The following is a 56995-nucleotide window of genomic DNA, read 5'->3' as shown; positions in this document are numbered from 1 at the left end:
TATTTTATCACTAGAGGTTTTTTAATTTTTAGAGAATTAACGCTAAAGCTTTACGGAACCCCCAGTCTAACTGGGGGTTTTCTATTTACAAAAAAGAGATTAACTTAAGTTAATCTCTTGATTTTATAATTAATCCTTTTCCAAAGTGTATATTAATTTTTGCACTTTTTTCTTTTATTTCATTACTTACTCCCCTAGCAGAATATCTATATATCTTCAGATGATCTGTTTCATATTCCATTCCAATAGTTGAATAAATTAAATAATCGCTTAAAGAGATTAATGATAGATATTTATAATCATCTTTATTTACTTCTATTTTTCCCTCTTCGACATAGATTATTTCGTTGTGATTATCTACAAGTTTTGCAGGAACTTTTAATTTATATAATTTTTCAAGGGACAATATATTTGATATTGTATGATCCATTCTTGTTCCTGTTGCAGATAGTATTGTAATACTACTACATTTTTTTTCTAAAAGATATGTCAGTGCAAGTTCTGTATCTGTGAGATTTTTTTTTGGTGGAAATTTATCAACTTTAATATTATTTTTTTCTAAAAACTCTACACCTTCATTACTTATTGAATCTAAATCTCCAACTAATAAATCAGGCTTTAAATTAGTATTTAAAAAGTTTTTTACTCCACCATCTGCACATATAATATATGCATTTTCTGATTCTTCTTCTAATATATTTTCATCTATATTATTTCCTCCAGAAACTAATACACCTTTCATATATTCATCAATTCTTTAAATTTATTTATTTCATCTTCAGGACTATCTTGTCCAAATATTGCAGAGCCTGCAACTAAAATATCAGCACCTGCGTCTAATACTTCCTTTGCATTACTAAGTTTTATACCACCATCTACTTCAATTTTACATCTTGGATTTTTTTCGTTTATTATTTTTTTAGTCTCTTCTATTTTTCTAAGAGATGATTTAATAAAACTTTGTCCTCCAAAACCTGGATTTACACTCATTATTAAAATTAAATTTAAATCTTCAATTGTATAATCTAATACATCTAAACTTTCTGCTGGATTAATTGCAAGTCCAACATCTACACCATAACTTTTAATTAAATTAATAGTTCTATTTAAATGTTTTGTAGAATCTGGATGAATTGTAATAATGTCTGCTCCTGCTTTTACAAAGTCCTCAATATAGTTTTCTGGATTTTCAATCATTAGATGTACATCAAAGGGTATATCTGTTAATTTTTTAAGTTGTGAAACTATTGAAGGACCAAAGGAAATATTTGGCACATAGTTTCCATCCATTATATCTACATGAACAAAATGTGATTTAGCACTATTCATTGCATCGAAATCTTTTTTTATATTTGTAAAATCTGCTGATAATATTGATGGTGAAATCATTAGTATTTCTCCTTTTCTTTTAATTCATTATAAATACTTAAGTAATTATTATATCTTGTAATTGGAATTTCATCTTCTGATACTGCATCTTTTATGCCACATTTAGGTTCATTTATATGTTTACAGTCTTTAAATTGACAATTATTTTGAAATTCTTTAAATTCTCTAAATCTATCCTTTAAATCATCTGCTTTCATATCAAGATCTAAACTTGAAAATCCTGGAGTATCAAATAAATAAGTTTCATTTTCTCCAAATAGAAGCTCTGTATGTCTTGTTGTATGACGTCCTCTTCTAGTTTTTTCGGAAATATCGCCAACTTGTATTTCTTTTTTCAAAATATGACTTGCTATAGTTGATTTTCCTGCAGCAGAAACTCCACTAAGAGCTGTTGTTTTATTTTCTAAGTATTTTCTTAATAAATCAATTGTAAAATCAAATTTATATGAAATCATAAAAGTTTTAAAACCAGCTTTTCTATAAATAGCCATTACTTTTTCAGCTTCTTCTTTATCTAAATCATATTTATTTATAGCAATTAGAATATCTACCTTACCTTCATATCCTGCAATCATTTTATCAATTAGATTTAAATTATATTTCGGATCCTTTGTAGGAACTACTATTAACACTTGATCAACATTTGCTACTGGTGGCCTTTTTAATATATTTTTTCTGGGATATACTTCTTCAATATATCCCAGTTTGTCTTCTTCATATTTAAATTCAACAATATCGCCTACAACAGGCTTTATATCAGAATGTCTAAAATTTCCACGAGCTCTTGTTTCATAAATTCTTTGATCAGTATATATATAGTAAAATCCTCCTGTTAATTTGACAATTTTACCTTTCATATCTTCTCCTTATAAATGTTGAGATTGAACTAAATTACCATCTACATAAACTTCAAATTTATCGCCTTTACTTCCTTCTACTGGAATTTTTATAGTTCCGTCATCAGGAGTTTTGTGATAATTGTAAATAGTAAATGTCTTTCCATTTTTAATATGTCTTTTTATCTCAATTCTATGTCTATCTCCATCATCTGGCACTGTTAAACTAAAAGTTGTATTTACAGGATCATTTGAATAAGAATCATTTACTGGAGAGTTATCTTCTTTTTCATCATCTTTATCTTCATTGTCCTCATCTGAATCTTCTTTTCCCTTAGAAATAATAAGAGTTATAGTATCTCCATTTTTAGCATCTTCTTTAGGTTTATAATCTACAACTTCATCTATATCAACACTATTACTTGTTGTTGATTCAAATTTAACTTTAAATCCAAGATTTTCTAAAGTTTTTTTAGCATCTTCTTTGCTAAGTCCCTTAGTATCTGGAATATTTACTTCTCTATCGTCTTTTCCCTTAGAAATTTTAATTTTTATATCTTTGTCTTTTAATACTTCTCTTCCTGCTTCTGGCTCTTGTTCAAAGATTTTACCCTCTTCTACATCATCAGAATATTCAGAAGATATATCAACTATTCTAAGGCCTAAATCTGTTATTTTCTTTTGAGCTTCCTCTAAAGATAGTCCTTTTAATTCAGGAACTTTTATTGCATCAGGAAGAATATTTACTACAATATTTATTGTAGTTCCCTCTTCTACTTCTTCTCCTGCCTTTGGACTTTGTGATAATACTTCTTTGTTTGCATAATTTGGATCTTCTTCATTTCCAGAAATATTTACATTTAGTTTTTGAGCTTTAAGTTTTGCAATAGCCTCATCTTCTGTAAGTCCAACAACCTTTGGTATCTTAGCAGTTAAAGTTTGTTCTATTTGATCTTTATTTGAATTAAATAAAGCCTTAGGTCCTATTACAACTATCATAACAAATAAAAGAACTGCAGTTAGTATTCCAAGAATTATAGGAGTAGCAGAGCCTTTTTTCTTTTTCTTCTTTGGCTTTTTTTCTTCTATTTCATAGTCATCTTCATCATTTGATCTTCTAACAACTTTTTTTCCTCTATCTGAAACTGATGCTTGTTTTTTATAAGCTTGTTTAGATGAAGATTTTATTCTATCATCTAAAGGCATAGTTTGTTTCATAGTTTGAGTAAAATCTATATTTGAAGTTCTTCCAAGTTGTAAATTTTTAATATCTTTAATTAAGGCATTTACATCTTTATATCTGTCATTAGGATCCTTTGCTGTCATTTTTAATACAATTGCATCAGATGACTCAGAAATATCTGAATAAGTATCTGATGGTCTTGGCATATTACTTTGAACTTGCATTAGAGCTACTGAAACAGGATTTTCAGCATCAAAGGGAAGTCTTCCTGTTAACATTTCATAAAGTACAATTCCCATTGAATAAATATCCGATCTATTATCTACCTTAGATCCTCTAGCTTGTTCTGGAGAGAAATAATGAACAGAACCCATTATTGCATTTGTAGCTGTTACAGTTGAATTATCTGCAACTCTTGCTATTCCAAAATCAGTAACCTTTACTCTATCATCTTTTGTAATCATTATATTTTGAGATTTTATATCTCTATGCACAATATTTTTTGAATGTGCAACTTTTAAAGCTTCTGCAATTTGAACACAGTAATTTAGAGCTCTTTTTTCTCTTAGTCGTCCATCTTCATTTATAACTTCTTTTAGAGTTTTACCATCTATATATTCCATTACAATATAGTGGATTTTTTCATCAAAGGGCTCTTCAGTTCCAACATCGTATATACTTACAATATTGGGATGTGAAATACTTGCAGCTGCAAGAGATTCACGTTTAAATTTTCGTATAAAATTACTATCATCATTATATTCAGCTTTTAATATTTTTATGGCAACTACTCTATCAAGTTTTCTGTCATGAGCTTTATATACATCACCCATTCCACCTGTGCCAATTTTTTCTAGTATTTCATATCTATTCGCTAATACTTTTCCAATCATAAGAACACACCTACTCATTATCAATCAAAATCAATGTAATATTGTCAACTCCACCATTTTCAAGAGCTTCTTTAACCAAAATCTCTTTTGCAATATCAATTGGATTTTCATTAACTATATCTTTGATTCTATCTATATCTACCATATTAGTTAAACCATCTGAACAAAGTAAATACTTAACACCCTTTTTAAAGTTTTTATATTCAACTTTCATTCTTATATTTTCTGATGTTCCAAGCGCTTTTGTCAGAACATTTTTCTTTGGATGAACTTGTGCTTCTTCCTCTGTAATTTCTCCAATATCTATTAAATAGTTTACAAAAGAATCATCTTTAGTTAATTGTGAAATTTCTCCATCTTCTATTTCATAAATCCTACTATCTCCAATGTTTGTATATATTAATTTGTCATTAAAAATATAGGCAAGTGACACTGTAGTTCCCATTCCTCTATATTCTATATTTTCCTCAGATAGATTAAATATTTTTTTATTTGATATTTCAATAGCCTTTATTATAGCAAGTTCTACATCTTCTTCACTTTCAATTTCTTCATTATTTATAAATTTAGAAATCTCTGATGTAGCAAGACTACTTGCAGTCTCCCCAGCTAAGTGACCTCCCATACCATCTGCTAATATAAATAATCTATCATCATCTTCTGGTATATAATAGGAGTCCTCATTATTGGTTCTTACTTTTCCAACATTAGTTGCTGCTACAAACTTCACTAGTTCCACCTCTTTTATACTTTCGTCTAAGCTGCCCACAAGAAGCATTAATATCTGAGCCTAACTCTCTTCTAATTGTAGCTGTTAACGAAAGTTTTTCAAGCTTTTTCTTAAAACTTTCAACTTGGCCTCTATCAGGTCTTTTTTCATCATATTCTTCAATTGGATTTAATGGTATTAAATTTATATGTGATTTTAATCCCCTTAATAATTCCCTTAATTCAAGTGCATTTTCTTCACTGTCATTTTGGCCATGAATTAATGTGTATTCAAAAGTTATTCTACTTCCAGTTTTCTCTGAATAGTATTTACAAGCTTTTATCGTGTCTTCTATTTTATATTTTTTATTAATAGGCATAATTTTGTCTCTACTAATATTATTAGTGTTATGAAGAGATATTGCAAGTGTTATAGGAAGATTTTCATCTGCTAAATCATAAATTTTGTCCGCAACACCACAAGTTGATATAGTCATATTTCTAAAGCTCGTGTTATGTCCCTTTTCATTATGAAGTAATTTTAAAAATTTAATTATATTTTCATAATTATCAAGAGGTTCTCCACTTCCCATTAATATAATATTTGATACTTTAATATTATATTTCTTTTCAACTTCATAAACTTGCCCAAGCATTTCATAAGGAGTTAGATTTCTAATTAACCCACCCTTTGTAGAAGCACAAAAGACACATCCCATTCTACATCCAACTTGAGTAGATACACATTGAGAATATCCATGTTTATATTTCATCAAAACACCCTCAACTATATTTTCATCATCAAATTCAAATAATAGTTTTTTAGTTTCATCAAGTTTAGATGCATATTCTTCTAAAATTTTCACATTAGCTATTTCTTCTTTATCTTCTAATTCTTCAATAAATTTCTTAGGAAGATTACTTCCATTTAAATCAGTTTTTTGTTGTGAGTGAAATAAATTAAAAAGTTGAGTACCTCTAAAGGCCTTTTCATTATATTTTATTGCAACTTCCTTTAATTCCTCTTCAGTCAAACTATTTAATTGCATTTAATCACCAATCTTTTTTAATTTAACTATTGAAAATCCATCAGTATTATTTAAACTTGGATATAATTTTAGAAAATCTTTATCATCAATTTGTTCTATTTCAAAATTTTCATTCTTTTCTAAAAAGTCATAAATAACATCTTCATTTTCTATTTTTGTTATTGTACATGTGGAATATACTAAATGTCCACCTTTTTTTAAATACATTGAGGCATTTTTTAAGATTTTTCTTTGGATTTCACTTAATTCCTTTAAATCTTCTTCTTTTCTATTCCATTTTATCTCAGGTTTTCTTCTATATAAACCAAGTCCTGAACAAGGTGCATCAACTAAAATATAGTCAAATTTATTCTTAAAATCTTCTCTAAATGCTATTGCATCTGATTTTTTTAATTTTATATTTCTTGTTTCAAGTCTTTTTATATTTTGTCTAATTAAATTTAATTTGTGATTTGAAATATCACAAGCTAAAATATTTCCAGTATTATTCATTAATGCACTTAAATGAGTGGATTTTCCTCCAGGAGCACTACATAAATCTAAAACATCACTTCCATATTCTGGATTTAATATTTCTGATACAAGACTTGATGCTTCATCTTGAATATAGAAATCTCCATCTTTAAAGTCCTTTGTATTAAATATATTAAAGGCATCAAGAACTATTAATCCATCTTTAGACATATTAGTTTTCTCAACTTTATATCCTTGTTTTTCAAGAGATTTCTTTAGATCATCTCTATTTGTTTTAAGTCCATTTACCCTTATAGTAAAAGGTGGTTTTTCATTATTAGCCTTTAAAAGTTCTTCTGCTTCTTCATAGGAGAAATCCTTTAAAATTTCATCTATATAAAACATAGGATGAGAATACTTTACTTCTAAATATTCTTTTCCCTTTAAATCTACTTCTATACTGTCTTTATTTCTTAAAATATTTCTAAGCATTCCATTTACATATCCTGCTGATCCTCTATTTCCATAGACATGAGCAAGTTTTACACTTTCATCTATTATAGAATAATCTGGAACTCTATCTAGAAATAGTATTTGATAAATTCCCATTTCTAAAATTGTTAAAATTATTTTATGAATTTTTCTAAATTTAATTTTAGAGTTTTTCTTTATAATATAATCAAGATATGTTCTATTTTGAATAACTCCTGTTGTAATATTACTTATTAAATTATAATCTCTAATATCGATATCTGATTCTTTTAATATTTCTAATTCTTCGTTTAAAAAAGCACCTTTATAAAAGACATTGTCTATAATAAAAAGTGCCTTCTTTCTAATATTTTTCATACTTTAGTCCCTATCTCGTCTATTACCAAATAGTGCTAAAAGTCTTAAAAGTTGTCCTATTGACATAAGTGTAGATGCAACATAAGTTAGTGCTGCAGCTGATAAGACTTCTCTTGTGCCTATAATTTTTTCACTAGGCATTATTCCATTTGATAATTCTAATTCTGCTCTTCTACTTGCGTTAAACTCCACAGGAAGTGTTACTATTTGAAATAACACAGCTAGTGAAAACATTGCTATACCAACTTTTACAAAAAAAGTTGAGAAAAATAATCCAAGCATTATAAAAAACATAGACAAGTTTGATCCTAAATTTGCAGCAGGAACAAGCATAGCTCTTATTTTAAGAGGTGCATATCCTGTTTGATGTTGTAGAGCATGTCCAACCTCATGCGCTGCAATACTTAAAGATGCAATACTATCTCCATAATAAACCTCTCTTGATAAATTTAATGTTTTATCTTGAGGATTATAATGATCTGTAAGTTCTCCTTGAACTGTTCTAATAGTAACATCACCTAGATTATTCCTATCCATTATGACTTTTGCAGCTTCTGCTCCAGTTAGTCCAGTTCCACTTGAAATCTTTTTATTTTTTGCATATGCAGAGCTAATTTTAGCTTGTGCAATAAATGCAATTATAAGTCCAGGTAAAATATATTGAATATATGAAAGTCCATATCCGTAATACATAATATCCCCCTATTCTAGTATAATTTTTTCTTCAAAATCATTTCCTGCTAAATAAGACTTAATATTCATAGCTTTTTTGCCAGGAAATTGAATTTTTTCTATACTTATTGCTGAATCTTTTGTTTTTACAATTAATTTTTTATTAGAATCCAAAATTTCTCCAGCTAAATTTCCATCTTCACTTTCAACTTCTTTTGCCTCTAAAATTTTAAATCTAATATCTTTATATACTGCAGAAGCAGCAGGTGCTGGATATAATCCTCTTACTAAATCTAAAATTTCTTTAGTATTCATTTCTTTAAAATTAATATATCCAGTTTCTTTATCAATTTTTGGAGCATAAGTTGCCTCATCATGATTTTGAGGAACAAATACAGCTTCGTCTTTTTTATAAGACTCTATAAATTCAACTATTGCCTCAGCACCAAGTCTTGATATTTCACTTTCTAATTCTTCTGCATTTAAACTTTCAATATTTACTTTTTTAACTAATGCAACATCACCAGAATCAAGTCCACGTTCCATTTGCATTATACTAACTCCACTTTCTTTTTCTCCATTTATTATTGCCCAATTAATAGGAGCAGCTCCTCTTAATTTTGGAAGAATAGATGCATGAATATTAATACATTGTTTTGGAATATTTAGAACATCTTCTTTTAAAATTTGACCATATGCTATTACTATAAATAAATCAGCATTTTCAGATTTTAATTTTTCAATAGATTCTTCTGTATTTATACTTTTTGGTTGAAATACAGGAATGCCAAGTTCTTCAGCCTTTACTTTTACAGGAGGAGGTAATAATTTTTTACCTCTTCCCTTTTTTTTATCTTCTTGTGTAACTACTAAAGTGACATTATAGTTTTCATCTAGTGCTTCTAAAATGGGATTTGCTATTTCTGGTGTTCCCATAAAAACTATATTCATTATTCAATGTCTCCTTCTTCTTGAGTTATTTCATACATTTCAACTGCTCTATCAGTGTATAAAATACCATTTAAATGATCTATTTCATGTTGTAAAATTCTAGCTAAGAAATCATTAGCTTCAATTTCTTTTTCATTACTATCTTCATCTAAATAATTAACAATAACATGAGTACATCTTTCAACAGTACCTTGTCTTCCTGGAATTGAAAGACATCCTTCGAAACCTTTTTCATTGCCATCTTTTTCTATTATTTCTGGATTAATTAAAGCAAGTCTTGTACTTTCTCTATCATCAATTACTATAATCCTTCTTAATATTCCAACTTGTGGAGCTGCAAGACCTACTCCGTCTGCTTCATCCATAGTTTCAAACATATCTCTTATAAGTTCTTTCATTCTGTCATTTATTTCTTTTACATCTCTTGATTTTTTTCTTAAAATCGGATCATCATCAGTTCTTATTACTCTTACTGCCATATAATTCACCTCTACAAAAACTCTATATCTGAATAAATTTTATATTTTTCAAAAATTTTACCATTACTTACTAATACCCTTTTTATAATATTTGTTAACTTAGCTAAATCTTCTGGATTGACCTTTAAAGTAAATTTAACTTTATATACATTTTTTATTCTAGGAACAGCTACAATATTTGTAGCCTCAGCCTTGAAATTCTTAATTTCTCTAGTTATTTCAAAAAGCACTTTTCTTGATATATTATCTAAATACTTTTCTGAATTTGATTTAAAATAGATAGATACTAAAGAACTAAAAGGAGGGTATTTAAAAACTTCTCGAATTTTAAGTTCATGCTCATAAAATCCTAAATAATCAGACTCTTTTGAAAATATTATACTATAATTTTCAGGATTATATGTTTGAATTACAACATTTCCATCTTTATTTGATCTTCCAGCTCTACCTGAAACTTGAGTTAAAAGCTCAAAGGTATTTTCATTTGCTCTAAAATCAGAAATAAATAAAGATAAATCTGCTGCAATAACTCCTACAAGAGTTACATTTTCAAAATCAAGTCCCTTAGCGACCATTTGAGTTCCTATTAATATGTCAACTTCTCTATTTTTTACACTATTATATATATTATCATAACTATCCTTTGCAGTAGTTGTATCTCTATCCATTCTTACAACTCTTGCACTTGGAAATAGTTTTTTTATTTCTTCTTCTACTTGCTGAGTTCCAACGCCAAATTGTTTTATATATTTACTTCCACATTCTGGACAAACTCTTAACATTTTTTTTGTAGAACCACAATAGTGACATCTTAATATATTATTACTTCTATGATAGGTCATTGATATATCACAATTATCACATTTTATAACATGTCCACAGTTTCTACAAGAAACAAAGGAAGAAAATCCACGTCTATTTAAAAAAAGTATAATTTGTTCTTCATTATTAAGTCTATTTTCAATTAAAGCTCTTAAATTCTCGCTAAAAATAGACATATTTCCCATTGCAAGTTCTTCTCTCATATCAACTATTTCAATACTTGGAAGACTTGCACCCTTAACAGCTCTACTTTTAAGTTCAAATAAATTATATTTATCATTTTTTGCATTATAATAGCTAATTACATCAGGTGTTGCAGATCCAAGAACTACATTACCCTTTAAATTATTCATTCTTTTTATTGCAACTTCTTTAGTATCATATCTTAGAGCTGAATGGAATCTATAAGAAGAATCGTGTTCTTCATCAATAATTATCATTTTCAAATTTGTAAAAGGAGCAAAAACTGCAGATCTTGCACCTACTACAATATCCACTTCATTATTTTTAATCTTTTGCCATTGATCAAATCTCTCTCCAGCTGAAAGTTTTGAGTGAAGCACTGATACTCTATCTTTAAATCTTCCCTTAAATCTCTCTATCATTTGAGGAGTAAGGCCTATTTCTGGAACTAATACTATTACTTGAGCACCTTTATTTAAAACTTCTTCTGCAAGTTTTAAATAAACTTCAGTTTTTCCACTTCCAGTAAGTCCATGAAGTAGTGATACTGTTTTTTTAGAATTTAAAATTCCATTTACTGCATTTTTTTGTTCTTCATTTAAAATATGATTTTCTGTATGAAATTCTTCATCATAGGGATTTCTTTCTACAATTTCATCATAAATTTCTACAATTTTATTTTTTTCAAGAGTTTTAATTGGAGAGTCAGAAATAGAAAGATCTTTTAATATATCTGATCTTTTTGAATTGTCTAAGTCTTCTAAATATTTAATAACTTGAGTTTGCTTTTCATTAATCTTATACTTCTCAAGTTTATCTTTATAATCCTTAGTTAATTTTACCATTTTTTGTGTTTTAAATCCGCCAGTTGTAACAACCTTAAACTTTACTTTTAAAACTTTATTTTCAATTAGATTTTGTAATAATTCCTTAGATTTTAAGTCTAAATTCTCTACTATATTATCAACTTTTAATTTTTCAAATAATTCTTTTTCATCTTCGTTATTTGTTTTATAATTTTCGTCAAATTCAACAGTTTTTACAATAGTTTTTAAATCTCCTGGTGGCATTAAAGGTAAAAAAGCTTGATTGAATGTAGTTAGATATTTTTCTTTCATAAAAAATCCAAGTTCAATTAGCTCTTTACTTAAAATAGGCTCATAATCTAAAACTTCTATTATTTCTTTTATCTTAAAATTTTCAATATTTTCTTCTAAAATTTCAACTACTATGCCAATTTTTGGATTATTTCCTCTTCCAAAGGGAACTTTAACACGCATACCTAGTTGTATGTTTTCTTCTTTTTTTATTTTATAAGTATATAAAATATCAATTTTAGATATGTTATTTTGAATAAATAATTTGACATATTTCATATTCTCACCTATTATTCCATTAAAAAAGCAAGAGAAACTCTTGCTTTTTGTTAAAATAATTTTACAATTCTATTTAAAATTTCTTCTGCAAGTTCTTCCTTAGTCATAATTTCTAGGGAATCAACTTCACCAGCAGCGTTTATAATACTAGCTATATTAGTGTCAGATTTAAAACCTGCACCTTCTCTTTTTATATTGTTTACAACAATCATATCTAGATTTTTCTTTTTTAATTTGCCCTTTGCATATTCAATTTCATTATGACTTTCTGCAGCAAAACCTACTAGTATTTGATTTTTTTTCAGATTTCCAAAATGCTTTGCAATATCTGGGTTTGGTACAAGTTCTATAGATTCAAAATCAGTTTTTCCATCTTTTTTGATTTTTTCTTCACTATATGTCTTTGGTCTATAATCAGCTGGCGCTGCAGCTTTTATTAAAACATCACAGGAGTTAAATTCTTCTTCAACTGCATTATACATATCAAGTGTAGTTTCAATATCTATGACTTTTTTAACATGTGGTTTTTGAAGAGATGTTGGTCCAGAAATTAAAACAACCTCTGCACCTCTTTTTACTGCTGCATTTGCTAGAGCATATCCCATTTTTCCACTAGAGTGATTACTTATATATCTTACAGGATCAACTTTTTCAACAGTAGGTCCACTTGTAATTACAAATCTTTTACCTAATAAATCTTTTTTAGTTAAAGCTGTATCTATTTCATCAACAATTTCTTTAGGTTCAAGCATTTTACCTGATCCCTCATCACCACAAGCTAAAACATCACTTTGAGTATCTAAAATAGTCACACCTCTTTGTCTAAGTGTGTTTAAATTTTCAACAGTAGCTACATTATTTAACATAAATGTATTCATAGCAGGAGCTACTAAAATTTTAGATCTTGCAGCAAGAAGAACTGTACTTAACATATTATCGGCTATACCATTTGCCATTTTTGCAATAGTATTTGCACTTGCTGGAGCTATTATTATTAAATCTGCCCATTTAGCAAGGGAAATATGTTCTACATCCATATTTGATAATTGATTAAACATTTCTGTATGCACTATATTATTTGACATAGTTTGAAATGTAAGAGGTGTTACAAATTCACAGGCAGCTTTTGTCATAATAACTTTTACATTAGCTCCTTTTTTTCTAAGAAGACTAACTATACCAGGAGCTTTATAAGCTGCAATTCCACCTGTTACTCCTAGAAGTATATTTTTGTCCTTTAACATTATTTCTCCTCAGTGTCCTTTTCATCAGCATTTAGATTTTTAAGTTTTTCTTTTTTTAGAATTTCAAGTTTTTTATTTTTTTCCGCTTCTATTTTTTCATCGTATTCTTTGTTACTCATTTGTTCTCCAAATACAATTTTCTTTTCCATAACTTCTTCAATAGCAATTGATACTGGTTTTTCTGAGTCAATATCTACAAATGGTTTAGATCCATCTACTAGTTTTTTAGCTCTTTTTGAAACTAATATAACAAGTGCATATCTACTATCTGTTACTTCTCCAATTTTCTCAAAGGATGGTATTATCATTATAAATCACCTTTCTTTTCAGCAAGTACTTCTTTTTTTATATCCTTATGCCTTTTTACTCTAAGTTTTTCTGCTGCAATTATATGTTCTATGCTTTCTACAGCATCATCAACTTCATTATTAACTACAAAATAATCATATTCCCCTACAAAATCAAGCTCTTTGAAGGCATTTTTAAATCTTGTGTTAATCTCTTCTTCCGTTTCTGTATCTCTTTTAACAAGTCTATTTCTAAGTTCGTCCATTGTTGGAGGTAGTAGAAATATAAAAACAGCTTCTTTATATCTTTTTTTAATTTGTAAAGCTCCTTGAACATCTATTTCAAGAAGAACAATTTCACCTTTTTCAATTTCATCAAAAACAAACTTTTTTGGAGTTCCATAATAATTAGTATGCACAAAGGCATATTCTAATAATTCTTCTTCCTCAACCATATTTTCAAAATCTTCTATGCTTGTGAAAAAATAATTTTCCCCATTAACTTCTCCAGGTCTTGGAGTTCTTGTTGTTACTGATGTTGAAAATGAAATGTCTTCATTCTTCTCCATTAATGCTTCACTTACAGTTCCCTTTCCGCTTCCAGAAGGTCCTGATAAAACTAATAAAAATCCTGCTGACAAACAATCACCATCCTATGCTTTTTCTTCATTTATTCTTGCAGATATAGTTTCAGGTTGAACTGAAGTTAGGACTATCTGCTTAGTATCCATTATTATTACTGCTCTTGTTTTTCTACCATATGTTGCATCTATTAAATTTCCATCTGATCTACTATCAGTTATAAGTCTTTTAACAGGTGCTGAACCTGGATCTATTACGGCAATTATTCTGCTTGCATTTACCATATTCCCAAATCCTACATTTATCATATTTATAACCATAAAAACCCCTATTCAATATTTTGAATTTGTTCTCTTATTTTTTCTATTTCAGATTTTAGATTTACAACATTATTTAAAATTTCAATATTTGTTGATTTTGAACCTACTGTATTTACTTCTCTATTTAGTTCTTGAATTAGAAAATCAAGCTTTCTTCCTACAGGTTCGTTGAAATTTATTATATCATTAAACTGTGAGATATGAAGAAAAATTCTTGTTATTTCTTCATCTATTGACAATTTATCACTCATTATTGCAACTTCTGTTGTAAGTCTTTGAATATCAAGGTTTTCATCCTTTAAATTATTCTTTATATTTTCTTGTAATTTATTAATATTTTCCTTAAGACTTATAGGTGCAATTCTTTTTAGATTTTCTGCACTTTCTAATATATTTTTAAGTTTTTCTTTAATATCTAGCTTTAAGTTTTCACCTTCTGTATTTCTCATCTCTAAGAAATTACCTAATGCAATATTTAAAGCTTCATTTAAAACAATCCAGTACTCGTCTATACTCTCTTCTTCAACTGTAGTAGTTATTACACCTTGCATACTATATATATATCCTTAAGTGAAATATCATCAGCAATTTCAAGTTCATTTTTAAGTTTTGATAATGCTAAGAAATATTGATTAGCAAGTGATAAATCTACATCTATAATTGATGAAGAAGCATTTAAATTTTCAACATTAATAAATACATCTACTTTTCCTCTACTAACTTTATTTCTTATTTCTTTTTTTATTTTATCTTCTAAGGCCATTAAACTCTTAGGTAGTCTTATTGATATATCACAGTATCTATTATTAACTGATTTAATTTCAACTTTTACATGAAACTTATCATTAGAATACTCTCCCATACCATAACCTGTCATACTATACAATTGTAACACCCCATTTTATAAGTATTATACTTTATCTCTTTAAGTTTTTCTATGTTTTTAAACAGAAAAATAAATAAGAGAACCATCTGATTCTCTTATTTATTTAAAATATTTTTTACTTTACAACTATATTATAAATCTTTCCTGGAACAAAAATTTCTTTAACAATTTTCTTTCCTTCAGTATAAGTTTCATAAGCTTCATTTTCACATGCCTTAGCATTAGCCTCTTCTTTTGTAGCATCTTTTGAAATTTCTATTGTAAATCTAACTTTACCATTAAATTGAACTGGCATTTCAATTACATCATCAATAGTTTTTTCTTCGCTATAAGTTGGCCACTTAGCATCACTTAGAACTCCACCTAAATTATTTATTTCCCAAATTTCTTCAGTAATATGAGGTGCTACTGGATTTAATAAAATTAATAATGTTTTTAAATCTTTTCTAGAAATTTTTCCTAAAGAGTTAAAGTCATTTGTTAAACTCATTAAAGCAGCAATTGCTGTATTTGGTTTTAAATTCTCATAATCACTTGAAACTTTTTTAATAGTTTTATGAATATTAGATTCTAATTCTTTAGAGTATTCTTCAGAATCATTTAAGATATTTTGAAGATTCCAAACTCTTTCCATAAATCTTCTACATCCCTTAACTCCATTGTCTGACCATGGAGCTGATTTTTCAAAATCACCTAAAAACATTTCATAACATCTTAAAGTATCTGCACCATATTCTTCTATAATATCGTCTGGATTAATTACATTTCCTCTAGATTTAGACATTTTTTCGTGGTTAGGTCCTAAAATCATACCTTGAGAAGTTCTCTTAGCATAAGGCTCATTCATAGGAACTACATCTATATCATATAGGAATTTATGCCAAAATCTTGAATATAGTAAATGTAGTGTAGTATGTTCCATACCACCATTATACCAATCTACTGGCATCCAATATTTTATTTTTTCTGGATCTGCAATCTCTTCATTATTATGTGGATCAAGATATCTTAAGAAGTACCATGAACTTCCTGCCCATTGTGGCATTGTATCAGTTTCTCTTTTAGCTGGTCCTCCACAATGTGGACATGTTGTATTTACCCAATCAGTCATTTCAGAAAGAGGACTTTCTCCATCATGTGTTGGTTCATAGTTTTCTACTTCTGGTAATATTACTGGTAAATCTTTTTCTGGAACTGGCACTTGACCACATTTTTTACAGTGAATAATTGGAATTGGCTCTCCCCAATATCTTTGTCTTGAGAATACCCAATCACGTAATTTATAATTTATTTTTTTATGACCAATTTCTCTTTTTTCAACTTCTTCAGCCATTTTTTCAATTGCATCTTTTACTTCAAGACCATTTAAAAATTCTGAATTAATCATAATACCTGTTTCAGTATCAGTATATGCTTCTTTTGTTATATCTCCACCTTCTATTACTGGAATAATAGGTAAATCAAACTTAGTTGCAAATTCCCAGTCTCTAGTATCATGTGCAGGTACTGCCATAATAGCTCCTGTACCATATCCCATTAATACATAATCTGATATCCAAATTGGAATTTCTTTATTTGTAATAGGATTTATTGCATGAAGTCCTTTTAATGGAACTCCTGTTTTTTCTTTTACAAGTTCTGTTCTTTCAAAGTCAGATTTCTTTTTAGATTCTTCTTGATAAGCATAAACTTCCTCAAGATTTTCAATTCTGTCTTCATATTTTTTAATATATGGATGTTCTGGTGACATTACCATATATGTTGCTCCAAAAATTGTATCTGGTCTTGTTGTGAAAACTGTAATAATATCTTCAGAATCTTCTATTCCAAAGTTAATTTCAGCGCCTTCACTTCTTCCAATCCAGTGTTTTTGTTGAGTTTTAACTCTTTCAATATAATCTACATCATCAAGATCATCTATTAATCTTTGAGCATATTCTGTGATTTTAAGCATCCATTGTGATTTTACTTTTCTTACAACATCACTACCACATCTTTCACATTTTCCACCTACAACTTCTTCATTTGCAAGTCCTACTTTACAAGAAGTACACCAGTTAATTGGCATCTCTGCTTTATAAGCAAGTCCACGTTTGAAAAATTGTAAGAAGATCCATTGTGTCCATTTGTAATATTCAGGATCAGTTGTATTTATCTCTTTAGACCAGTCAAAGGAAAAACCAATAGACTTAAGTTGTCTTTTAAAGTTTTTAACATTATCTTCTGTTACCTTTGCTGGATGAATTTTATGTTTTATTGCATAGTTTTCAGTTGGAAGTCCAAAAGCGTCCCATCCCATAGGAAATAGAACATTTTGTCCTTCATATCTTCTTTTTCTACAAATTATATCAATTGCTGTATATGAACGAGGATGTCCTACATGAAGTCCTTGTGCTGAAGGATATGGAAATTCAACGAGGGCATAGAACTTTTCCTTTTCAAAATCTTCATGAGCCTTATAAGTCTCATGCTCATCCCAATAATTTTGCCATTTTGTCTCAATTGCTTTTGGATCGTATTGTTTCATTTTATGCCTCCTCAATATTTTATAATTAGAATTCTGCAGAACCTACTGTTCTAGGGAATGGTATAACATCTCTAATATTGCTCATTCCTGTAATGTACATTACAACTCTTTCAAAGCCAAGTCCATAACCTGAATGTTCTACACTTCCATATCTTCTTAAATCTAGATACCACTTGTAAGTTTCCATATCCATATTATTATTTTTCATTTTCTCTTCAAGTACATCTAGTCTTTCTTCTCTTTGGCTTCCACCAATTATTTCACCAATACCAGGCACAAGTAAATCTGTAGCTGCTACTGTTTTTTTGTCTTCATTTTCTCTCATATAGAATGCTTTGATTTCCTTAGGATAATCTGTTACAAAAAGAGGTTTTTTATAAACTTCTTCTGTTAGATATCTTTCATGTTCTGTTTGAAGATCTATTCCCCATTCGACTGGATATTTAAATTCATGACCTGATTTTTGAAGAATATCTACAGCTTCAGTATAAGTTACTCTTCCAAAATCATTATTTACAATATTATCAAGTCTATTAAGTAGATTTTTATCTACAAATTTATTGAAAAATTCCATTTCGGATTTTGCATTTTCAAGTACATAATTAATAATATATTTTAACATTTCTTCAGCATTTTCCATTAATTCATTTAAGTTTGTAAATGCCATTTCTGGTTCTATCATCCAAAACTCTGCAGCATGTCTTGCAGTATTTGAGTTTTCTGCTCTAAATGTAGGTCCAAATGTATATACATTTCTAAATGCCATAGCAAAAGCTTCAGCTTCAAGTTGTCCAGATACAGTAAGATTAGTTTCTTTTCCAAAGAAATCCTCATTATAGTCTACTTTACCTTCATCATTTAACGGAACATTTTCAAGATCAAGAGTTGTTACTTGGAACATTTCTCCTGCACCTTCAGCATCTGATGCTGTAATTAAAGGTGTGTTTACATAAACAAAGCCTTTTTCTTGGAAAAACTTATGAATTGCAAAAGCAAGTAAACTTCTAACTCTAAAAGTTGCATTAAAAGCATTTGCACGAGGTCTTAAATGTGCTATTGTTCTTAAATATTCCATTGAGTGACGTTTCTTTTGAAGAGGATAATCACTACTTGAAAGAGCTAGAACATCAACTGATTCTGCATGAATCTCTACATCTTGTTTTGCCCCTGGGCTTTCTACAACTATTCCTTTTATAAGTAAAGAAGAACTTATAGGATATTTATTAATTTCAGAAAAATTACCGAGGGTATCTTCATATACTACCTGGAGGGTATCAAAACATGATCCATCTGTTAATTCGATAAATCCGAATTTTTTTGATGATCTACTTGTCTTTATCCATCCCTCTATAATTACAGGTTTATTGATGAATTTTTCGCTATTTTCCAGAATTTCTTTAATATTTAACCTCATAATTCCTCCTAATTTCTTCTATTAGATATTTTTATATATGAAACCTATTATATATATACTATAAGATTTTGTCAATGAATATAGCCTTATATGTTAGATTTTGACAAAGCTATAGGCATTTCTTATAATCTAAATAAAAAAATAAAAAGTAAGGATTTACTTTTTATTTTCATCATCTTTTTTATACTTTTTATAAATCATATCTTTAACAATTAAAAAAGAATCTAAATTTGAAATATTATATTCTCTTTCTAAGTTTTCACATAATAGTTCTATTTTTTTATAATAGTTTTCTATATTCTTAAAATTTTCATAATCTTTAAGTATTGGATATTTATTTTCCCAAACTTTTGACCAATCTATTTCTTTTTCTTCATTTTTTATTTCTTCTTTTTCTTTATTAACTAAAAACTCATAATTAATATTATATAGCGCACATAATGCATTAATAATACTTTCATCTGGGACTACTAAATCTTCCTCCCATTTTATAATATCTTCTTCCTTTGCTCCAATCATATAGGATATTTCCTCTTTTGAATATCCATTTTCTTTTCGCAGTTCAGTTAATTTTTTTCCAAGTGACATAATGCACCTCCTATTTATATTATAACTTAAAATAAAAAGACATCTATATAGATGTCTCTTTCATTTCACTTGGTATATACTTTTCTTCTGCAGCTCTTCCTGCTTCACTTGCAACATACTTAAATAATTCCTCATAAATATTCTTTGCCTTATTATAAAAAATATTTCCTATTTCATTAATTTGAGAAGTTGCATATTCACTTGCAAGTGATTTATCTTTTTTATAAAGACTTACAAACTCTTTATTTTTTAAATCTTGCTCTTTAATTAATTCATCTTGATGATTACTCCAATATTTTCTTATATTGCTTCCATATTTATCACGATTTAGTTCTGCAAGTGTTCCTTGAGCTCTAAATATCCAAAAAGCTTGATTTTCATTAAAATTATGAAATCTATTAGAATAAACTTCAGGCACACTTTTTATATTTGGAAAATAAGGAAGATAAATATTATGCTCTGCATTTCCAAGACATAGCCAAAGTAATCCTGGAGCTTCTCTTGGAAATTCTTCTTTTATTTCTATAATATGACACTCTGCTTGTCTTTCAATTCCAATAGGTCTTACTTCAAAGCCATCAATATTATTAATTGCAAGATTTGCATCTTTTTTTGTATCTTCATATCTATATTTTTGAAGTTCCATTATATCTTTTACAGATACTTTTTCATCTGGTTTAAAGAAAAGTTCAAAGTCATAATCATAGGGACGATTTTTTGATTTTGCTAAAAAGTTTTGTCCTCCCCATAGTCTATCTCTATCATAACTTCCTAAATCATCTGCATAAGTCTTTCTAATTGAAAATTTATCATTTCTAAACTTTAAAAGATTATTTTCTTTAGGCATATTAATTAAATCTTTTGAATATATTGTATTTTCATCATCATCTAAATTTACATAATCAATCATTAGACAATTTGGTATTACTGCAACTACATCTTCAGGTAGTTTTATTGCAATATATTGATGTCCTGATACTATTTCCATATACCAAGATTCTTCTTTATCAGAAATAATAATATTATTACACTCACAAGCTCCATATTCATCTACTATCTTAGCTAAAAATAAAATAGATTCTCTTGCACTTTTACAAGTTGATAAAACAAGACTTGCAATATTTGCCTCTCTTAGTCCTTTTTCAATTAATGAATCAATATTATTTATCTCCTCTTTGCAATAGCTTGAAACTGTTGCAGAAATAGAAAGTCCAAACTCATTAAATCCAACCTCATCATATATTCCATCATCATTATTTCCATCTGAATCTGGAACTGCATAGTATTTATAAAAATGATTTGGCATTTTATATTCAAATCCCGTTATTTTATCAATATATAAATTATTATCCCAAAAAGGTTTTTCATATACTATTACACTTTTTGGATGAGCTGATCCTATATCCTCTGTTCTTGCTATTAATCTTGAACCATTTTTAGATACTTTACTTCCTACATAAGTTCCTGTACAAGCATATACTTTTTTACTTCTAAAAATTATAACTAAATTAATAAGTAATATAATTAAAATACTTTTCAAGCTATCACTCCCTCATTTTTTACTATTATATAATAAATATTAAAAAAAGAAGAGGATTACTCTTCTTTTAATCTATCTAAATATTGGTTTATCCTCTTTTCATATCCATTATTTGTTGGATTATAGTATTTTTTATTTTGAAATTCTAAGGGTAAATATCTCTGTTTTACATAACTATTATTATAATCATGAGGATATTTATATTTTCCTTCACTAGAGTCATAATCTGGTGTATGTGAATCTCTTAAATACATTGGAATTTTACCTATATTTTTATTTCTAATATCATTTATTGCTTCATTAATTCCAAGATATGCTGCATTAGACTTTGGTGCTGATGCAAGATATGTTGTAGCTTGAGCAAGATTTATTCTACATTCTGGAAGTCCTATTATATTTACAGCTTCAAAGGCTGCTGTTGCTATTACAAGTGCCATTGGATCTGCATTTGAAATATCCTCTGATGCTGATATTACAAGTCGCCTTGCTATAAATTTAGGATCTTCTCCTGCTTCTAACATTTTAGCTAAATAATATAGGGCTGCATCTGGATCAGTTCCTCTAATTGATTTAATAAATGCAGAAGCTGTATCATAATGCTCATTACCATTTTTATCATATTGAAGATTTTTAACTTGCAAGCAATCTTCCATTACACTTTCATCTATATAGATTTTACCATCTATACTATCTGTTGAAAGAACTGCTATTTCTAAAGAGTTTAGCATATTTCTTCCATCACCTGATGAATTTCTAAATAAAAACTCCTTAGCTTCTTTAGTTATTTCAATATTATAATTTTTAAAACCAATTTCATCATTAATAGCTTTATTAAGAAGTATTTCCATATCACTAGATTCAAGAGATTTTAATGTAAGTATTTGACATCTTGAAATTAAAGCTTTATTAAGTTCAAAGTATGGATTTTCAGTAGTAGCTCCTATTAAAATAATTATTCCCTTTTCTATAAAAGGAAGAAGTACATCTTGTTGAGATTTATTAAATCTGTGAATTTCATCAATAAATAAAATAGACTCCATATTGTCAAATTTAAGATTGTCCTCTGCAATTTTTAAAACTTCTCTTAATTCCTTTAAATTACTTGTTACTGCTGAAATTTGAATAAATCGTTTTTCTGTTGTATTTGCTATAATTTTTGCAAGAGTAGTCTTTCCCACTCCAGGTGGCCCATAAAATACCATTGAAGATATTCTATCTGATTTAATAACTCTATTTAAATACTTTCCCTCTCCTACTAAATGATGTTGACCTACAAAATCCTCTAGAGTTTTAGGTCTTAATCTATTTGCAAGAGGAGCTGACTTTTTTAAGTTATTTTCCATATTCATAGTAAATAAATCCATATTATCACTTCTTTTGTTTCATAATATCTTCAAGTTCATCAAAGAAACTTTGAACATCTTTAAATTGTCTATATACTGATGCAAATCTAACATAGGAAACTTCATCAAGTTCTTTTAATTCCTTCATTACCATATTACCTATTTCTTCTGAAGTGATTTCTTTTTTTAAAGAATTTTGAAGTTGTTTTTCAATATTATTTGCTGCATTTTCTATATCATCACGACTTACTGGTCTTTTTTCACAAGATTTAATCATTCCATTTATAATCTTATTTCTATTAAAAGCCTGTCTATTGCCATCTTTTTTTACAACCATTATTGGAGTTTCTTCAATTTTTTCATAAGTTGTAAATCTTCCCTTACAATTAATACATTCTCTTCTTCTTCTAATTGTAGCGCCTTCATCTGTTGGTCTTGAATCTACAACCTTTGATTCTTGATATCCACAATAAGGACATTTCATTTTATCACCTCAATAAAAAAGTGCCTCACCAATTGATGAGGTTAACTTCTTTTTTATTTTCTTGTTCTTAAAAATGATGGTATTTTAAGATCTCCATCATCATGGCTTTCTCTTTTAACACTCTTTGGTTGTTCGTTTATTACTTCTTTTTTTGCATAGTTTGATAATCTTGATTTTCCATCTTCTTTATATTGATCAAAATCAGTTGCTATAACAGTTATCTTAACTTGATCTTTTAGTGACTCATCAATACCAGCACCAAAGATAATATTTGCATCTTCATCTACACATTCACGAATTAAATCTGCTGCTTCATTAACTTCAAATATTCCTAGGTCATTACCTGCTGTAATATTTAGAAGTACAGATTTAGCTCCTTGTATTGAAGTTTCTAGTAGAGGAGAATTAATAGCAAGTTTAGCTGCTTCTGTAGCTCTTTCATCGCCTGATGCAAATCCAATACCCATATGAGCAATTCCTTTGTCATACATAATTGTCTTAACATCTGCAAAGTCAAGATTGATTAAACTTGGAACAGAAATTAAATCTGAAATACCTTGAATACCTTGTTTTAGAATATCATCAGCCATTTCAAAAGCTTCTGAGAAACTTGTTTTCTTATCAGATATTGAAAGTAATCTGTCATTTGGAATTATAACTAATGTATCAACTTTATCTTTTAAAGCTGCAATTCCTCTTTCAGCAGATTTAGATCTTTTCATTCCTTCAAAAGTAAATGGTTTAGTAACCACACCAACAGTAAGTAAGCCTAGTTCTTTTGCAACTTCAGCAATAACTGGTGCTGCACCTGTTCCAGTACCTCCACCCATTCCAGCTGTAATGAAAACCATGTCTGCACCTTCAAGTGACTCTCTGATTTCATCCATACTTTCTTCTGCTGATTGCTCTCCTATGTCTGGATTTGCTCCTGCACCAAGACCTTTTGTTATTTTTTCTCCAATTTGGATTTTTGTATCTGCTAAAGAATTTTTAAGTGCCTGTCTATCTGTATTAAATGCTAAAAACTCAACACCTTTTACTCCAGCATTGATCATTCTGTTAACTGCGTTATTTCCTCCGCCACCGACACCTGCAACTTTTATCTTGGCAAATTCATCGTGGTCCATATCAAAATCCAACATAAACACCCTCCTCATATAATAAATTACATTTTTTTCATATTTAAATTCTATATACTACCATTTTATAAATAAACAAGAAAATAGTCAACATATAATGCTTTAATCTTGTTTAAATCTAAATTATAGAAGTATATAATATATTAAATTTAGTTTATCGAATTAATTTCTCATAACTACTATTGGATCTTTTCCCTTTTCCATTTTTATAGAGCTTACACTTTTTCCTGTTTCCTCTATATCTTTTATTATTTGATCTAGCATTTTAAACTTATACTCTAAATCAAAATAAGATCCAAGTTCTATTTTTATTTCATCTTTTGTATATAAATTAGCATAGGATTTTTTCAGTTCTATTAAACTAACTTTTTTGTATATTTCCTCATCTTTAAAGATCATGTTTAATAAGTTTTTCTCTTCACTTTCTTTAATAAATAGAAAATCACCTTTTTTATATTTATTAGTTTTAAGTCCATCAATTACCATTAGCTTTTCATTTTCTTTTTCTAAAATTTCAATTATTCTATAGTCACTATCTATTATAAAATATTCTGCATACCCTTTAATTTGAGCCTTAGGAATTCTTTTTTCTATTTGAATAGTGACTTTTCTATTTGGAGAAAAGGAGATTTTAGCATTTTTTATAGCTGATATATCCTTTAGAGCTTTCACTCTTTTCTTATTAGGAGATGAAAAATAATTTTCACCTTTATTAATCCCTGAAGCTGTTAATATTTGATTTTTAGGAATATTTCCAGCGCCTTTTATTTCAATAGAATTAATATTAAATACTCCAAACTTTATCATAGAAAAAATTACAATAAAAATTAAAACTAAAAAGAAAATAGTTCTTTTTAATATATTTCTTCGTCTTCTAAGCTTTTTATTTTTTAAAATTCTCTCTTGGCTTTTATTCATAAAATCACTCTTATAATTTTTCTATTGTATCTACTAATGTTTTTACTGCATCTACATTTCCAAGTTCTTTTGCATTATTTCCCATTTCATTTCTTAAAATATCATTATTTAAAAGCTCTTCAATTTTTGCATATAGTAAATCTCCTGTTAAATTTTCTTCTAAAATAACATGAGATGCATTTTTTTCCTCATAACTATTTGCATTGTGCACTTGATGATTTCCTGCAGTATATGCCTTTGGTATTAATATACTTGCAAGTCCTATTGCAGATATCTCAGCAAGAGTCATTGCACTTGAGCTTGCTATTACTAAATCACTTACCATTAAAAGATCTGGTATATCATGGGAATAATTTAAAATTTTAACATTTTCTGGAATTTTTACATCTTTTAATTTTTCCATTACATAATCATAATGTGGTTTTCCTGTTATGTGAATAAGTCTATAATCAATTTTTTTATTTGATTTTAATATTTCAATTATAGCTTCATTAGTGGACTCTTGTCCTCCACTTCCACCAAAGGATAAAACTGTCTTTTCATCTAAATTAAATCCTAAGTTTTCAGCAGCTTTTTTCTTATCTATAATTTGAAAATCATCTCTAATTGGATTTCCTGTAAATACGATTTTGTCTGAGTTAAAGTATTTAGTTGCTTCTTTAAAATTAATTGCTATTAAATCAGCTTTTTTAGATAGAAATCTATTAGTTTTTCCTGGATATGCATTTTGTTCTTGAACAATTGTCTTTATATTATGTCTTTGTGCTTGATATACTATTGGAGCACAAACATAACCACCTGTTCCTATTACAAAATCTGGTTTAAATTTTTTTATTATTTTGTTAGATTCTCTAAGTCCTCTTAAAAGTGCAAACCCACTTGTTATAGTTTGTTTGTTAAGAGCACGTCTTGGAAGTCCTTCTACATGAATTGGACTAAAATCAAATCCCGCTTTTTTAACTAATTCCTCTTCTAAACTTCCTTTTTTTCCTACATATAGTATTTCATTGTTCTTATCTCTATTTTTAATTTCAGTAGCTATTGCTAAGGCAGGATATATATGTCCTCCTGTTCCGCCACCTGATAATATATATTTCATTTTCACGCATCCCTTGATATTCTAAGTAAAAGTCCAGCAGCTGCCATAGATACAATTAAAGCTGTACCACCATAGGAAATAAAGGGCAATGTTATTCCTGTTACTGGGAAAAACTTAACACTAACACCTATATTAAATACTGCTTGAATTCCTATAAAAGTTGTAAGACCTACTGCTGTAAATTTATCAAAATAATTTGTAGCTTTATAGGCTATCCTATATCCTCTACATACAAATATAAAGAATAATGTTATTAATAAAATTCCACCAAGTGCACCAAATTCTTCACAAATTATTGCAAAAATAAAGTCATTGTATGCAAAGGGTAAATTTGTATATTTTTGTCTTGAATGAAAAAGCCCAACTCCAGTTTTTCCACCCATTGCTATTGCATATAGGGCTTGAGTTATCTGATAAGTTTCATCTGCATTTTTTTCTGCAGTACCTTTAAAGAAAGACATAACTCTTTCTTTTCTATAGGAAACTGAGAAAACTAAAAGACCTAGTCCTCCACTTGCTATGGCACCCATTATAAGAAATTGATAAAAATAAACTCCTGCAACTAGATACATTGCACCAATTTCAGCTGCAATTACAAATCCTGTTGAAAAGTCTCTTATTAAAATAGGCCCTGCACTTATTCCAATTAATAAAAAAAGAACAATAAAGACTTCTTTTTTGTGAAGTTTTTTGTAATTATCTTCTAATATTTTTGCAATATATAATACTGATGTTACTTTAATAAAATCTGATGGTTGAATTTTCATTCCAATTCCTGGTAATTTTATCCATCTTGCTTGACCGTAATTAGACTTTGCAAGAGGAGTCCAAAGAAGTGCAACAAGTCCAAGAGTCACTAAAAACATCCATGGAGAAAGTTTTTTAACATATTCTCTTTTCATATTTGCAGTAATAACCATTCCAGCAATACCTAAACATAAAAAGAAAGCATGTCTTTTTGCATAGTAATATCCATCATTGAATTTTTTAATACCTTCTGGATAAGAAGCACTAAGTACTGATACAAACCCAAAAGTTAGAAGAAGTATTGTTACAATTAAAAGAGTCAAATCTATTTTTCTTAATTTTTCTCTATAATTTTTCTTCATAATTACTCTCCTAAACTATTTACAAGCTTTCTAAAGTGTTCTCCTCTTACTTCATAAGATGGATACATATCCCAAGATGCACATGCAGGTGATAATAACACAGTATCTTCTTTCTTAGCTAGATTATAAGATAAATCAACTGCTCTATTTAAATCTTTTACAATATAAATATCATATCCCAGTGGTTTTGCTTCTTTTTCTATATTTTCAGCTGTCTCACCTAGTAAAATTAAATGTTTGATTTTTTCTTTTCCAACTTCAAGCATTTTACTATAATCAGCTTTTTTATCATATCCGCCTGCTATTAAAATTAAATTATCATCCATAGCTTTAATTGCCATAATAGTTGAATCAGGATTAGTTCCCTTTGAATCATTATAATATTTAACTTTATTTAGCTCTCTTACAAATTCAATTCTATTTTCTACTCCTAGAAAATTCATAATAGATTCTTTTATAATATCACTATCTATTTTTAAACTCTTTGCAATAGAAATTGCTGCAAGTACATTTTCAACATTGTGCATTCCAGGAATTCTAATATCAGCTAAATTAATAATAAATTCTTCTTTATTATCTAAATCTCTAAAGTAGATTTTATCATTATCTAAATATGCTCCTGATCTATTTATATCTTCTGTTGAAAAATATAATACATTTTTATTAAGTTTTAAATCTCTTAAAAACGCACTATTGTAATTTAAAATTGTAATATCATTATCTTTTTGATTTTTAAATACATTACATTTTGCTTCTCGATAATTTTCTACATTTCCATGCCAATCTAAATGATCAGATGTAACATTTGTAATTGCAGAAATCCTTGGTCTAAAATTTATTGTATCTGCAAGTTGAAAAGAACTTGCCTCTATTACAATATAGTCATTTTCTTCTGCACTAAGTGCAATATCTAAAATACCTACGCCTATATTTCCAACACAATAAGTTTTATTTACACTACTTAATATATTTGTAACTAATGTAGTTGTTGTTGTCTTTCCATTTGTTCCTGTAATTGCTATTAAATTTTTACATTTTGTTATTTCATAGGCAATTTCAATATCAGAAACTATTTTAATATTTTTATCTCTTGCTAAGTTTAATATTTCATTATCTGGATTTATTCCTGGACTTTTTATTATAAAATCAATTTTATCTAAATCTTCATTTTTAAATATTTTAAAATCTATATTAAAATCATCATTATAATTTCCATTTGCATCATATACATAGATATTTGCATTTAACTCATCCATGCATTTAAGTGCAGATTTTCCAGTAACGCCAAATCCAAATATTAATACATTTTTATTTTCGTACATATTTGTCACCTAAAATAATATAAAGTATGAAATTATACATAGAATTAATTCTATTGTATAAAATACAGCTACAACCTTTGTCTCCTTCCATCCCTTTTGCTCAAAGTGGTGATGAAGTGGAGCCATTAAAAATACTCTTTTTCCTCTTGTCTTAAAAGATACTACTTGGATTATTACTGATAGAGTTTCTATAAAATAGATTCCACCAGCTATAGGTAAAATAAGCGGTAAATTCAGTAAAACTGCTACTGCTGATACTGCTCCACCTAATGCTAAAGAACCTGTATCTCCCATAAATACCTTTGCTGGATATCTGTTGAATTTTAAAAATCCTATTAATGATCCTGCTAAAATTATACAGAATATTTCTATACTAGTTCTTTCTAGTTTATGTGCAACTATTGCAAAAAATAAAAGTAGTATAACTGTAACACCACTTGATAATCCATCAAGTCCATCTGTTAAGTTTACTGAGTTTACAGTTCCAACTACTACAAATAGTATAAAAGGAATATAAATTAATCCCATACTTACACTTCTTCCAGAAAAAGGAAGAATTACATTTGTACTTAAATTTTTAGCATTGTATTGATAAACTAAAAGTATAACAGCTGTTAATACTTGAAGTAACAGCTTTTGTTTTGCATTAAGTCCTAAATTTCTCTTTTTTACAACTTTTATATAATCATCAATAAATCCCACAATTCCAAAGGCAAATGTTGAAAATATAAGCATTGCACTTTCCATAGTGAAATTTCTTGATACAAGAGTACATATTAAAAGTGAGGATAGAAAAATTATTCCTCCCATAGTAGGTGTTCCACCTTTTACTAAATGAGTTTGTGGCCCATCCTCCCTAATACTTTGTCCTGCCTTTAACTTTTTAAGCATTGGTATAATCAAGTTTCCTAAAATTGCTGATATAATTACAGCAACTATTATATATACCAGATTTTTATAATTTTCCATTTATAATCCCCACTTCAGTTATTAATTTTTATCTTCTTTTTTGTTGTCTTTTTTATCCTTAGAATCTTTGGAATCCTTAGAATTTTTAGAATCTAATTTAGTTTCATCATCTTCATTATCTTCTTCATCAGAATCTTTATTTTCTTTATTTAGTTCTGATTCCATAGTTAATTTAATAAGAGTATCTTCACTTACTTTTGATCCTGCTTCTGGATATTGAGATACTACCTTTCCAGTACCATAGATATTATACTCTAAATTAAAGCCTTTTAAAATAGACTCAACTTCTTTTTCTTGTTTACCAACTAAAATTGGCATTGTTTTTTTATCCTTAGTATTATTATCTATATGAAGATCAACAATACTTCCCTCTTCTACATAAGTTCCTGCACTTGGAGATTGCTTTGTAACTACTGCATTATTAGAAATATCATCAGAAAATGCATTAAATTTAATTCCACTATCTACTATTAACTTTCCTGCATCAGATAATAGACGATTTTTTACATTTGGAACTAGCACTAAATTGTCCTTATCAGATTTTTGTTCTTTTTCAGTTTTTGGAATTTTTAAATATTCTAAAGTTTTTTGCAATACTTCTTGAGCTGCTGGTGTTGCTACAGTTGAACCATAAGCTGTTCCCTTAGGTCTTTTTACAACTACAAGAATAGTTATTTTTGGATCCTTTAAAGGAGCTACTCCAACAAAAGAAGATATATAAGCATTTTCATATCCACTTTTCTTAGAAACAATATTTGCAGTACCAGTTTTTCCACCTACTGTATATCCTGGTATTTGTGCTCTTTTTCCTGTACCATCACTAACTACTTTTCCCATTAAGTGTTTCATAGTATCAGATGTTTCATCTGATATTACTTTTCTCTTTGGAACTGACTTTTTCTTTTCAATTATATTTCCATTACTATCTTCAAGTCTTGAAACTACTCTTGGAGTATTTAAATAACCTTTATTTGCAATAGCTGAAACTGCATTTATAAGTTGAATTGGAGTTACTGCAATACCATGACCATAACTCATTGTTGCAAGCCTTGCTGTTCCTATTGAATCTGCAGAAGCAGGAATTTGTCCATTTGCCTCTGCTGGAAGATCTATTCCTGTTGGGGTTCCAAAACCAAAGGCTTTAATATATTTATACATTTTTTCTGTCCCAAGTTCTCTTCCTATTTTTACAAGAGCTATATTACAACTTTCCATAAGTGCTTCTTCTACAGTTCTAGGTCCTCTATTTTGTGATGTACATCCAATTTTTACACCAGGTATTTCTGTATAAACTCCATTACATATATAAGTTTTATTTAAATTAGTAGTTGCTTCTTCTAAAGCTGCTGCAGTTGTTATAACTTTAAATGTTGATCCTGGTTCATACTGTTCATTTATACTGAAATTTCGCCAGTTATTAAACCATTCTTCTGTCTTTTCTTCTTGAGATAATTTATCCCAATTTTCCTTTTGATATTCTGTTACAGGATCTTTTGGATTATTTAGATCATATGCTTCATTATTAGCCATTGCAAGTATCTCACCATTTTTAGTGTCTTGAACTATAATACTTACACTTTCTGCACTATGTTCTTCTCTTGTTTTAAGAGCTGCATCTTCTGCAAATTGTTGAATATTTTCATCAAGAGTTAAAACTGTTGAATATCCCTCTTTTGGAGCATAGTTTTCTTCCTCAGTAAGTGGAATTTGAACATGAGAATTATTCTTTATAGAAACACTTTTTCCTGGCATTCCTGATAGTTCTCTATCATAACTTGACTCAACTCCATAGACTCCTGTTGATTCATCATTTGCAAATCCTATTATATGAGCTGCTAAATTATTATATGGATAAAATCTCTTTGTAACATCATCTACTGAAACTCTTAGTATACTTAATTCTTTTATTTTTAAGGCTTTTTCCCTACTTACATTTGATGCAATTTTAACTTGTTTTTTTCCTTTTAAAAGCTGAAGTATTTCTTTATAGTCAATTTCTAATACATCAGCTATTTTTTTTGCATCTTCTTTAGTTGTCTTTTTCTTATCTTCATTAAAATCTGCCTTAGATTTATATTTCTTTTCATCAAAGGCAGCCATATTATAAAAGATATTTGCACGTGTTACATTTACCGCTAGTTCTTTTTTATTTCTGTCATAAATAACACCTCTATCTGCTGATAGAGTTTCTGTTCTTGTAAGTTGATTTAAGGCTTTTCTAGTTAACTCTTCACCTTGAACAACATTTATATATATTAGTTTTACTGTTATAAGAAAAAATAAAAGAGCCAAAAGAAACAATAAGGCTAAGACTTTAAAATTAGATTTTGCTTTTAAAGTCCATCTTTTTTTGTTCTTTTTAGGCTCTTTAGTCCTTCGTTTTTTATTCATAATTCCTCCTAAACCTTTATAATTATTCTTTAGTAAAGGATTTAAGCACTGAAATAATTGGACTTAAGAATACATTATTGTTTACATCCTTCTTCAATTCATTTTTAGAAACATCAACATAAACTATTTGATCTTCCTTAGGATATACCATCCCTAATTTATACATAGCTTCATCTTGTATTTCTGACGAGCTTTTTATTCCTTTTATATCTCCCTCAAGAGATTCCTTTGTCTTCTTAAGTTCTTTTAACTCTTTTTGTTGAGCAATAATCTGTTTATCTAAACTAGATAATTGCGCATATAGTAAAGTTGAACCTAAGGATATTATAATAACAATGACAAGACTTATGTACAAGGGTGCTTTTTTATTTAAATTTAATCTTTTCTTTATTTTTTTCTTCCCAGTGCTTGTACGCTTTTTATTAATTTCTTTGTGATTCTTTGCCATTGGACACCTCTACAACTTTTCGGCTACTCTAAGTTTGGCACTATGTGCTCTATTATTATCTTTCAACTCTTCTTCAGTCGCAGTTACAGGTTTTCTTGTAATTATATTTATTTCTCTTTTCTTGTCACATATACATATTGGTGCATTGTCAGGACAAATACAATCTTTAAAATAATATTTAAATGTCTCTTTAACAATTCTATCCTCTAGTGAATGAAAAGATATAATTGCAATTCTTCCTCCTGGATTTAGTCTGTCTATCATCTTACCTAAAGTATTTTCTAAGACTCCAAGTTCATTATTAGTCTCAATTCTTAAGGCTTGAAATGTTTTTTTTGCTGGATGGCCCTTCTTTCTTCTTGCTGATGCAGGTATTGCTTTTTTTATTACTTCAACTAATTCAAATGTAGTGTCTATAGGCTTAATTTCTCTTTCTTTAACTATAAATTCAGCAATTCTTGATGCCCATTTTTCCTCTGAATATTTTTTCATTATATTAGTTAAATCATCCTTGGAATATCCATTTACAATATCCCACGCACTAAAATCTTTTGAAGTGTCCATTCTCATATCAAGACGTGCATCAAAATTATAAGAAAATCCTCTTTCCCCTTCATCAAATTGATGTGAAGAAACTCCTAAGTCAAGAAGAATTCCGTCTACTTTATCTATTTTTAATTTATCTAAAATTTCATCAAAATCTCTATAATTAGACTTAAATAGTTTAAAATTATTATTAATCTCACTAAGTACTTTTTCAGATTTCTCTAGAGCATTGTCGTCTTGATCTATTCCTATTAAAAGTCCTGTTCCATTTAGTCGTCTAAGTATTTCAGAAGAGTGTCCTGCTCCACCTATTGTCCCGTCTAAATAGACTTTGCCATCTCTTATATTTAAACCATCTATTGTTTCATCAAATAATACAGATTTGTGATAAAATTCCATTCTTTATATCCCCAATTCGGCCATTTGTTCAGCCATCTCCTCATAGGAAAGTCCCTCTTCATTATTGTAGTCATTCCAAGATGAACTACTCCAAATTTCAGCACGAGTACTTACTCCTATTATAACCGCTTCTTTATCAATTTCTATAAGTGCATGACTTCTTAAGTTTTGTGGTATTAGAACCCTTCCCTGTTTGTCAATATTTGCATCTGTTGCTCCTGAGAAAAAGGTTCTAACGAAAGATCTTACGTTTTTATTAGTCATTGGTAGAGATTTTAATTTTTCTTCTATTTTCATCCATTCAGATCTTGGATATACAAATAAACAATTATCAAGACCTTTAGTCATAACAAAACCATCAGACAAGTCTTCCCTAAACTTAGATGGAATAGTTATTCTTCCTTTTGAATCTATAGAATGTTTGAATTCTCCGATTAACATAATTATCTCTCACTTTGTACCACTTTAAACCACATTCATCCACTTAAATCTATTTTACAACATTTATGACTTATCTTCCACATTTATTCATGAAAAAAATATTTAGGGACTATAGTCCCAACCCTTAAAAAATAAAGGACTAAATAGTTTTCCCTTTAGTCCTTTGTTTTTTGTAATTTATTTAACTGTATCTGCTATAAAGTAAAAATCAGACCCTTTTCCTAGCTGTGAATTAACTCCATATTCAAAATTATGAAGTTCTAATATATTTTTTACAATATAAAGTCCAAGCCCTGTTCCTACACTTGGTCTTGTGTGATTGTCACGAACTCTATAAAATCTTTCCCAAATATCTTCTAATTCATCTTCTTTTATTCCAATTCCCTTATCAATACAATCAAATCTAACTTTATTATCTTTTTCTTCAATTTTAATAGTTATTATTTTTTCAGCTTTTGAATAGTTAATTGCATTATTTATTAAATTATAAATTACTTGTTCTAGTTTTTTCTCATCTCCTAGTACAATACAATCTCCCTTAAAGTCTAAATTAAATACATAACCATCTTTTTCTTTTTGAAATTCAAACCTATTTACAATTTTTGCAGTAGTGTTTTTTAAATCTACTGGTATAAAATTAATCTCTTCTAAATTTGATTCCATTTTTGATAAATCTAAAAGATCATTTACAAGAGTAGTTAAATTATCTGACTCTCTTATAATAGTTTCTATATGTTCATTTCTTTTTTCTTCATTATTTCCAGAAATATCTCTTATCATCTCACCATAGGACTTAATTACTGTAAGTGGCGTTTTTAAATCATGAGATACATTTGCTATTAAATCTTTTCTCATCTCAATAGTCTTAGTAAGTTCAGTTGTTGCATAATTTAAAGTATCTGCAAGGTCATCAATTTCTGTATAATCACCTTTTCTAAAAGATATATCATAATTACCACTTCCAAGTTTTTTTGCAGTTTTCGACATATCTACAAGTGGTTTAGATAGTCTTTTAGACATAAAATATGATAAAACAACAGAAACTCCAAGAGACAATATCGATACAATTATAAGCATTTTTTTAAGTATATCTATAGTTGAATCTACTGGATCTAAAGATGTCTTTATTGTTATATAATATTTAACATCATCAGTAAGTCCTAAATATCCTGCATAAACTAATGTGGGATTTTCAAGATTTGGAAATTTAACTACAAAGACTCTATATTTTTCTTTTCCATTTATTATACTTGAGAAAAACTCATTAAAAGTTTGTTCATCCATAACTTTAGGTTTAAATAGAGCCTCAACCCAGTTAAAGGGATATATTAAATGTCCTTCTTCATCAATAACTTCAATATTCATTCCCTTTTTCTGAGAATAATTTAAAATTTGATATTCAAAATCAGGACTATTATATTCACTTCTTAAATAGTTACCTATTTTAGTAACTTCTCTAATTTTCATAGATTCATAAAAATTATTTAAAAATACAATTTGAAGTAGCCAAAGAGCTATTAATATAATTGCTGCAAATCCTGAAAAATATTTCCAGAATTTAAACATTATACTATTTCTATCAACTTTTATTAATTTATCCTCTTGTGTCAAATTTATAACCTATTCCTCTTACTGTAACTATAAATTTTCTATATTGCTTTATTGAATTTCTAAGCATTTTTATATGAGTATCTACAGTTCTATCATCACCATAAAAATCATATCCCCAAACCTTATTTAAAAGTTTGTCCCTTGACAAAGCAATATTTTCATTTGTTGCTAAAAATACAAGAAGATCATATTCCTTTGGTGTCATATCAACTTTAGCGCCATCTACAAATACAACTCTTCCATCTAAATCAATTGATAGTCCTTCAAATTCAAGTATTTCATTTTCCACTGTTTTTTGATGTCTTTTTACTATTACATTAAGTCTTGCCATTAACTCCTTAGGAGAAAAAGGCTTTACAACATAATCATCTATACCTATTTCAAATCCAAATAATTTATCATATTCCTCACCACGTGCTGACAACATTAAAACTGGAATTTCTTTATTCTTTTTAATCTCTTTATATGATGAAAAACCATCAAGTCTTGGCATCATAACATCCATTACAATTACATCAAAATCTTGTTCTTTGCACATTTCAATAGCTTCAAGACCATCAGATGCTTCAAAGACACTATGACCTTCAAACTCTGCATAAGTTCTAATTACTTCTCTAATTTTCGCCTCATCATCTACAACTAATATTTTAAACAATGTCTTCCTCCTATTTAAAATTCATCTAATTAATACTAATATAGCTTTGTGAATACAAGATGAAATTATATTAACTAAATTAATTTTTAAAGGTTTCCTTTAAGCCCACACTCTTCTGCTCTTTCTTGAAGTCCCTTTATAGTTTCTTCAAATATTATATTTTTATCTATTTCAAGCATATCTATTCCATTTAAAATAATATCTCTATCACAGCCTGCTGCAAATTTTTTATCTTTGAATTTTTTATTAAGAGATTTTAATTTTAAATCAAGTACAGACTTACTAGGTCTTAAAAGGCAAGCTGCATTTATTATTCCTGTAAGTTCATCTATTGTATAAAGTGTCTTTTCCATTAGAGATTCTGGTTTAACATCAACACATGAGTCCCATCCATGAGAAATAATAGCTCTTATATATTCCTCTGGCCAATTATTTTCTTCTAATATTTCCTTTGTTTTTATACAATGCTCCTCTGGGTATTTTTCATAGTCTAAATCATGACATAAACCTACTATGCCCCATTTTTCCACATCTTCACCAAAATATGAAGCAAAATGCATCATTGCAGCCTCAACTTGCTTTGCATGTTGAATTAACGCTTCACTTTCATTATATTCAAGTAATAATTCTAAAGCTTCTTCTCTTGTAGGTTTCATAACACACTCTCCTATACTTTTTATTTAATTATACTACAAACTTAAAATTATTAATAATTTTATAATACTAATCAATAATTAGAGCACTTTTTGGGAATAAATAAAATAATCTAAAAGAAAGGAATAATTGAAATGGAAGGTAAAGTTTTTAAAGATAAAGCTGTTTTAAGAATTGATAAAGGCGAAGAAGTAATTGAATCAGTTTTAAAATTTGCAGAAAAAGAGAATATTAAACTTGGAAGTATTACTGGTATTGGCGCATCTGATGATATTGTAGTTGGATTATTTAATACAGATACAAAGAAGTATGAACATAATACTTATAATAATGACTACTACGAAGTTACTAATTTTTCTGGAAATCTTACAATGCTAGGAGATAAACACTATGCTCATATGCATATTACATTTTCAGATGGAAATCAAAAAACTTTTGGAGGACATCTTGATAAATGTGTAATTAGTGGAGCTTGTGAATTATTTATTGATATTGTAGATGGAAATATTAATAGACAAAAAGATGAAAATGTTGGACTTAATGTTTTAAAATTCTAAAAAAGACTCCCATGGGAGTCTTTTAATTTTCAAAAAATTTTATTAAATCATCATAGATAATATCCTTATTATTAATATAAGATGAGTGATCATAACCTATCATTTTTTTATGATATGCCTTTGGAAGAGCTTTTTTTAATTTATCATAAAGTGAGTCTTTAAATAAATCATAATCTCCATAAAAAAACATCACATCTTTATCTATAGTAGATAGTTCCTCTAGATTTATATTTGGTTCATTTAGCATTAAAATTTCTAAAGGATTATTTGAATTTTTAAATTTTTCAAGCATTATACTATATATTTTATCCTTAAAATCTCTAGGCGATAAATTAATACCAAGAAGTGCCATCTTATTAAAAGTATCTTTATACTTAATCTCAATCATTGAAGATACAATAGCTCCATCTGAAAATCCTATAACATTAGGTTTTTTTATATTTAATTTTTTAATAAATTCATAAATATCTTCTCTCATATCTTCATAGGATATTTCCTTAGTTGAAGAACTTTTACCATGGTTTCTACTATCTATTAAATATATTTCATAATGTGCTTTTAATTTTTTAGCTAATTTTTTAAAAATTTCTAAACTCTCTCCATTGCCATGAAGCATTATTAATGGATATCCCTGCCCTAATTTTTCATAATTTAAACTTATCCCATTTACTTCTATTATCATTTATGTCTCCTTCATAAAAAAATTCTAACAAGTCTTTATATATTATATCTTCATTATTTATATAACTACTGTGATTATGACCTGTAATAGTTAAAAATTTTGCATCTTTACATGACTTTTTAATTTTTTCGTACATTTCCTCTTTAAAAATATCATTTTCAGCTTTTACAAATAACATTTTAGCTTTTATTTTAGAAAGTTCTTCCGCTGTTATATTTGGTTCATTTAACATCAATTTAATTTTCTTTGATTTTATAATCTTACTTAATATTTTAGTTTTAATATATTCTTTGTGAAGAATATCCCTTGGAGATAAATTAATTCCTAATAGAGCCATTTTATTAAAAGTTTTTGGATATTTTATCTCTGTAATTGTAGCAACTATTGCTCCATCTGAAAAACCTATTATATTTGGATTTTCTAAATTTAACTTTTCTACAAAATTTTTCACATCATCAGCCATAATTTCATAGGAAAACTCTTCTGAATAATCACTTTTACCATGATTTCTACTATCTATTAAATAAATTGTAAAATATCTTTTTAATTTTCTTGCAAGTTTTTTATAAATTTTTAGACTCTGATTATTTCCATGAAGCATTATTAATGGATATCCTTGTCCTATTTTTTCATAGTTTAAATTTATTCCATTTATTTTAATCTTCATAATATTATCTCCCAATTTAAAAATCCACTCACAAGAGTGGACTTTTATTAACTATTTAACTTTTCTTGAAGTAATTTATTTACAACTTGAGGATTTGCTTTTCCTCTTGATGCTTTCATAACTTGTCCTACTAAAAATCCTAATGCTCTATCTTTTCCAGCTTTAAAATCTTCTATAGATTGAGGATTATCTCCTAATACTTTATCTACAATTTCTTCTATTGCAGATGTATCTGATATTTGAACAAGTCCCTTTTCTTCAATTATATCAAGTGGTTTTTTTCCAGTTTCAAACATTTCTCTTAATACCTTTTTACCAGCATTATTATTTATTGAACCTTTTTTAATTGTCTTTAAAAGTTCTGCTAAATCACTTGCTTCAAAAGGAAGTTCAAAAGATTCTTCAATATTTTCAACTCTTCTTAATACTTCTGTCATTACCCAGTTTGAAATCATTGCAAAGTCATCAAAATGATCTGCAACTTCTTCATAAAAATGTGATAATTCCTTAGTTGATGTCAATACTTCTGCATCATATTCTGGAATATTATATTCTTTTACAAATCTATTTTTCTTAGCTTCTGGTAATTCTGGAAGTTCATTTTCTATATTTCCAATATATTCATCAGTTAAAACTACTGGAGGTAAATCTCCTTCTGGGGCAAATCTATAATCAGCAACTGTATATTTTACTCTCATAAGTACAGTTTCATTTTTAGCATCATCCCATCTTCTAGTAGTTCTAATTTCTTCTTCATTATTTTTTAAAAGTTCAATATGTCTTTTAACTTCAAAATCAATTGCCTTTTCTACTCCTCTAAAGGAGTTTAGGTTTTTAACTTCAGTTACAGCAGTTCTTTTTCCTGTTTCTTCATCTTCTATATTTACATTGACATCACATCTTAGTGATCCTTCTTCCATTTTACAGTCAGATACGCCAATAAATCTTAGTGTAGATTTTAACTTTTCAAGGAATAATCTAGCTTCATTTCCTGAACTTAAATCTGGTTTTGATACAATTTCAATTAATGGAACTCCACATCTATTGTAGTCCATTAATGTATCTTGTTCTTCTGAGTGAAGAGATTTTCCTGTATCTTCTTCCATTTGAATTTGAAATATTCCAATTTTCTTAGGACCATTATCTCCTTCTATTTCAAGATAACCTTCTTGACAAATTGGCATATCATCTTGTGTTACTTGAAATCCCTTTGTTAAATCTGGATAAAAATAATTCTTTCTATCAAATTTAGATTTCTTTTGAATTTCACAGTTAAGAGCCATTCCTGCCATTGCTGCATATTTAACTATATTTTCATTTAATACAGGAAGTCCTCCTGGTAGTCCTAGACAAACTGGACATACTCTTGTATTTGGCTCTCCACCAAATTCATTTGAGCATGAACAAAATGCCTTAGTTTTAGTTGATAATTCTACGTGAATTTCTAGTCCTACTATTGTTCTATAGCCCATTATTTCACGCTCCTTTCAAATCCTAGTGCTGCTTTAATTATTTCTTGGTCTTTAAATCTTCTTCCTGTTAACTCTATTCCAACAGAAAGTCCATCTAATTTTGGCATTGGAATACTTATTGCTGGAGATCCAGTCATATTAGCAGGAATTGTAAATAAGTCTGCTTGATACATTTCAACTGGGCTCATTTCTTCATCTATTTTAAATGGAAGAACTGGAACAGTTGGGCAAAGCACCATATTGAAATCTTTAAAGATTTTTTCATATTCTTCTTTTATTAAAGTTCTAACTTTAAGAGCTTTATAATAATAATCTTCTGCAAGATCTAAACTTAATATATGAGTACCTATCATTATTCTTCTTTTTACCTCGTCACCAAATCCTTCTGAACGAGATTTTTTAAACATTTCTTCATAAGTATCATATTCTTTAGTTCTATGACCATATCTTAAAGAATCAAATCTAGCCATATTAGAAGCTATTTCTCCATTTGTTAAAATATGGTAAGTTTCTATTACATTTTTAATTGAGTCCATTTCAACAATTTCAATTTGAGCACCTTTTTCTTTAAATACATCAATTGCCTTATTAAAATCATCTTTAACTCTACTATTTAAATTCATATCTATATACATTTGTGGAATTGCAATTTTTAAATCTTTTAAATATTCAACTGCTTTTTCATCATTTGAAAAATCTATATTATCAGTAAGTGAAATATTTCCAGTTGATGTTGCATCTCTTTTATCTTTTCCAGATAGAGCTTTTAGTAATAAATAGGCATCTTCAACATCTTTACCAAAAGATCCAACTTGATCAAAAGTATTTGCCATAGTAGAAATTCCATATCTTGGAACACTGCCATAAGTTGGTTTTATTCCAACAAGTCCACAAAAACTTGCAGGTTGTCTTGTTGATCCACCTGTATCAGTTCCAACTGCAAGAGCACATTCTTCTGCTCCAAGAGCTGCTGCTGATCCGCCTGATGATCCTCCTGCTACTAAAGATGTATCTAGCGGATTTTTAGAAACTCCAAAATAAGAAGTCTTAGTAGTAGCACCCATTGCAAACTCATCCATATTTGTCTTTCCAATTATAACAGAGTCTTCTTTTTTAAGTCTTTCAGATACAACTGAATCATAGGGAACTACAAAGTTTTCAAGCATCTTTGAAGAACAAGTCATCTTTACATTTTTTACAGCAATATTGTCCTTTACTCCTACTGGAATTCCTGCAAGTATTCCAAGTTCTTCTCTATTTTGATATTTTTCATCAACTTTTTTTGCACTTTCAATAGCATCTTCTGCCATTACAGTGACATAGGCATTTATTTCTTTTTCTTTTTCATCAATATTTTTAAGATATTCTCTTACTACTTCTTCACAGGAGAAATCTCTATTTTCATAACCCTTTATAAGGTCTGTTGCTTTTAATTCTGTAAGTTTCAAAATATTCCTCCTATTCAACAAATCTAACTATTTTAAAGTAACCATACTTTTCATCAACAGTATTTTCTGTAGCTTCTTTTTGTGAAAGTGTCTCTATAACTTCATCTTTTCTTAAATTATTTTCTGTATCATTAACATGGAAAGTTATTTTAACCCCTTCTGTATCAATTTCTCTAATTTTATCTATTAGTTCCATTGTTTCAGAAAAGTCTTTTTCAAATCCCATTAGCTCTTCTTCTGTAAAATCAATTTTAGCTATATCTGCAATATGCTTAATTTCACTAATCTTCATTTTCCCCTCCTAAAAGTTCCTTTAATTCTTCTTCATTTACAATTTCAACTCCAAGTTCTAATGCTTTTTTGTATTTTGAACCAGGAGAATCACCTACTACTACTAGATCTGTATTTTTACTAACTGAAGAAGAAATTTTTGCTCCTCTTGATAAAAGTATTTCTTCTAATTCTTTTCTAGGTCTTTTTAAAGCACCTGTTAATACTATTTTTTTATCTGTAAAATAATTTTCTATATTTTCCTTCTTATCAAAATAAGGTTTAACTCCAAGACTTAATAATTTATCTATTGAGTTTTTAATATTTAGATCATTAAAAAACTCTACAATTTCATAAGCTGTAATTGGTCCAATATCTCCAATATTTATAAGTTCTTCTTCCTTTGCCTCTCTTAAAGCCTGAAAGCTTTCATAGTGATTAGCAAGATCTCTTGAAGTTTTTATTCCAACATTTGCAATTCCAAGAGCATATATAAAGTTTGTAAGCTCTCTATTTTTACTTTTTTCTATTGCATTTAATAAATTATTAGTTCTTTTTTCTTTAAATCCCTCAAGCTTTATTATATCATCATATTTAAGTTCATATATTTGAGCAATTTCAGACACATTTAATTCTTCTAATAGTTTTTCAATAGTCTTTTCACTAAGCCCTTCAATATCCATTGCATCTCTTGATGCAAAATGCACAAGCCTTGCTACAAGCTGAGGTGTGCAAGATAATGTGTTAGGACAAAATATATGAACTCCATCTTGAAATAACTCTGCACCACAAGCTGGGCAATGTGTAGGCTTTTCTATTTCTATAGTTTCTTCATCAGTTGGAAGAGCACCTAGTATTTCTGGAATTACATCATTTGATCTTCTAATTAAAACTCTTGAATTTAGTTTAACTTTTTTTCTTAAAATATCATCATAATTATTAAGAGTTGCCCTTTGAATTGTAACTCCACCAATATCTACAGGTTCAAGTATTGCAGTTGGAGTAACCTTTGAAGATCTTCCTACATTCCAAATTACATCTATTAATTTTGTTGATATTTCTTCTGCTTCAAATTTATATGCAATAGCCCATCTTGGAAATTTATTTGTAAATCCTAGTATCTCTCTTGTTTTTATATCATTGATTTTAATAGTAACTCCATCTATTAGAATTGGAAGATTATTTCTATTTTCACCAATTTTTTCAATTTCACTAAAAACTTCTCCTAGATTTTTACAATGTTTATTAATATTATAAACCTTAAATCCATTTTTTCTTAGAAAATTTTTCATTTCTATATCATCTTTAAAAATATTTTCTTCAATATATCCTATATTATAAAAATAAGCCGTTAGATTTCTCTCACGAGTTACCTTTGGATCTAGATTTCGAAGAGCACCTGCTGCTGCATTTCTCGCATTTTTAAGAGGTTCTTCATGAGTTTTATTATATTCTTCTAAGGATTTAAAAGGCATAAGCCCTTCTCCTTGAACTTCTATTAATCCCTTATAGTCAATCTTTAATGGAACTGAATATATTGTTTTAACCTGTTCAAGAATTTTTTCTCCTATTAGACCATTTCCCCTTGTTGATGCTGTTTTTAAAAATCCATCTTCATAAGTTAAATTAATAGTAAGCCCATCAAATTTAAGTTCTACTACATAATCAACTTCTGGAAGTTTATCTACATGAGTTTCATTATACTGCTGGATTAATCTTAAATTTCTTGTATTCCAAGATTTTATAGTTTCATAATCCTGAGCCTTATCCATAGAATACAAAGCTCCTAAATGAGTATGTTTTTCAAATTTAGATAAAACTTCTCCACCTACTCTATTTGTAGGTGAATTTTTTAAAACTATATTATTTTCTTTTTCTAGTTTTCTTAGCTCATCATAAAGTTTATCATATTCAGCATCACTTACTAAAGGCTCATCTAATGTATAATAGTGATAATTTAATTCATCAATCTTTTTTATTAAATTAATCATTTTATTTTCTACATTTGAACTGCTCATTATTTCACCACTTCTATTGGCGCAAAGGAAAGCATTAATTTTTTAAGTCCCTTTCCATCAAAGGAAACTACAATTTCAAAATCATCTCCCTTTGCATTTTTGGCAACTATCATACCCTCTCCCCATTTTTTGTGCTTTACTGTATCACCAATACTCACATCTAATGAAGGTTTTTCTTTTTTAGTTTCTTCATTTATTTTCTTAGGTTTTTGTATTGTATTTTTAGGATTATAATTTATAAAGTCTTTAACCTCTACTAAATTTTTAGATCTTTTAATTTTACTATCTTCAACCTCTTCTATTTCAATAGTATTATTCATCTCATCAATAAATCTAGATCTAAGAGTTGGGTTTGTCTTTCCATAAAGAGTCCTATTTTTTGCAGAAGATATAAAAAGTCTTTCCTCAGCTCTTGTTACAGCTACATAGCAAAGTCTTCTTTCCTCTTCAATTTCTTCATCACTATCCATTGACATTCCTGATGGAAATAGTCCCTCTTCCATTCCAACTAAGAAAACTGTTTTAAATTCAAGTCCCTTAGCAGCATGAATTGTCATAAGTTTAACTCCATTTTCAGCATCAGATGTTTTATCTACATCAGATAAAAGTGATACTCCTGATAAGAAATCCTCTAAAGTTCCATCTTCATTGTCCTTTTCAAAGGAAATTGCAGTTGAACCAAACTCTTTTATATTTTCTATTCTAGTTTTTGCTTCAATAGTATTTTCTTTTTCAAGTTCATCTATATATTTTGATTCATATAAAACTCTACTTATAAGTTCAGAAATACTAAGTTCTTCTTTTTTATTTATTAATAAATTTATTAAATTTGAAAATTCTTTTATATTTTTTCTTGCTCTTAAATTTAACTCTTCATTGTCCTCTAATGTATTTATTACATTATATAAACTCATATTATTTCTAGTTGCATATTCACTAAGTTTATCTACTGAAGATGTTCCTATACCTCTTTTTGGCACATTAATAATTCTAGTAATAGCAACATCATCATTTGGATTTTGAATAGCTCTTAAATAGGCAATTACATCTTTTACTTCTTTTCTGTCATAGAAACGAAGTCCTCCAACTATTTTATAGGGAATTTTCTCACGAACTAATCTCTCTTCAAATCCTCTTGATTGAGCATTAGTTCTATATAAAATAGCCATATCTTTATAATTATATCCTCTATAATTTAAATGTAGAATTTTTTCAACTACACCTTTTTCCTCTTCAAAAGAATGATTAAATTCCTTATACTCTACATTATGTCCTTCACTTTTATTAGTCCAAAGTTTTTTATCTTTTCTATTTGGATTATTTTTTATTACTTCATTTGCAACATTTAATATATTTGATGTAGATCTATAATTTTGTTCAAGTAAAATTACTTTTGCATCTTTAAAATCTTTTTCAAAATTTAAAATATTTGAAATATCAGCACCTCTCCATTTATAAATAGATTGGTCATTATCTCCTACAACTGTAAGGTTTGGATCTTTTCTACAAAAAAGTCTAATTAATTTATATTGTGAAGTATTAGTATCTTGATATTCATCAACAAATATATATTCAAATTTTTCTTGATAATAATTTCTAACTTCCTCATCTTTTTCTAGTAGCTCAACTGTTTTTAATATTAAATCATCAAAATCTAAGGCATTATTTTCCTTTAATTTTCTCTCATAAATTCTATATAATTCACCAGTATTTCTATCATATAAATTAGAGTAATTTTGATTTATATATTCATCAGGTGTTACACCTTCATTTTTTTGTTTAGATATAACCTCTATAATTCCCCTTGGTTTATAAACATCTTTATTTACATCAAGTTCTTTTATAGCTTCTTTAACTACTGTTATTTGATCATCTCTATCATATATGGAAAAGTTTGAAGTATAATCAATTTTTTCAATATTTCTTCTAAGTACACGTACACATATAGAATGAAAAGTTCCAATCCACATTGCATCTACATCTACATTTATAAGAGAAGCTACTCTTTCTTTCATTTCATTTGCGGCTTTATTTGTAAATGTAATTGCTAAAATTTTAGATGGATAGACTTTCTTTTCATCTATTAAATAGGCTATTTTGCTTGTTACTACTTTAGTCTTACCTGATCCTGCACCTGCAAGAATTAAAAGAGGCCCCTCTGTTTGAAGAAGTGCTTCATTTTGTCTATCATTTAAATTATTATAATTCATCGTCTACCCCATTTCATCTAATTATTATATATTAACTAGAGATTTTTTCCAATATTATAGAGCAATTAAATCCCCTATTATTACACTTGACATAACCATTCCACATACTGGAGGAACGAAGGACATAGAACCAGGTGTAGATTCATTTTCAAGTTTAAATAATGGTTTTCTTGCCTCTTCCTTTGAATATACTACTTTAATATCTTTAATATTTCTCTTTTTAAACTCTCTTCTTAAAACCCTTGCCAAATGACATACTGAAGTTTTACTAATATCTGCAACTTCAATTTTTGTAGGATCTAACTTATTTCCCATTCCCATAGACATTATTAATTTTACATTTTTTTCCTTTGCTTTTTCAGCAAGTAAAATTTTAGCACTTACAGTATCTATTGCATCTGCAATATAATCATATTCTTCAAAATTAAATTCATCTATTGTATCACTAGATAAATTCACATTATATTTTTTAATATTTATTTCACTATTAATTGATTTTAATCTCTCTTCCATTGCATCAGTTTTTTTCATACCTATAGTTTTTTCTGTTGCAATAGCTTGTCTATTTATATTTGTCTCATCTACTATATCTCTATCAACTATTGAAATATTTGAAACTCCAGCTCTTACAAGAGATTCACATAAACTTCCACCAACTCCACCAAGTCCAAAAACTAAAATATTTGAATTTTTTAGCTTTTCTAAATTTTCACTACCTATAATCATTTCTGTTCTATTAAATCTATCCATAAGCACCTCAACAAAAAGGTGAAGGTTTCCCTTCACCAATATTTTTATTTTATTCCTAAATCTTTAATTTCTCCATTTATTTCAAATCCAGAAATATCTACAATTTCATTTTCTAGATAATCTTTGTCACTATATACTACTATTTCACTTCCTGCTACAAACTCCTCAGAATTTGAAACAATAACTATAACTGAAATTTCATAATCATCTCTATTTGTCTCTTTAGAATTTATTACTCTTGCTTTTATATTTATTGGTATTTCATTATTTGAATTATTGTTATTTTCTTCTTTATTATTTTCTTTCATACTTAATATATTAATACTATTTATATTATTATTTGAAACTTTAACTAAAACTTCTGATCCTATTAAAGATTCTAAATCGCCCCTATATAAATTAGTTTCATCATTTATTTTTATATTATCTTTATTAAAACCATAGGAAATACCATCTATTTTTATACTATTACTATAAATTTTTTCAACAATTCCCTTTATTTCTTTTACATCTTCAATTAAACCAACAGTTAAATCTTCTGTCTTATAATCTTCTGTTTTTTCCTCAGGTTTTTGATTATCATTTAAATAATTAATCGCCTTATCTGCAACAACTGCAACTTCTGCACGTCTTATATATTTTTTGCCATTAAAATATCCATCTGATCCTGTAGCAGCATATATATTTGCATCTACAAGCTCTGCTAAATATCCCTTAGTTGATTCAGGAATTGATTTTAAATCCTTGTGTTTTAATTTTGATTTATCTCCATTTCCAGAAAAACCAAAAGCACGTCCAAAATAGACAGTTACAGAGTTTCTATCAGGAAATACAACTTTTCCCTCTTGAATAAATCCTCTATTTACAGCAGATTTTAAAGTTTTTTCTGTAATAATATTTGTATATAATGCATAGTTTATTGCATCTTCTGCCCAAGAAGGCACTTTATTACTCTTTGTAATTTTAGAAAATTCATCTCTTGCAAGTTTTAACTCTTCACTACTTGGATTTTTAATATTTTTTATTACTTGCATAATTTCTAAAAAACTTACAGGTCTTTGTGGTTTAAATGTTCCATCTGGATATCCCCCAAAAACACCTTTATTTGAAAGTTGATCTACTGCGCTATAAGCCCATTGATAGTCACCTTTTTTACTTAAATCACTAAAACTTTTAGCATAAACTGAATTGCTAATTAAAAATGTACTTAATAGTACAATTGAAGTAATCTTATTTATATTTTTTTTCATTAAATCCTCCCATTTGTCTTATAATTATAACATAATTTCAATCTCTTATACTTAGATATTACCCAAATCTTACAATAAAAAAAGCACTGTTTCCAGTGCCCTTTTATTTTAGTTTAACTCCACTTTATTTTATAGTCATTACTGCTTTTTTTACTTGCAGAATAATTAAAATCATTGTATCTATCTAATTCTTCATCTTCATATTCAATATGCTCAATATATATTTCTTCTAAATCACCTTTATACATTTGACCAGTGATTCTAATAACTTCCCATTTATCAAAGTCATTTTCAGTTTTAAATGTGAATTTATCTCCTCTTGATACATTTCCATATCCTTTATCAAGAATTTTAATAGTATATTCTTTTTGATATCCTTTATCATCTGTTTTTGTTCTCACTATTTGAGCTACTGCATCAATAGCACTGTTTTTGTCAATTTTTGTAAGAGTTTCAATGTCATCTCCATCTAAAACAAGTTTAACAGTTTCACCTTTTAAATCTTCAATTCTTCTTTGAGGATTTTTAGCAGAAGATGTATCATCTTTAAATTTAGTGTCCTTAGTTATATAATATTTTTCTTCTCTATTTTTATTAGTTTCAATTTTTATATAACCAATTCTTCCTCTTTCTGATTCATCATATTCTTTTGCCTCTGTAATTTTTCCAAGTACATAATCAGATGTATTTTCTTTTCCAATTTTAGTTACTATTTTATAATTTAATTGAAGAGTTACTTCTCTTCCTTCTTTTAAATCTTTAAATAAGCTATCAGATTTAGATGAGTAGAATGGATTGTCACTATCTTTATCTTTGTTTTTCTTTCCATAGAAAGTGTATTTCTTATCATCATCAAGTTTTAATGTTATAGTTTCTCTTTTTGATGAAGTTCCCTCAGTTATATCTGTAATTTTTCCAGTTACAGATCCTTTTTCAGGATATACATAAGCTTCTTTTACATCGCCATCTGCATTTGTTGCAAATTCAATAATATCATCAACTTTTAAATCTTTTTCGTTGATTTTTTTGCCATATTTATAAATTTTTGCATCTTTTTCTAATTTAAATTTAGCATTGTCAGTTGTTTTAATTTTATCTTCAGTTGTTTCAAGTTTATCTTTATCATATTCTTTATATTTTACTGTAAAGCTATCTGAAGTTGAATCAGTTACATATCCAATTAGATTTTTCTCTGAATTTATAATTTCAATTTTCTTAGCAAGTCCAGTTACTGTATCATCACCATTTTTAACATAAGTTATTTTAACTTCTTGTTCTGGTTTAATATCTTTAAATGAAACAGTTTTGTCTTTCATTTTATATATAGTACTTGAATCAACTCTAAATTGAGATCTCTTATTGTCTTTTTCTGTAATAATAGTATCTAAATTATTTAATGTAGTAGCTAATATTACTTTTCCATCTATTGTCTTTTCTTCAAGATCAATTCCTACATTTTTAGCATGGTCATAGGATAATTTAGTAATTTTTGCCATTTCAGATCTTCTTATATGTCTATCTCCTTTGAAATATCCATTAGATCCTGTAGCATCAAAAATACCTGCTTTTACAAGAGATGCTAAATATCCCTTAGTTACATTTGGAATAGAATTTTTATCATTGTGTTTTAAAAGAGATTCATCTCCTGATTCAGATAAATTTAATCCCTTTGCAAAATATACAGATACAGTATTTCTATCTGGATAAGTTGTTCTCTTTGGTCCAAGTAAATCTTTATCTTTAGCTTGTTTTAAATCATAATCTGTAATGATTCCTCTTGATAATGCTACTGATATTGGTTCTTTAGCCCATGATGAAACTCCCATATCATCGCAAAGACTTCCATATTTACTTACAGCATCTTTTATCTCAGAGCTAGATGGATTTATAATTCCCTTTAATAATTGAAAAGTTTCTTCTAAACTAACAGGTCTATCTGGTTCAAAATTTCCATTTGGATATCCGTCTATTATACCTTTATCACTTAACTCATCTATATATTCATATGCCCAAGCAAATCCCCCATTTTGTTTCACATCTTTAAACTCTTTAGCTGAAACAACACTTGGTACTAGAGCAGCTGCACAAAGTCCAATAGACAGCGCTTTATTAATTTTCTTTGAATTCATTCTTTATACCTCCATTCAAAATAAATTCTAACTTACCCATATTATAACATAAGAAAATATCAATCCATATTACAACTTTATTGCAATTACTTCATTTTAGAAACATTATGTTAACATTTTCTTATAATTTGTAACTGAATATGTTATTATATTTTAGTTTTAGGTATTTATATAGTAAGGAGGAATATTATGCGTTACTTACCAATGAGCTTTGATACACAAAATAAAACAGTTCTTGTAATAGGCGGTGGATTAATGGCCTATGACAGAATAAAAAGACTTCTTGATTCAGAATTTAAAATATATGTAATTTCTGAGGATTTTATAGAAGAAATTTTTAAACTTTCTGATGAGCATTCTGAAAGAGTATTACTTAAAAAAGGAACAATAGATAAAAATTTTGTTTTCTTTGGATATGATTACTTAATAATAGCAACTCATAGTTTTGATTTAAATTATGCCCTTGAAAAAAGAGCTGAAAAATCCAAAATCCCCTATGAAAGATGCGATATTATTTCAAATTCAACACTTCTAATGAATAAGACCCTTTCTAAGGAAGGTTTAACTGTTGGAATAACTACAAATGGCATCAATCCAACTATAACTGAAATTGTATATGAAGATATTTTAAAACTTTTAGATGGATATAATGGCGAAAAAATACTAATATTAAATAAAATAAGAAAAGAACTTGTTAAAAGAAATGCTCTTAATATTGATAAAACTATAAGAGAACTTTATAATAGCGAAAAAATAACTTTAAATAATTATCTTGAAGATTTAAAAAATGATTTAAAAGATCGTGAAAAAGAAGCAGAAGAAATTATTGAAGACTTTAATAAAACTGAAGAAGACAAAAAAGAAAAAGAGGATTAATCCTCTTTTTTTCTTTTAGCTAATTTCATTTAAAACTTTTTTAAAATATCTATAAAAAAGTGTAGCCGTTACAATTGCTGATAATATGTCTGCTATTGGCTCTGCAACAAAAACTGCAAAAACTTTATTTTCAAAAAATCTTGGTAATATATAAATTAATGGAATTAAAAGGACTATTTTTCTAAGAAGTGCTAAAAATAGCGAAGTCTTAGCATTTCCTAAAGCTAATAATGTATGTTGGCAAGAAGTTTGAACTCCAACTGCTATAGCCCCAGCTAAATAAACTCTAAGTCCTTTTACTGTTATTTCTATTAATTCCTTATCCTTTGTAAAAAGTGATGCAAAAAATCTTGGGCATATCATAATAAATAAAAAGAATAAAACACTATATGTCATAGCGGCCTTTACTAAGTATTTAAAGGTTTCTTTCATTCTCTCTTTATTTTTTGCTCCATAATTATAACTCATAATAGGCTGAGCACCTTGAGTTATACCTGATAAAGGTAAAAATATAAAATTCATTGCAGTAGTTGCTATTGTCATTGCTCCAACGGCTAAATCTCCACCATATACTTGAAGTTGTGCATTAAAGGCAATCATTAAAAAACTTTCTGTTATTTGCATTACAAAAGGTGATAATCCAAGAAATAATACAGGAATCATAATAGATTTTTTTAATTTAAAATTCTTTTTTTTAATTCTCAAATTAGATCTCTTACATAAAAAATACATTACAAATATTGCAGATACTCCTTGAGATATTGTAGTTGCAAGAGCAGCTCCTTTAACTCCCATATTAAGTCCATAAATAAAAATCGGATCTAGTACAATATTTAATATAGCACCTATTGAAATAGTCATCATACTAATATTTGCAAAACCTTGAGCTGTAATAAAGGGATTAAGTCCTATAGTTATAGATACAAATATTATTCCTACAGTATATATATTCATATATTCAAGTGCATAGGGAAGAGTTTTTTCACTAGCACCAAATAAAATAAGTAATCTTTCATTAAATATAAAAAATAAAATCGTAAGTATTGCAGAAATTAATACAAGAGTAATAAAACAATTACCTAAAATATCTTCTGCTTCATCTTTTTTATCCTCACCCATTTTAATAGAGGCTCTTGGAGCTCCTCCTATTCCAACTAAAACTGCAAAGGCTGATATAACTATTAAAAGTGGTGCACAAACTCCAACACCAGTAAGTGCAGTTGAGCCAATATCACTTATTCTTCCTATGTATATTCTATCTACTATATTATATATAAGACTTACAAGTTGTCCTATTATAGCTGGAATTGCAAGTGAAATAAGAAGGCTTTTTACATTCTCAGTTCCAAGTTTATTTTTTTCCATCTTTCCTCCTAATTAACAATATTTTTATATTTATTAAACTATCTTAAATATTATATTAGTTTAATATAAAAGTCACTATATTAAATAAAAAAGACGTTAAGTATTTAAACAAAACGTCTATTGTCTTTTATTTAATTATTAATAATTTGAAGTTCTTTAGGATAAGAATTTAAAATCTCACATCCATCTTCTGTTACAAGTACAAGATCTTCTATTCTAACTCCTACTCCACCTGGAATATATATACCTGGTTCAATAGAAAAAATATTTCCAACTTCACAAATATTGTGATTTGCTGAAGATACATCTCCCTTATCATGAGTTTCAAGACCTATAAAATGTCCTGTTCTATGAGTAAAGTATTCTCCATAACCTGCTTCTTCAATTACATCTCTTGCCGCTTTATCTATATTTGATAATAATTCTCCTGGTTTAATTTTCTCTATTGCTTTTAAATTTGCAAGAAGAACTGTATCATATACTTTTTTATCTTCATCACTTACTTCCTTATAAAAGAAAGTTCTAGTCATATCAGAACAATAATCTAAATATCTACATCCCATATCTACAACTATTGAATCTCCAATCTCTTTTTTAGAATCATCATTTTCATGATGTGGATTTGATGCATTTTTCCCATAAGCTATTATAGGATCAAAGGAAAAACCACTAGCTCCAAGCTCTTCATATGTATCTGCAAGAAATCTACCCATCTCTTTTTCAGATAAATCTAAACTTAATTTATCTTTCATCTTTTCCATAGCTTTATCATTTAAACTAGAGGATTTTTTCATATTTACTATTTCATCTTCATCTTTTATAGCTCTTAAATTATCTATTATATAAGAACCAACTATAAAATCTGCATCATCTACTACATTCATAATAGGAATTAAAAACTTAGCAGATAAATCTTTATCTACACCTACAAATCTAGGTATTACATAATCAGACAAAATTTTAATTTGTTCATCTGTATCATCAAGCCATACTATTTCAACACCTAAATCTTCTTCTATAGGAAATAGTTTATTTACAAAAAACTTAACATCGCCATTGGAGACAATGCTAAGAATATGCATTCTCTCTCCAGGGTAAATCCATTTATTTGTTAAATAAAATATCGAAGAAGGATCACAAAGTAAAAGTTGATCTAAATTGTCTTCTTTCATCTTTTCTAAAACTTTTTCTAATCTTTTTTCATTCATAATATTATTCACCCTTTCTAAATTATAATTGCATTATACCATATAAAAGCTCTTATTTTACTTATTTAGAGATTAAATATATTAATTACATAACTTAAATTATATTGACTTTTTTTAAAAAGAATATATAATTTAAATAATTAGACTACAAATGTAGTCATTTTCTTTAGGAGGTATATTATGGAAGAAAAAAAGTTAAATATTTCTAATGCTGAACTAGATATTATGAAAGTTATCTGGTCCTACAAAAACACAACTAGTAGAGATGTTATAAATATTCTTTCAGAAACTAATAGTTGGAAACCTACTACTATTAAAACAATGCTTGCAAGACTTGTAGATAAAAATGTACTTATTGTAAAAAAAGAAGGAAATAAAAATATTTATATTCCACTTATGACTGAAAAAGAAGCTCAAGAGGCTATTTTTAATGATGCAGCTTATAAAATATGTAGTAAGGGTATTGGAAAAATGATTAAATATTTAATAGAATCTAATGAGCTTAGTTCTAAAGACATAGAGGATTTAAAAACAACTCTTTCTGAAAAAGAAGCTAATAACAATATTAAATGTAATTGTATTGAAAAATTTGGAAGATGTACTTGTAATCACAAATAACACTTTAATTATTAATACTTCCCTTGAATAGATGTTCTTTTTACTTTATAATTAATACTTTAAAATATCAACAAGGGAGATTTTATGACAGGCAAAACACATTTAGCACTAGGAGCAACTGCTTCACTTACTTTAACGACAAATTTACCAATTAAATCTAAAGCTTTAATACTTGCTTTTTCTTTAATTAGTTCACTTATTCCAGATTTAGATCATCCAAAAGCTAAATTAAATCAAAAAATTTTATTATTTCAAAATGGATTTTCTAAATTTATTCTATACTTTACCTTAGGTTGTATTTCTATATATTTTCACTTTATTAGTGATAATGAAATATTTCTACCTCTTGGAATAGTATTAATACTACTTGGATATTCAAGTCATAGAACTTTTACCCATAGTTTTTTGGGGCTTTTTCTAGCAAGTATAGTCGTAAAAATAATAAGCGAAAAATATTTATTAAATGAAATTTACTATGGATTTTTAATTGGATATATAACTCACTTAATTGCAGATTTTTTCAATCCAAGAGGATTACAGATTTTTTATCCTTTAAAGAAAAGATTTTCTGCACCTATTACAATTAAAACTGGTGGAAAGTTAGAAAATAAAATATTTATAATCTCAACTATATATTCATTATTTCTATTATTTGTAAATTTTGAAATCTTTAAAATTTAAATAAAAAAGGCTGTAGATTTTTCTACAGTCTTTTATTTATATTAATTTAATTCTTTTATTTTTTTAGTAAGCATTGGCACAACTTCAAATAAATCACCAACTAAACCATAATGTGCATGTTTAAAAATTGGTGCTTCAGGATCATTATTAATAGCTATAATAATATCTGATTTTTTTATTCCTGCAATATGTTGTATTGCACCTGATATTCCAACAGCTATATAAAGTTTTGGTGCAACTCTTACACCTGTTGATCCAATTTGATCTTCAACAGGAACCCAGCCCATATCACATACAGGTTTTGTAGCACCAACAAGCCCATGAACTGCATCTGCAAGTTCTTCTATTAAGTGCCAATTTTCTTTTTCTCCTATTCCCATTCCCCCACTTACTATAATGTCACAATTTGAAAGGGATTTTTCTTTTTGTGGATATTTTATAAATTCTTTTACAATAGTAAGTATATCTTCTTCAGGTAAAGTTATATTTTCTTTTATAATTTCTGCATCTCTACTTTCATCTTTTTTTGCACCTTTAAATACTCCCGATGCAACAGTTCCTATTTTTGGAAAACTTGAAATTCTTATATCTGAAAATAATTTACCATCAAAAGTAGGTCTTATCCATTTAATATCTTTTTTATCTTCTGTAAGTTCTATATCAGAACAATCTGCAACAAGTCCAATTTGTCTTCTTGCACAAATTCTACCACCTAAATCACGTCCATCTGTATTTGCACCTATTAATACAGCCATTGGCATATATTTATCTATAATTTCATCTAAAACTCTTGTATATGGAATTGTTGTATAATCTTCTAATAATTCATCATCTACATAAATAGACTTATCTGATCCATAAAATACTGCTTCTTTAGCAATATCTTTCATATTATTTCCAATAGCTAAAGATATTACTTTTTCGCCTAATTCATCTGCCATTTCTCTAGCTTTTGCAAGTAGTTCTCTAGATAAATTTGTAATTTCACCATTTGACTTATTTTTATCAATTACAACTAAAATATTTTTATAATCCATGTTCTCACCATCCTAAAGTTGTTTTTTCTTCCAAAATCTTCACAAGTTGATTAACTTTATCTTCTGTATCTTTTCCTTGAATCATCACTCCTGTTTTCTTTTCTTCTGGAGGAAATACTTCAACTACTACAGTAGGAGAACCACTAATTCCAATTTTTGAACTATCAGCTAAAATATCTTCTGGGCTTAATATTTCAAAAGTCATATCTTTAACTTTTTCAAAATCTTCTTCACTAGGTTTTATTACTTCATTTGCATTTCTTACAACACTTACAAGAGCTGGAATTTTTGCCTCTACTACTTGCATTCCATCTTTACTTTCTCTTGTTGCAATAATTTTTCCATCTTCAAAATCTATTTCTTTAACATAGCCTATTTGATTTATATTGAGATTTTCAGCAAGTTCTGGACCAACTTGTCCTGTATCTCCATCAATAGTCTGTGTACCTGTGAAAATTATATCAAAATCACCTAAATATTTAACTCCCATAGTTAATGTATAACTAGTTGCAAGAGTATCTGATCCTTTAAAATCTCTTGAACTTACAATAAATCCTCTATCTGCTCCCATAGCAATACATTCTCTTAAAGCTTCATCTGCACTAGGTGGTCCCATAGTTAATATTGTCACTCTGCCACCTGTTTTATCTCTTAATTTTAAAGCATAAGTTAAAGCATTTAAATCAGCTGGATTTACAATGCTTTTTACACCTTCTCTTATTAAGTTATTGTTTTCATCTATTTTCATTTTAGAAACTTGCGGAACTTGTTTTATACAAACTAGATATTCCAAAATAATACCTCCTCTAATGTCTTTATCTTAATATTTATTATACCCTTAAAAATAAATTCTATTAAATATTAGTATAGTTAATATTATTATTTAATACTAAATAGTAATATTAAATAAATATCCACCGGCCTAGCCGGTGGTTTTTAATTTACGGGCACAAGGCCCTTTTTTACTTGCTACGCCTCAAAAGGCGTAAAAAATGAGC

54 protein-coding genes are annotated in these 56995 nt (G+C 27.9%); 4 read left to right on the top strand and 50 right to left on the bottom strand.

The window, feature by feature from the left end; genetic code table 11:
- Positions 1–109 precede the first annotated feature (109 nt).
- The 36 genes from J2Z71_RS06975 to J2Z71_RS06805 form a co-directional block, all read right to left on the bottom strand.
- Positions 110–742: a thiamine diphosphokinase gene (locus tag J2Z71_RS06975; protein WP_210061471.1), complete on the bottom strand. Its 633-nt coding sequence runs from the start codon at positions 740–742 to the stop codon at positions 110–112.
- Complete coding sequence (rpe, locus tag J2Z71_RS06970) at positions 739–1389, bottom strand: ribulose-phosphate 3-epimerase (protein WP_210061469.1); 651 nt, start codon at positions 1387–1389, stop codon at positions 739–741. The genes J2Z71_RS06975 and rpe overlap by 4 nt, the downstream gene beginning before the upstream one ends.
- On the bottom strand, positions 1389–2246 hold the full coding sequence (gene rsgA / locus J2Z71_RS06965) for a ribosome small subunit-dependent GTPase A (RefSeq protein WP_210061467.1): 858 nt from the start codon (positions 2244–2246) through the stop codon (positions 1389–1391). The genes rpe and rsgA overlap by 1 nt, the downstream gene beginning before the upstream one ends.
- Before the next feature lie 9 nt (positions 2247–2255).
- Entirely contained in the window at positions 2256–4301 is a 2046-nt protein-coding gene (gene pknB / locus J2Z71_RS06960; RefSeq protein WP_210061459.1) for a Stk1 family PASTA domain-containing Ser/Thr kinase, read from the bottom strand.
- A 10-nt stretch (positions 4302–4311) separates the two neighbouring features.
- Positions 4312–5031 (bottom strand): Stp1/IreP family PP2C-type Ser/Thr phosphatase, encoded by a 720-nt coding sequence (locus J2Z71_RS06955; RefSeq protein WP_210061457.1) that lies wholly within the window; start codon positions 5029–5031, stop codon positions 4312–4314.
- Positions 5009–6058 carry a dual-specificity RNA methyltransferase RlmN gene (rlmN, locus tag J2Z71_RS06950; protein WP_210061442.1) on the bottom strand — a complete coding sequence of 350 codons (1050 nt, stop codon included), beginning with the start codon at positions 6056–6058 and terminating at the stop codon, positions 5009–5011. Before rlmN ends, J2Z71_RS06955 begins: the two co-directional genes overlap by 23 nt.
- Positions 6059–7360 carry a 16S rRNA (cytosine(967)-C(5))-methyltransferase RsmB gene (rsmB, locus tag J2Z71_RS06945; protein ID WP_210061435.1) on the bottom strand — a complete coding sequence of 434 codons (1302 nt, stop codon included), beginning with the start codon at positions 7358–7360 and terminating at the stop codon, positions 6059–6061.
- 3 nt (positions 7361–7363) lie between these two features.
- Positions 7364–8053, bottom strand: a complete 690-nt coding sequence (locus tag J2Z71_RS06940) for a zinc metallopeptidase (protein ID WP_210061434.1) — start codon at positions 8051–8053, stop codon at positions 7364–7366.
- A gap of 9 nt (positions 8054–8062) precedes the next feature.
- A complete protein-coding gene (fmt, locus tag J2Z71_RS06935) occupies positions 8063–8983 on the bottom strand; it encodes a methionyl-tRNA formyltransferase (protein ID WP_210061433.1) in 921 nt (306 codons plus the stop codon).
- Positions 8983–9462, bottom strand: a complete 480-nt coding sequence (def, locus tag J2Z71_RS06930; protein WP_210061432.1) for a peptide deformylase — start codon at positions 9460–9462, stop codon at positions 8983–8985. Before def ends, fmt begins: the two co-directional genes overlap by 1 nt.
- Before the next feature lie 11 nt (positions 9463–9473).
- Positions 9474–11843 (bottom strand): primosomal protein N', encoded by a 2370-nt coding sequence (gene priA, locus J2Z71_RS06925; RefSeq protein ID WP_210061431.1) that lies wholly within the window; start codon positions 11841–11843, stop codon positions 9474–9476.
- Between the two features lie 50 nt (positions 11844–11893).
- A complete protein-coding gene (gene coaBC / locus J2Z71_RS06920) occupies positions 11894–13087 on the bottom strand; it encodes a bifunctional phosphopantothenoylcysteine decarboxylase/phosphopantothenate--cysteine ligase CoaBC (RefSeq protein WP_210061430.1) in 1194 nt (397 codons plus the stop codon).
- Positions 13087–13395, bottom strand: coding sequence for a DNA-directed RNA polymerase subunit omega (gene rpoZ, locus J2Z71_RS06915; RefSeq protein WP_210061424.1), 309 nt, complete (start codon positions 13393–13395; stop codon positions 13087–13089). The genes coaBC and rpoZ overlap by 1 nt, the downstream gene beginning before the upstream one ends.
- The gene (gmk, locus tag J2Z71_RS06910; RefSeq protein WP_210061422.1) at positions 13395–14015 is read right to left on the bottom strand and encodes a guanylate kinase; all 621 of its coding nucleotides are present in this window, start codon (positions 14013–14015) and stop codon (positions 13395–13397) included. The genes rpoZ and gmk overlap by 1 nt, the downstream gene beginning before the upstream one ends.
- A gap of 12 nt (positions 14016–14027) precedes the next feature.
- Positions 14028–14276, bottom strand: coding sequence for a DUF370 domain-containing protein (locus tag J2Z71_RS06905; RefSeq protein ID WP_210061420.1), 249 nt, complete (start codon positions 14274–14276; stop codon positions 14028–14030).
- Between the two features lie 8 nt (positions 14277–14284).
- Positions 14285–14827 (bottom strand): YicC family protein, encoded by a 543-nt coding sequence (locus J2Z71_RS08945; protein ID WP_245311201.1) that lies wholly within the window; start codon positions 14825–14827, stop codon positions 14285–14287.
- Positions 14815–15153 (bottom strand): YicC/YloC family endoribonuclease, encoded by a 339-nt coding sequence (locus J2Z71_RS08940; protein ID WP_245311203.1) that lies wholly within the window; start codon positions 15151–15153, stop codon positions 14815–14817. The genes J2Z71_RS08945 and J2Z71_RS08940 overlap by 13 nt, the downstream gene beginning before the upstream one ends.
- A gap of 124 nt (positions 15154–15277) precedes the next feature.
- Complete coding sequence (leuS, locus tag J2Z71_RS06895) at positions 15278–17689, bottom strand: leucine--tRNA ligase (protein ID WP_210061418.1); 2412 nt, start codon at positions 17687–17689, stop codon at positions 15278–15280.
- 25 nt (positions 17690–17714) lie between these two features.
- Positions 17715–19103 carry an asparagine--tRNA ligase gene (gene asnS, locus J2Z71_RS06890; protein ID WP_210061408.1) on the bottom strand — a complete coding sequence of 463 codons (1389 nt, stop codon included), beginning with the start codon at positions 19101–19103 and terminating at the stop codon, positions 17715–17717.
- A 156-nt stretch (positions 19104–19259) separates the two neighbouring features.
- Complete coding sequence (locus J2Z71_RS06885; protein ID WP_210061406.1) at positions 19260–19691, bottom strand: helix-turn-helix domain-containing protein; 432 nt, start codon at positions 19689–19691, stop codon at positions 19260–19262.
- 43 nt (positions 19692–19734) lie between these two features.
- Positions 19735–21231: a C69 family dipeptidase gene (locus tag J2Z71_RS06880; RefSeq protein ID WP_210061403.1), complete on the bottom strand. Its 1497-nt coding sequence runs from the start codon at positions 21229–21231 to the stop codon at positions 19735–19737.
- A gap of 56 nt (positions 21232–21287) precedes the next feature.
- Positions 21288–22595, bottom strand: a complete 1308-nt coding sequence (locus J2Z71_RS06875) for a replication-associated recombination protein A (RefSeq protein ID WP_210061393.1) — start codon at positions 22593–22595, stop codon at positions 21288–21290.
- Positions 22596–22599: 4 nt separating this feature from the next.
- Positions 22600–23058, bottom strand: a complete 459-nt coding sequence (nrdR, locus tag J2Z71_RS06870) for a transcriptional regulator NrdR (RefSeq protein ID WP_210061391.1) — start codon at positions 23056–23058, stop codon at positions 22600–22602.
- 53 nt (positions 23059–23111) lie between these two features.
- On the bottom strand, positions 23112–24200 hold the full coding sequence (gene ftsZ, locus J2Z71_RS06865) for a cell division protein FtsZ (RefSeq protein WP_210061390.1): 1089 nt from the start codon (positions 24198–24200) through the stop codon (positions 23112–23114).
- 159 nt (positions 24201–24359) lie between these two features.
- On the bottom strand, positions 24360–25115 hold the full coding sequence (locus J2Z71_RS06860; protein ID WP_210061389.1) for a cell division protein FtsQ/DivIB: 756 nt from the start codon (positions 25113–25115) through the stop codon (positions 24360–24362).
- 10 nt (positions 25116–25125) lie between these two features.
- Positions 25126–26214: an undecaprenyldiphospho-muramoylpentapeptide beta-N-acetylglucosaminyltransferase gene (gene murG / locus J2Z71_RS06855; RefSeq protein ID WP_210061388.1), complete on the bottom strand. Its 1089-nt coding sequence runs from the start codon at positions 26212–26214 to the stop codon at positions 25126–25128.
- A 2-nt stretch (positions 26215–26216) separates the two neighbouring features.
- Complete coding sequence (locus J2Z71_RS06850) at positions 26217–27323, bottom strand: FtsW/RodA/SpoVE family cell cycle protein (protein ID WP_210061387.1); 1107 nt, start codon at positions 27321–27323, stop codon at positions 26217–26219.
- A 2-nt stretch (positions 27324–27325) separates the two neighbouring features.
- Positions 27326–28645 (bottom strand): UDP-N-acetylmuramoyl-L-alanine--D-glutamate ligase, encoded by a 1320-nt coding sequence (gene murD / locus J2Z71_RS06845; RefSeq protein WP_210061386.1) that lies wholly within the window; start codon positions 28643–28645, stop codon positions 27326–27328.
- 9 nt (positions 28646–28654) lie between these two features.
- The gene (mraY, locus tag J2Z71_RS06840; protein ID WP_210061385.1) at positions 28655–29614 is read right to left on the bottom strand and encodes a phospho-N-acetylmuramoyl-pentapeptide-transferase; all 960 of its coding nucleotides are present in this window, start codon (positions 29612–29614) and stop codon (positions 28655–28657) included.
- A gap of 21 nt (positions 29615–29635) precedes the next feature.
- Positions 29636–32005 carry a penicillin-binding transpeptidase domain-containing protein gene (locus J2Z71_RS06835; protein ID WP_210061384.1) on the bottom strand — a complete coding sequence of 790 codons (2370 nt, stop codon included), beginning with the start codon at positions 32003–32005 and terminating at the stop codon, positions 29636–29638.
- A 22-nt stretch (positions 32006–32027) separates the two neighbouring features.
- A complete protein-coding gene (locus J2Z71_RS06830; RefSeq protein WP_210061380.1) occupies positions 32028–32453 on the bottom strand; it encodes a septum formation initiator family protein in 426 nt (141 codons plus the stop codon).
- A gap of 9 nt (positions 32454–32462) precedes the next feature.
- A complete protein-coding gene (gene rsmH, locus J2Z71_RS06825) occupies positions 32463–33398 on the bottom strand; it encodes a 16S rRNA (cytosine(1402)-N(4))-methyltransferase RsmH (protein ID WP_210061379.1) in 936 nt (311 codons plus the stop codon).
- A 3-nt stretch (positions 33399–33401) separates the two neighbouring features.
- Positions 33402–33839, bottom strand: coding sequence for a division/cell wall cluster transcriptional repressor MraZ (mraZ, locus tag J2Z71_RS06820; protein WP_210061376.1), 438 nt, complete (start codon positions 33837–33839; stop codon positions 33402–33404).
- 177 nt (positions 33840–34016) lie between these two features.
- Complete coding sequence (locus J2Z71_RS06815; RefSeq protein ID WP_342590810.1) at positions 34017–35450, bottom strand: sensor histidine kinase; 1434 nt, start codon at positions 35448–35450, stop codon at positions 34017–34019.
- Complete coding sequence (locus J2Z71_RS06810) at positions 35434–36105, bottom strand: response regulator transcription factor (protein ID WP_210061374.1); 672 nt, start codon at positions 36103–36105, stop codon at positions 35434–35436. The genes J2Z71_RS06815 and J2Z71_RS06810 overlap by 17 nt, the downstream gene beginning before the upstream one ends.
- An 86-nt stretch (positions 36106–36191) precedes the next feature.
- Entirely contained in the window at positions 36192–36761 is a 570-nt protein-coding gene (locus J2Z71_RS06805; RefSeq protein ID WP_210061372.1) for an HDIG domain-containing metalloprotein, read from the bottom strand.
- A gap of 132 nt (positions 36762–36893) precedes the next feature.
- Between J2Z71_RS06805 and J2Z71_RS06800 the strand changes: the two genes are divergently transcribed.
- Positions 36894–37316, top strand: a complete 423-nt coding sequence (locus J2Z71_RS06800; RefSeq protein ID WP_210061369.1) for a PPC domain-containing DNA-binding protein — start codon at positions 36894–36896, stop codon at positions 37314–37316.
- Positions 37317–37338: 22 nt separating this feature from the next.
- Here J2Z71_RS06800 and J2Z71_RS06795 read toward each other — a convergent pair whose 3' ends face one another.
- From J2Z71_RS06795 to J2Z71_RS06750, 10 genes are all read right to left on the bottom strand, one after another.
- Positions 37339–37998 (bottom strand): alpha/beta fold hydrolase, encoded by a 660-nt coding sequence (locus J2Z71_RS06795; RefSeq protein WP_210061367.1) that lies wholly within the window; start codon positions 37996–37998, stop codon positions 37339–37341.
- Positions 37961–38665 (bottom strand): alpha/beta fold hydrolase, encoded by a 705-nt coding sequence (locus J2Z71_RS06790; protein ID WP_210061365.1) that lies wholly within the window; start codon positions 38663–38665, stop codon positions 37961–37963. The genes J2Z71_RS06795 and J2Z71_RS06790 overlap by 38 nt, the downstream gene beginning before the upstream one ends.
- A gap of 47 nt (positions 38666–38712) precedes the next feature.
- A complete protein-coding gene (gatB, locus tag J2Z71_RS06785) occupies positions 38713–40137 on the bottom strand; it encodes an Asp-tRNA(Asn)/Glu-tRNA(Gln) amidotransferase subunit GatB (RefSeq protein ID WP_210061363.1) in 1425 nt (474 codons plus the stop codon).
- Positions 40137–41585: an Asp-tRNA(Asn)/Glu-tRNA(Gln) amidotransferase subunit GatA gene (gene gatA / locus J2Z71_RS06780; RefSeq protein ID WP_210061362.1), complete on the bottom strand. Its 1449-nt coding sequence runs from the start codon at positions 41583–41585 to the stop codon at positions 40137–40139. The genes gatB and gatA overlap by 1 nt, the downstream gene beginning before the upstream one ends.
- 10 nt (positions 41586–41595) lie before the next feature.
- Positions 41596–41877 carry an Asp-tRNA(Asn)/Glu-tRNA(Gln) amidotransferase subunit GatC gene (gene gatC, locus J2Z71_RS06775; protein ID WP_210061358.1) on the bottom strand — a complete coding sequence of 94 codons (282 nt, stop codon included), beginning with the start codon at positions 41875–41877 and terminating at the stop codon, positions 41596–41598.
- A complete protein-coding gene (ligA, locus tag J2Z71_RS06770; RefSeq protein WP_210061357.1) occupies positions 41867–43873 on the bottom strand; it encodes an NAD-dependent DNA ligase LigA in 2007 nt (668 codons plus the stop codon). The genes gatC and ligA overlap by 11 nt, the downstream gene beginning before the upstream one ends.
- Positions 43873–46083 carry a DNA helicase PcrA gene (gene pcrA, locus J2Z71_RS06765; RefSeq protein ID WP_210061356.1) on the bottom strand — a complete coding sequence of 737 codons (2211 nt, stop codon included), beginning with the start codon at positions 46081–46083 and terminating at the stop codon, positions 43873–43875. Before pcrA ends, ligA begins: the two co-directional genes overlap by 1 nt.
- 54 nt (positions 46084–46137) lie before the next feature.
- Positions 46138–46833 (bottom strand): tRNA threonylcarbamoyladenosine dehydratase, encoded by a 696-nt coding sequence (locus J2Z71_RS06760; protein WP_210061351.1) that lies wholly within the window; start codon positions 46831–46833, stop codon positions 46138–46140.
- 44 nt (positions 46834–46877) lie between these two features.
- Positions 46878–48083 carry an S-layer homology domain-containing protein gene (locus tag J2Z71_RS06755; RefSeq protein ID WP_210061349.1) on the bottom strand — a complete coding sequence of 402 codons (1206 nt, stop codon included), beginning with the start codon at positions 48081–48083 and terminating at the stop codon, positions 46878–46880.
- 113 nt (positions 48084–48196) lie between these two features.
- On the bottom strand, positions 48197–50212 hold the full coding sequence (locus J2Z71_RS06750; RefSeq protein WP_210061348.1) for an S-layer homology domain-containing protein: 2016 nt from the start codon (positions 50210–50212) through the stop codon (positions 48197–48199).
- A gap of 189 nt (positions 50213–50401) precedes the next feature.
- Between J2Z71_RS06750 and J2Z71_RS06745 the strand changes: the two genes are divergently transcribed.
- Positions 50402–51088, top strand: coding sequence for a precorrin-2 dehydrogenase/sirohydrochlorin ferrochelatase family protein (locus J2Z71_RS06745; RefSeq protein ID WP_210061346.1), 687 nt, complete (start codon positions 50402–50404; stop codon positions 51086–51088).
- Positions 51089–51103: 15 nt separating this feature from the next.
- Here the strand turns inward: J2Z71_RS06745 and J2Z71_RS06740 are convergent, their stop codons facing one another.
- Entirely contained in the window at positions 51104–52453 is a 1350-nt protein-coding gene (locus J2Z71_RS06740; protein WP_210061345.1) for an MATE family efflux transporter, read from the bottom strand.
- Between the two features lie 131 nt (positions 52454–52584).
- Positions 52585–53661, bottom strand: coding sequence for a M24 family metallopeptidase (locus J2Z71_RS06735; RefSeq protein WP_210061343.1), 1077 nt, complete (start codon positions 53659–53661; stop codon positions 52585–52587).
- Positions 53662–53841: 180 nt separating this feature from the next.
- Here J2Z71_RS06735 and J2Z71_RS06730 point away from each other — a divergent pair, with 180 nt between their 5' ends.
- Together J2Z71_RS06730 and J2Z71_RS06725 are read left to right on the top strand one after the other, a co-directional pair.
- On the top strand, positions 53842–54279 hold the full coding sequence (locus J2Z71_RS06730; RefSeq protein ID WP_210061341.1) for a CopY/TcrY family copper transport repressor: 438 nt from the start codon (positions 53842–53844) through the stop codon (positions 54277–54279).
- A gap of 84 nt (positions 54280–54363) precedes the next feature.
- A complete protein-coding gene (locus tag J2Z71_RS06725; RefSeq protein ID WP_210061339.1) occupies positions 54364–54960 on the top strand; it encodes a metal-dependent hydrolase in 597 nt (198 codons plus the stop codon).
- Between the two features lie 41 nt (positions 54961–55001).
- Here J2Z71_RS06725 and J2Z71_RS06720 read toward each other — a convergent pair whose 3' ends face one another.
- Entirely contained in the window at positions 55002–55997 is a 996-nt protein-coding gene (locus J2Z71_RS06720) for an electron transfer flavoprotein subunit alpha/FixB family protein (protein ID WP_210061337.1), read from the bottom strand.
- Between the two features lie 4 nt (positions 55998–56001).
- A complete protein-coding gene (locus J2Z71_RS06715) occupies positions 56002–56790 on the bottom strand; it encodes an electron transfer flavoprotein subunit beta/FixA family protein (protein ID WP_210061335.1) in 789 nt (262 codons plus the stop codon).
- Between the last annotated feature and the right edge of the window lie 205 nt (positions 56791–56995).

The sequence above is a fragment of the Peptoniphilus stercorisuis genome (assembly GCF_017874395.1).
Classification (GTDB): domain Bacteria; phylum Bacillota; class Clostridia; order Tissierellales; family Peptoniphilaceae; genus Anaerosphaera; species Anaerosphaera stercorisuis.
This window is presented reverse-complemented; position numbering and strand designations above follow the sequence as displayed.

What these genes read in the sequence shown, in the direction of transcription:
- J2Z71_RS06975 (WP_210061471.1), bottom strand. Translation starts at nt 742, where the DNA reads ATGAAAGGTGTATTAGTTTCTGGAGGAAATAATATAGATGAAAATATA.
- rpe (WP_210061469.1), bottom strand. Translation starts at nt 1,389, where the DNA reads ATGATTTCACCATCAATATTATCAGCAGATTTTACAAATATAAAAAAA.
- rsgA (WP_210061467.1), bottom strand. Translation starts at nt 2,246, where the DNA reads ATGAAAGGTAAAATTGTCAAATTAACAGGAGGATTTTACTATATATAT.
- pknB (WP_210061459.1), bottom strand. Translation starts at nt 4,301, where the DNA reads ATGATTGGAAAAGTATTAGCGAATAGATATGAAATACTAGAAAAAATT.
- rlmN (WP_210061442.1), bottom strand. Translation starts at nt 6,058, where the DNA reads ATGCAATTAAATAGTTTGACTGAAGAGGAATTAAAGGAAGTTGCAATA.
- rsmB (WP_210061435.1), bottom strand. Translation starts at nt 7,360, where the DNA reads ATGAAAAATATTAGAAAGAAGGCACTTTTTATTATAGACAATGTCTTT.
- J2Z71_RS06940 (WP_210061434.1), bottom strand. Translation starts at nt 8,053, where the DNA reads ATGTATTACGGATATGGACTTTCATATATTCAATATATTTTACCTGGA.
- fmt (WP_210061433.1), bottom strand. Translation starts at nt 8,983, where the DNA reads ATGAATATAGTTTTTATGGGAACACCAGAAATAGCAAATCCCATTTTA.
- def (WP_210061432.1), bottom strand. Translation starts at nt 9,462, where the DNA reads ATGGCAGTAAGAGTAATAAGAACTGATGATGATCCGATTTTAAGAAAA.
- priA (WP_210061431.1), bottom strand. Translation starts at nt 11,843, where the DNA reads ATGAAATATGTCAAATTATTTATTCAAAATAACATATCTAAAATTGAT.
- coaBC (WP_210061430.1), bottom strand. Translation starts at nt 13,087, where the DNA reads ATGTTAAAGGACAAAAATATACTTCTAGGAGTAACAGGTGGAATTGCA.
- rpoZ (WP_210061424.1), bottom strand. Translation starts at nt 13,395, where the DNA reads ATGATAATACCATCCTTTGAGAAAATTGGAGAAGTAACAGATAGTAGA.
- J2Z71_RS06905 (WP_210061420.1), bottom strand. Translation starts at nt 14,276, where the DNA reads ATGGTTATAAATATGATAAATGTAGGATTTGGGAATATGGTAAATGCA.
- J2Z71_RS08945 (WP_245311201.1), bottom strand. Translation starts at nt 14,827, where the DNA reads ATGCAAGGTGTAATAACTACTACAGTTGAAGAAGAGAGTATAGACGAG.
- J2Z71_RS08940 (WP_245311203.1), bottom strand. Translation starts at nt 15,153, where the DNA reads ATGACAGGTTATGGTATGGGAGAGTATTCTAATGATAAGTTTCATGTA.
- leuS (WP_210061418.1), bottom strand. Translation starts at nt 17,689, where the DNA reads ATGAAACAATACGATCCAAAAGCAATTGAGACAAAATGGCAAAATTAT.
- asnS (WP_210061408.1), bottom strand. Translation starts at nt 19,103, where the DNA reads ATGAGGTTAAATATTAAAGAAATTCTGGAAAATAGCGAAAAATTCATC.
- J2Z71_RS06885 (WP_210061406.1), bottom strand. Translation starts at nt 19,691, where the DNA reads ATGTCACTTGGAAAAAAATTAACTGAACTGCGAAAAGAAAATGGATAT.
- J2Z71_RS06875 (WP_210061393.1), bottom strand. Translation starts at nt 22,595, where the DNA reads ATGGATTTATTTACTATGAATATGGAAAATAACTTAAAAAAGTCAGCT.
- nrdR (WP_210061391.1), bottom strand. Translation starts at nt 23,058, where the DNA reads ATGAAATGTCCTTATTGTGGATATCAAGAATCAAAGGTTGTAGATTCA.
- ftsZ (WP_210061390.1), bottom strand. Translation starts at nt 24,200, where the DNA reads ATGTTGGATTTTGATATGGACCACGATGAATTTGCCAAGATAAAAGTT.
- J2Z71_RS06860 (WP_210061389.1), bottom strand. Translation starts at nt 25,115, where the DNA reads ATGAATAAAAGCCAAGAGAGAATTTTAAAAAATAAAAAGCTTAGAAGA.
- murG (WP_210061388.1), bottom strand. Translation starts at nt 26,214, where the DNA reads ATGAAATATATATTATCAGGTGGCGGAACAGGAGGACATATATATCCT.
- J2Z71_RS06850 (WP_210061387.1), bottom strand. Translation starts at nt 27,323, where the DNA reads ATGAAGAAAAATTATAGAGAAAAATTAAGAAAAATAGATTTGACTCTT.
- murD (WP_210061386.1), bottom strand. Translation starts at nt 28,645, where the DNA reads ATGTACGAAAATAAAAATGTATTAATATTTGGATTTGGCGTTACTGGA.
- mraY (WP_210061385.1), bottom strand. Translation starts at nt 29,614, where the DNA reads ATGGAAAATTATAAAAATCTGGTATATATAATAGTTGCTGTAATTATA.
- J2Z71_RS06835 (WP_210061384.1), bottom strand. Translation starts at nt 32,005, where the DNA reads ATGAATAAAAAACGAAGGACTAAAGAGCCTAAAAAGAACAAAAAAAGA.
- J2Z71_RS06830 (WP_210061380.1), bottom strand. Translation starts at nt 32,453, where the DNA reads ATGGCAAAGAATCACAAAGAAATTAATAAAAAGCGTACAAGCACTGGG.
- rsmH (WP_210061379.1), bottom strand. Translation starts at nt 33,398, where the DNA reads ATGGAATTTTATCACAAATCTGTATTATTTGATGAAACAATAGATGGT.
- mraZ (WP_210061376.1), bottom strand. Translation starts at nt 33,839, where the DNA reads ATGTTAATCGGAGAATTCAAACATTCTATAGATTCAAAAGGAAGAATA.
- J2Z71_RS06805 (WP_210061372.1), bottom strand. Translation starts at nt 36,761, where the DNA reads ATGAAACCTACAAGAGAAGAAGCTTTAGAATTATTACTTGAATATAAT.
- J2Z71_RS06800 (WP_210061369.1), top strand. Translation starts at nt 36,894, where the DNA reads ATGGAAGGTAAAGTTTTTAAAGATAAAGCTGTTTTAAGAATTGATAAA.
- J2Z71_RS06795 (WP_210061367.1), bottom strand. Translation starts at nt 37,998, where the DNA reads ATGATAATAGAAGTAAATGGGATAAGTTTAAATTATGAAAAATTAGGG.
- J2Z71_RS06790 (WP_210061365.1), bottom strand. Translation starts at nt 38,665, where the DNA reads ATGAAGATTAAAATAAATGGAATAAATTTAAACTATGAAAAAATAGGA.
- gatB (WP_210061363.1), bottom strand. Translation starts at nt 40,137, where the DNA reads ATGGGCTATAGAACAATAGTAGGACTAGAAATTCACGTAGAATTATCA.
- gatC (WP_210061358.1), bottom strand. Translation starts at nt 41,877, where the DNA reads ATGAAGATTAGTGAAATTAAGCATATTGCAGATATAGCTAAAATTGAT.
- ligA (WP_210061357.1), bottom strand. Translation starts at nt 43,873, where the DNA reads ATGAGCAGTTCAAATGTAGAAAATAAAATGATTAATTTAATAAAAAAG.
- pcrA (WP_210061356.1), bottom strand. Translation starts at nt 46,083, where the DNA reads ATGAATTATAATAATTTAAATGATAGACAAAATGAAGCACTTCTTCAA.
- J2Z71_RS06760 (WP_210061351.1), bottom strand. Translation starts at nt 46,833, where the DNA reads ATGGATAGATTTAATAGAACAGAAATGATTATAGGTAGTGAAAATTTA.
- J2Z71_RS06755 (WP_210061349.1), bottom strand. Translation starts at nt 48,083, where the DNA reads ATGAAAAAAAATATAAATAAGATTACTTCAATTGTACTATTAAGTACA.
- J2Z71_RS06750 (WP_210061348.1), bottom strand. Translation starts at nt 50,212, where the DNA reads ATGAATTCAAAGAAAATTAATAAAGCGCTGTCTATTGGACTTTGTGCA.
- J2Z71_RS06745 (WP_210061346.1), top strand. Translation starts at nt 50,402, where the DNA reads ATGCGTTACTTACCAATGAGCTTTGATACACAAAATAAAACAGTTCTT.
- J2Z71_RS06740 (WP_210061345.1), bottom strand. Translation starts at nt 52,453, where the DNA reads ATGGAAAAAAATAAACTTGGAACTGAGAATGTAAAAAGCCTTCTTATT.
- J2Z71_RS06735 (WP_210061343.1), bottom strand. Translation starts at nt 53,661, where the DNA reads ATGAATGAAAAAAGATTAGAAAAAGTTTTAGAAAAGATGAAAGAAGAC.
- J2Z71_RS06730 (WP_210061341.1), top strand. Translation starts at nt 53,842, where the DNA reads ATGGAAGAAAAAAAGTTAAATATTTCTAATGCTGAACTAGATATTATG.
- J2Z71_RS06725 (WP_210061339.1), top strand. Translation starts at nt 54,364, where the DNA reads ATGACAGGCAAAACACATTTAGCACTAGGAGCAACTGCTTCACTTACT.
- J2Z71_RS06720 (WP_210061337.1), bottom strand. Translation starts at nt 55,997, where the DNA reads ATGGATTATAAAAATATTTTAGTTGTAATTGATAAAAATAAGTCAAAT.